Origin of the sequence: Streptomyces sp. NPDC047880, assembly GCF_040706515.1 — a bacterium.
GTDB lineage: Bacteria > Actinomycetota > Actinomycetes > Streptomycetales > Streptomycetaceae > Streptomyces.
In genome coordinates this window covers 645,662-702,564 of record NZ_JBEZOK010000001.1, presented here as the reverse complement: position 1 = coordinate 702,564, position 56,903 = coordinate 645,662, and the positions used below count along the sequence as shown (strand labels likewise).

Annotated in this window: 51 protein-coding genes and 2 tRNA genes (1 of these 53 cut by a window edge); 19 read left to right on the top strand and 34 right to left on the bottom strand. The window is 70.1% G+C overall.

Annotated features, from left to right (window positions below; genetic code table 11):
- Positions 1–178 precede the first annotated feature (178 nt).
- The 5 genes from AB0937_RS03370 to AB0937_RS03350 all read right to left on the bottom strand — a co-directional run bounded on the left by AB0937_RS03370 (position 179) and on the right by AB0937_RS03350 (position 3,593).
- The gene (locus AB0937_RS03370; RefSeq protein WP_366709237.1) at positions 179–961 is read right to left on the bottom strand and encodes a TIGR03936 family radical SAM-associated protein; all 783 of its coding nucleotides are present in this window, start codon (positions 959–961) and stop codon (positions 179–181) included.
- 48 nt (positions 962–1,009) lie between these two features.
- The gene (locus AB0937_RS03365; RefSeq protein WP_366709236.1) at positions 1,010–2,299 is read right to left on the bottom strand and encodes a hypothetical protein; all 1,290 of its coding nucleotides are present in this window, start codon (positions 2,297–2,299) and stop codon (positions 1,010–1,012) included.
- Positions 2,300–2,398: 99 nt separating this feature from the next.
- Positions 2,399–2,866, bottom strand: coding sequence for a GNAT family N-acetyltransferase (locus AB0937_RS03360; RefSeq protein ID WP_366709235.1), 468 nt, complete (start codon positions 2,864–2,866; stop codon positions 2,399–2,401).
- Complete coding sequence (locus AB0937_RS03355) at positions 2,866–3,096, bottom strand: helix-turn-helix transcriptional regulator (RefSeq protein WP_366709234.1); 231 nt, start codon at positions 3,094–3,096, stop codon at positions 2,866–2,868. Before AB0937_RS03355 ends, AB0937_RS03360 begins: the two co-directional genes overlap by 1 nt.
- Entirely contained in the window at positions 3,096–3,593 is a 498-nt protein-coding gene (locus AB0937_RS03350; RefSeq protein WP_366709233.1) for a DUF2975 domain-containing protein, read from the bottom strand. The genes AB0937_RS03355 and AB0937_RS03350 overlap by 1 nt, the downstream gene beginning before the upstream one ends.
- 194 nt (positions 3,594–3,787) lie before the next feature.
- Here AB0937_RS03350 and AB0937_RS03345 point away from each other — a divergent pair, with 194 nt between their 5' ends.
- Complete coding sequence (locus AB0937_RS03345) at positions 3,788–4,477, top strand: GAF and ANTAR domain-containing protein (RefSeq protein ID WP_366709232.1); 690 nt, start codon at positions 3,788–3,790, stop codon at positions 4,475–4,477.
- A gap of 434 nt (positions 4,478–4,911) precedes the next feature.
- Positions 4,912–5,769: a helix-turn-helix transcriptional regulator gene (locus tag AB0937_RS03340; protein WP_366709231.1), complete on the top strand. Its 858-nt coding sequence runs from the start codon at positions 4,912–4,914 to the stop codon at positions 5,767–5,769.
- Here AB0937_RS03340 and AB0937_RS03335 read toward each other — a convergent pair.
- Complete coding sequence (locus AB0937_RS03335) at positions 5,754–6,023, bottom strand: DUF397 domain-containing protein (RefSeq protein ID WP_366709230.1); 270 nt, start codon at positions 6,021–6,023, stop codon at positions 5,754–5,756. The genes AB0937_RS03340 and AB0937_RS03335 overlap by 16 nt on opposite strands.
- Before the next feature lie 320 nt (positions 6,024–6,343).
- Between AB0937_RS03335 and AB0937_RS03330 the strand changes: the two genes are divergently transcribed.
- On the top strand, positions 6,344–6,556 hold the full coding sequence (locus tag AB0937_RS03330; RefSeq protein ID WP_366709229.1) for a hypothetical protein: 213 nt from the start codon (positions 6,344–6,346) through the stop codon (positions 6,554–6,556).
- A 266-nt stretch (positions 6,557–6,822) separates the two neighbouring features.
- On the opposite strand, the gene AB0937_RS03325 is transcribed toward AB0937_RS03330, so the two are convergent.
- From AB0937_RS03325 to AB0937_RS03270, 12 genes are all read right to left on the bottom strand, one after another.
- On the bottom strand, positions 6,823–8,787 hold the full coding sequence (locus AB0937_RS03325; protein ID WP_366709228.1) for a TIGR03960 family B12-binding radical SAM protein: 1,965 nt from the start codon (positions 8,785–8,787) through the stop codon (positions 6,823–6,825).
- Between the two features lie 87 nt (positions 8,788–8,874).
- On the bottom strand, positions 8,875–10,380 hold the full coding sequence (locus AB0937_RS03320) for a CYTH and CHAD domain-containing protein (RefSeq protein WP_366709227.1): 1,506 nt from the start codon (positions 10,378–10,380) through the stop codon (positions 8,875–8,877).
- Between the two features lie 67 nt (positions 10,381–10,447).
- On the bottom strand, positions 10,448–11,056 hold the full coding sequence (locus AB0937_RS03315; protein ID WP_366709226.1) for a hypothetical protein: 609 nt from the start codon (positions 11,054–11,056) through the stop codon (positions 10,448–10,450).
- Between the two features lie 22 nt (positions 11,057–11,078).
- Entirely contained in the window at positions 11,079–12,281 is a 1,203-nt protein-coding gene (rodA, locus tag AB0937_RS03310) for a rod shape-determining protein RodA (RefSeq protein WP_366709225.1), read from the bottom strand.
- A complete protein-coding gene (gene mrdA / locus AB0937_RS03305; protein WP_366709224.1) occupies positions 12,278–14,521 on the bottom strand; it encodes a penicillin-binding protein 2 in 2,244 nt (747 codons plus the stop codon). Before mrdA ends, rodA begins: the two co-directional genes overlap by 4 nt.
- A gap of 148 nt (positions 14,522–14,669) precedes the next feature.
- Complete coding sequence (mreD, locus tag AB0937_RS03300; protein ID WP_366709223.1) at positions 14,670–15,344, bottom strand: rod shape-determining protein MreD; 675 nt, start codon at positions 15,342–15,344, stop codon at positions 14,670–14,672.
- A 13-nt stretch (positions 15,345–15,357) separates the two neighbouring features.
- The gene (mreC, locus tag AB0937_RS03295; protein WP_366709222.1) at positions 15,358–16,305 is read right to left on the bottom strand and encodes a rod shape-determining protein MreC; all 948 of its coding nucleotides are present in this window, start codon (positions 16,303–16,305) and stop codon (positions 15,358–15,360) included.
- A gap of 143 nt (positions 16,306–16,448) precedes the next feature.
- Positions 16,449–17,468, bottom strand: a complete 1,020-nt coding sequence (locus tag AB0937_RS03290; protein ID WP_366709221.1) for a rod shape-determining protein — start codon at positions 17,466–17,468, stop codon at positions 16,449–16,451.
- Positions 17,469–17,743: 275 nt separating this feature from the next.
- Positions 17,744–18,157 (bottom strand): nucleoside-diphosphate kinase, encoded by a 414-nt coding sequence (gene ndk / locus AB0937_RS03285; RefSeq protein ID WP_030836243.1) that lies wholly within the window; start codon positions 18,155–18,157, stop codon positions 17,744–17,746.
- Positions 18,158–18,222: 65 nt separating this feature from the next.
- Positions 18,223–18,579 (bottom strand): DUF4233 domain-containing protein, encoded by a 357-nt coding sequence (locus tag AB0937_RS03280; RefSeq protein ID WP_366709220.1) that lies wholly within the window; start codon positions 18,577–18,579, stop codon positions 18,223–18,225.
- A 5-nt stretch (positions 18,580–18,584) separates the two neighbouring features.
- Positions 18,585–20,108 (bottom strand): folylpolyglutamate synthase/dihydrofolate synthase family protein, encoded by a 1,524-nt coding sequence (locus AB0937_RS03275; RefSeq protein ID WP_366709219.1) that lies wholly within the window; start codon positions 20,106–20,108, stop codon positions 18,585–18,587.
- A gap of 160 nt (positions 20,109–20,268) precedes the next feature.
- Entirely contained in the window at positions 20,269–22,926 is a 2,658-nt protein-coding gene (locus AB0937_RS03270; RefSeq protein WP_366709218.1) for a valine--tRNA ligase, read from the bottom strand.
- 138 nt (positions 22,927–23,064) lie between these two features.
- Between AB0937_RS03270 and AB0937_RS03265 the strand changes: the two genes are divergently transcribed.
- On the top strand, positions 23,065–24,027 hold the full coding sequence (locus tag AB0937_RS03265) for a hypothetical protein (protein ID WP_366709217.1): 963 nt from the start codon (positions 23,065–23,067) through the stop codon (positions 24,025–24,027).
- Between the two features lie 73 nt (positions 24,028–24,100).
- Here AB0937_RS03265 and clpX read toward each other — a convergent pair whose 3' ends face one another.
- The 5 genes from clpX to AB0937_RS03240 all read right to left on the bottom strand — a co-directional run bounded on the left by clpX (position 24,101) and on the right by AB0937_RS03240 (position 29,000).
- Positions 24,101–25,387: an ATP-dependent Clp protease ATP-binding subunit ClpX gene (gene clpX, locus AB0937_RS03260; RefSeq protein ID WP_031114127.1), complete on the bottom strand. Its 1,287-nt coding sequence runs from the start codon at positions 25,385–25,387 to the stop codon at positions 24,101–24,103.
- Positions 25,388–25,568: 181 nt separating this feature from the next.
- A complete protein-coding gene (locus tag AB0937_RS03255; RefSeq protein WP_366709216.1) occupies positions 25,569–26,276 on the bottom strand; it encodes an ATP-dependent Clp protease proteolytic subunit in 708 nt (235 codons plus the stop codon).
- Positions 26,277–26,385: 109 nt separating this feature from the next.
- The gene (locus AB0937_RS03250; protein WP_192234658.1) at positions 26,386–26,991 is read right to left on the bottom strand and encodes an ATP-dependent Clp protease proteolytic subunit; all 606 of its coding nucleotides are present in this window, start codon (positions 26,989–26,991) and stop codon (positions 26,386–26,388) included.
- A gap of 357 nt (positions 26,992–27,348) precedes the next feature.
- Positions 27,349–28,728 (bottom strand): trigger factor, encoded by a 1,380-nt coding sequence (tig, locus tag AB0937_RS03245; RefSeq protein WP_366709215.1) that lies wholly within the window; start codon positions 28,726–28,728, stop codon positions 27,349–27,351.
- Between the two features lie 195 nt (positions 28,729–28,923).
- Positions 28,924–29,000 (bottom strand) — tRNA-Pro (locus AB0937_RS03240).
- A 163-nt stretch (positions 29,001–29,163) separates the two neighbouring features.
- Between AB0937_RS03240 and AB0937_RS03235 the strand changes: the two genes are divergently transcribed.
- Positions 29,164–29,237 (top strand) — tRNA-Gly (locus AB0937_RS03235).
- Positions 29,238–29,458: 221 nt separating this feature from the next.
- Here the strand turns inward: AB0937_RS03235 and AB0937_RS03230 are convergent.
- Together AB0937_RS03230 and AB0937_RS03225 are read right to left on the bottom strand one after the other, a co-directional pair.
- Positions 29,459–29,629 (bottom strand): hypothetical protein, encoded by a 171-nt coding sequence (locus AB0937_RS03230; RefSeq protein ID WP_366709214.1) that lies wholly within the window; start codon positions 29,627–29,629, stop codon positions 29,459–29,461.
- A 219-nt stretch (positions 29,630–29,848) separates the two neighbouring features.
- Positions 29,849–30,043 carry a hypothetical protein gene (locus AB0937_RS03225; protein WP_031107160.1) on the bottom strand — a complete coding sequence of 65 codons (195 nt, stop codon included), beginning with the start codon at positions 30,041–30,043 and terminating at the stop codon, positions 29,849–29,851.
- 709 nt (positions 30,044–30,752) lie between these two features.
- Between AB0937_RS03225 and AB0937_RS03220 the strand changes: the two genes are divergently transcribed.
- Entirely contained in the window at positions 30,753–31,865 is a 1,113-nt protein-coding gene (locus AB0937_RS03220) for an acyltransferase family protein (protein ID WP_366709213.1), read from the top strand.
- Positions 31,866–31,880: 15 nt separating this feature from the next.
- Here AB0937_RS03220 and AB0937_RS03215 read toward each other — a convergent pair whose 3' ends face one another.
- Both AB0937_RS03215 and AB0937_RS03210 read right to left on the bottom strand, forming a co-directional pair.
- Complete coding sequence (locus AB0937_RS03215) at positions 31,881–32,318, bottom strand: HD domain-containing protein (protein WP_366709334.1); 438 nt, start codon at positions 32,316–32,318, stop codon at positions 31,881–31,883.
- A gap of 14 nt (positions 32,319–32,332) precedes the next feature.
- Entirely contained in the window at positions 32,333–33,526 is a 1,194-nt protein-coding gene (locus tag AB0937_RS03210; RefSeq protein WP_366709212.1) for a PP2C family protein-serine/threonine phosphatase, read from the bottom strand.
- A gap of 162 nt (positions 33,527–33,688) precedes the next feature.
- On the opposite strand from AB0937_RS03210, the gene AB0937_RS03205 reads away from it, so the two are divergent.
- Positions 33,689–34,939 (top strand): GNAT family N-acetyltransferase, encoded by a 1,251-nt coding sequence (locus AB0937_RS03205; RefSeq protein ID WP_366709211.1) that lies wholly within the window; start codon positions 33,689–33,691, stop codon positions 34,937–34,939.
- Between the two features lie 58 nt (positions 34,940–34,997).
- Here AB0937_RS03205 and AB0937_RS03200 read toward each other — a convergent pair whose 3' ends face one another.
- Together AB0937_RS03200 and AB0937_RS03195 are read right to left on the bottom strand one after the other, a co-directional pair.
- Positions 34,998–35,807, bottom strand: coding sequence for a DNA-formamidopyrimidine glycosylase family protein (locus AB0937_RS03200; RefSeq protein ID WP_366709210.1), 810 nt, complete (start codon positions 35,805–35,807; stop codon positions 34,998–35,000).
- A 384-nt stretch (positions 35,808–36,191) separates the two neighbouring features.
- Positions 36,192–36,677: a ribose-5-phosphate isomerase gene (locus AB0937_RS03195; RefSeq protein ID WP_352099323.1), complete on the bottom strand. Its 486-nt coding sequence runs from the start codon at positions 36,675–36,677 to the stop codon at positions 36,192–36,194.
- Positions 36,678–36,955: 278 nt separating this feature from the next.
- Here AB0937_RS03195 and AB0937_RS03190 point away from each other — a divergent pair, with 278 nt between their 5' ends.
- On the top strand, positions 36,956–38,446 hold the full coding sequence (locus tag AB0937_RS03190) for an amino acid permease (RefSeq protein ID WP_366709209.1): 1,491 nt from the start codon (positions 36,956–36,958) through the stop codon (positions 38,444–38,446).
- A 109-nt stretch (positions 38,447–38,555) separates the two neighbouring features.
- Here the strand turns inward: AB0937_RS03190 and AB0937_RS03185 are convergent, their stop codons facing one another.
- Complete coding sequence (locus AB0937_RS03185; protein ID WP_366709208.1) at positions 38,556–40,943, bottom strand: protein kinase; 2,388 nt, start codon at positions 40,941–40,943, stop codon at positions 38,556–38,558.
- A 196-nt stretch (positions 40,944–41,139) separates the two neighbouring features.
- On the opposite strand from AB0937_RS03185, the gene AB0937_RS03180 reads away from it, so the two are divergent.
- Entirely contained in the window at positions 41,140–41,865 is a 726-nt protein-coding gene (locus AB0937_RS03180) for a hypothetical protein (protein ID WP_366709207.1), read from the top strand.
- Between the two features lie 86 nt (positions 41,866–41,951).
- Here the strand turns inward: AB0937_RS03180 and AB0937_RS03175 are convergent, their stop codons facing one another.
- Entirely contained in the window at positions 41,952–42,572 is a 621-nt protein-coding gene (locus tag AB0937_RS03175) for a biotin transporter BioY (protein WP_366709206.1), read from the bottom strand.
- Between the two features lie 449 nt (positions 42,573–43,021).
- On the opposite strand from AB0937_RS03175, the gene AB0937_RS03170 reads away from it, so the two are divergent.
- The 8 genes from AB0937_RS03170 (at position 43,022) to AB0937_RS03135 (ending at position 51,620) form a co-directional block, all read left to right on the top strand.
- Positions 43,022–44,221: an ROK family protein gene (locus tag AB0937_RS03170; protein WP_366709205.1), complete on the top strand. Its 1,200-nt coding sequence runs from the start codon at positions 43,022–43,024 to the stop codon at positions 44,219–44,221.
- 231 nt (positions 44,222–44,452) lie between these two features.
- Positions 44,453–45,508, top strand: a complete 1,056-nt coding sequence (locus AB0937_RS03165; RefSeq protein ID WP_366709204.1) for an ABC transporter substrate-binding protein — start codon at positions 44,453–44,455, stop codon at positions 45,506–45,508.
- Positions 45,505–46,368 carry an ABC transporter permease gene (locus tag AB0937_RS03160; protein ID WP_366709203.1) on the top strand — a complete coding sequence of 288 codons (864 nt, stop codon included), beginning with the start codon at positions 45,505–45,507 and terminating at the stop codon, positions 46,366–46,368. Before AB0937_RS03165 ends, AB0937_RS03160 begins: the two co-directional genes overlap by 4 nt.
- Positions 46,344–47,078: an ABC transporter ATP-binding protein gene (locus AB0937_RS03155; RefSeq protein WP_366709202.1), complete on the top strand. Its 735-nt coding sequence runs from the start codon at positions 46,344–46,346 to the stop codon at positions 47,076–47,078. Before AB0937_RS03160 ends, AB0937_RS03155 begins: the two co-directional genes overlap by 25 nt.
- The gene (locus AB0937_RS03150; RefSeq protein WP_366709201.1) at positions 47,075–48,418 is read left to right on the top strand and encodes an LLM class flavin-dependent oxidoreductase; all 1,344 of its coding nucleotides are present in this window, start codon (positions 47,075–47,077) and stop codon (positions 48,416–48,418) included. Before AB0937_RS03155 ends, AB0937_RS03150 begins: the two co-directional genes overlap by 4 nt.
- Before the next feature lie 25 nt (positions 48,419–48,443).
- A complete protein-coding gene (locus tag AB0937_RS03145; RefSeq protein ID WP_366709200.1) occupies positions 48,444–49,337 on the top strand; it encodes a TauD/TfdA family dioxygenase in 894 nt (297 codons plus the stop codon).
- A gap of 121 nt (positions 49,338–49,458) precedes the next feature.
- Positions 49,459–50,838: an amino acid permease gene (locus AB0937_RS03140; protein ID WP_366709199.1), complete on the top strand. Its 1,380-nt coding sequence runs from the start codon at positions 49,459–49,461 to the stop codon at positions 50,836–50,838.
- A gap of 134 nt (positions 50,839–50,972) precedes the next feature.
- Positions 50,973–51,620 (top strand): superoxide dismutase, encoded by a 648-nt coding sequence (locus AB0937_RS03135; protein WP_366709198.1) that lies wholly within the window; start codon positions 50,973–50,975, stop codon positions 51,618–51,620.
- Between the two features lie 115 nt (positions 51,621–51,735).
- Here AB0937_RS03135 and AB0937_RS03130 read toward each other — a convergent pair whose 3' ends face one another.
- From AB0937_RS03130 to AB0937_RS03120, 3 genes are read right to left on the bottom strand one after another with little or no spacing between them, the layout of a single operon-like run.
- A complete protein-coding gene (locus AB0937_RS03130) occupies positions 51,736–52,512 on the bottom strand; it encodes an SAM-dependent methyltransferase (RefSeq protein WP_366709197.1) in 777 nt (258 codons plus the stop codon).
- A gap of 12 nt (positions 52,513–52,524) precedes the next feature.
- Positions 52,525–53,148, bottom strand: a complete 624-nt coding sequence (locus AB0937_RS03125) for a histidine phosphatase family protein (protein WP_366709196.1) — start codon at positions 53,146–53,148, stop codon at positions 52,525–52,527.
- Positions 53,145–54,629: an FGGY-family carbohydrate kinase gene (locus AB0937_RS03120; RefSeq protein WP_366709195.1), complete on the bottom strand. Its 1,485-nt coding sequence runs from the start codon at positions 54,627–54,629 to the stop codon at positions 53,145–53,147. Before AB0937_RS03120 ends, AB0937_RS03125 begins: the two co-directional genes overlap by 4 nt.
- Positions 54,630–54,785: 156 nt before the next feature.
- Between AB0937_RS03120 and AB0937_RS03115 the strand changes: the two genes are divergently transcribed.
- Together AB0937_RS03115 and AB0937_RS03110 are read left to right on the top strand one after the other, a co-directional pair.
- A complete protein-coding gene (locus AB0937_RS03115) occupies positions 54,786–56,207 on the top strand; it encodes a sugar ABC transporter substrate-binding protein (RefSeq protein WP_366709194.1) in 1,422 nt (473 codons plus the stop codon).
- 2 nt (positions 56,208–56,209) lie between these two features.
- Positions 56,210–56,903, top strand: the 5' portion of a protein-coding gene (locus tag AB0937_RS03110; RefSeq protein WP_366709193.1) for a sugar ABC transporter permease. It continues 185 nt past the right edge of the window; 694 of the gene's 879 nt are visible here — the first part of the coding sequence; the start codon lies at positions 56,210–56,212; its stop codon lies beyond the right edge, outside the window.

Here is a 56,903-nt window from a genome sequence, read left to right as displayed (position 1 = left end):
TTCGCCGCCGTCCGGGGCGCGGGCGCCGCACGGGAGCTCTCTGTGTCCTGTCTCGCCGGTTCCGTACGCCGAATGCGCACGGCCTGGCGAAAGTCTTCTGGTCGGTGCGCTGCCCGACCCAGGTGGCTCCCGAGTCCGAGGGCGGCGCTACGACGTCCGTCCCTACGCGGGACCTTCCTTACGCCGGCGCCGTCGCGGTGGCAGTCGGTTCGGCCGTTGGGTGGGCCTCGGCTGCCTCGCGGTCGGGCGCGAGCGGGTCGGTCACCGTGCCGGTCTCTTCATCGAACAGCCCCTGCGCCAGCCTGGTCACCGCTGCGGGGACCGGCGGCGCCAGGTCGGCCACGGCGCGGAGACCGGACAGGACGTCGTCGGGTCGTACGGCAGGCGTCACGTGCCGAACAACCAGCCGCAGTATCGCACAGGGCTGGTCGGTCGGCCTATCAGCCTGCGAACTGTGCGTTTCCGTGAGGTCGCGGACCTCCAGGCTCGCCACGGCGGCGCGGGCGTCGAACGTACGGACGCCGTTCTTGGCGAGGCGCTGGACCTCGACCGTCTCGGCCGCGTTGAAGGCGTCCGCCGCTCGGCGGGCCTCCTCCACCGGCACCCCGTCCAGCCGGAGCTCCCAGACGGAAGCCGTCAGCCGGTCGGCGAGCCCGGAGGTGCGGGCCTCGACCGCGTCGGTGATGTCGAGCCCGGTGGGCAGCGACTCGTCGAGAAGGGCCCTGAGCTGCTCCGGGTCGCTGGGCGCGGTGAGCGCGATCTCCAGGTATTCCGCCTCACTGCCCGTGCCGGTGGGTGCGGCATTGGCGTACGACACCTTCGGGTGCGGTGTGAAGCCCGCCGAGTAGGCCATCGGCACCTCGGCACGGCGCAACGCACGCTCGAAGGCGCGCTGGAAGTCACGGTGGCTGGTGAACCGGAGGCGGCCGCGCTTGGTGTAACGCAGTCGGATGCGCTGCACCGCGGGTGCGGGCGGCGGGCCTTCGGGCTGTCGCTTGCCCAGTGTCGTTCAGTCCTTCGTGAGAGCGGTCGTACTGCTACCAAGAGTACGTGCCCCGCGTCCTGATGGTTCCCGGCGGTCGACGGGCTGCGGCCGGCGCGGCTCGCCGAAGAGCATCCGGCGGAAGTCGGCGCGGGCCTGCCGTACGGACTCCCGGGCGGCGGCCAGCGCCTGCCGGGTGGCCCGCCCCACGCTGCGGGCGGCCTCGGCGGCCGGCCGCAGGACGGCGTCCCGCACGGCGTGCCCGACGGGCGTCAGCACGGCGCGGTACACCCACCGCACCGGCTCGACGAAGATCCACCGCAAGAGGGTGCCGAGGAACCGCCCGACGGCGAGCGAGATGTGCCCGGCGATGCGCCAGGCGTGCCCGAGGGCGTCCCACACCTCCCGGCCGATGACGGCGAGGACGCGTCCGGCCGGCGCGAGGATCCAGCGCCAGAGGGCGAGTGCGGGCAGGACGAGCAGGATCCGGGCGATCCAGTAGAGGGCCGTCCCGATGCCGGTGAGGATCGTGCGCACCAGCCGCACGAGCCCCCTGCCGCACCAGGCGACCGCGCGGCCGACGGGCGCGAGCACCCACGTGTACAGCCAGACGGACGGTACGGCGACGAGGTACTTCACCAGCAGGGCGACGACGGTCCAGACACCGATGCCGAGCGCGGCGAGCCCGGCGCCGAGTCCCTTCATGACCCACCGCACCGCGTGCCCGACGGGCGTGAGCAGCTGCGCGTACACCCAGCCGAGCCCGGCACCCAGGCCCCCGGCGATCCAGCCGGCCGCGGCCCCGATCCCCCGGGCGGCCCATGCGAGCGCGTGCCCCACCGGGGTGAGGACCGAGCGGTACAGCCAGACCAGGGGGACCACCACGAGGACGTTCCCGAGCAGGCCGAGGGCCTTGCCCACCGGCACGACGACGTAGCGCCACAGCCCCACGAACGGCCAGAGGAACACGGCCCGCGCGAGCCACAGCAGCGCCCGGCCGAGCGGCCGGAGCAGCGTGTCGTTCAGGAACCGCCCGGCCACGACGAGCGCGTCCCACAGCATCCGCACGGGGACGACCAGGACGAGCGCGATGATCCGCACGGGGATGCGGATGGCGACGGTGAGGCACCCCTCGGGCGCCTGCGGCTCGCGCCGCACGGACGGGACGTCCGCCCGCCCGGGCAGGTCCGCAGACTGCTGGAGCGGCCCATCCGGCCGCTGGGACGGATCGTCCGCCCGCTGGGACGGATCGTCCGGCCGCTGGGGCAGGTCGGCCGGCGCCTCGGAACCCTCGCGGGGTCGCTTCTCCAGATCCATACCGTCGTAGACGCCCTCAGAGTCCCGTCCGGATCCAGCACCGCACAGCCCCGCCCCGTTCTCCCGCGATTCCTCCACTCGGCCGCAAGATCATACGGCTCACCCGCGGGCGACCTGCGCCTGCAGCAGCCGGGGCGACTCCTCGAAGCCGCTGCGCGCGTACGCGGGGACGGCTCGCGGACTGGAGTGCACGGTCACGCGCTCCAGCCCCAGCTCACGGGCTCCGTCCAGGACGGCCCGGATGAGCCGCCCGCCCAGTCCGCCGTCGCGGGCCTCGGGTACGACGTAGACGCACTGCAGATCACCGGAGGCCCGTCGCGGGGCCCGGGGCGTGGGCACCCGCTGCACCACGGCGAGCCAGGCCATTCCGATGACCCGGTCGTCCCGGACGAGCACCGTGCAGCGGTGAGTTCCGGCGTTCTCCTGCGCCCAGGCGACGAAGTGCCGTACGAATGCGCCGGGTTCGCCGAGGTCCTGCGAGCCGTTCTCGACGAGCCACTCCCACCGGAGGGCGGCCACGGCCGCGAGTTCCGCGGGCCGGGCCGGGCGGATGCTGGTGTTCTCCATCAGCGCATTGTCGGCTCCGTCGCGTTTTCCGTCTCCCAGCGCAGAAGATCCCCCGGCTGGCACTCCAGCACCTCGCACAGCGCGGCGAGGGTGGAGAAGCGGACCGCCTTGGCGCGGCCGTTCTTGAGGACGGCCAGATTGGCGGGGGTGATGCCGACGCGCTCCGCCAACTCGCCCACGGACATCTTGCGTTTGGCCAGCATCACGTCGATGTCGACGGCGATCGGCATCAGATGACCTCTTCCAGCTCTGCCTGCATCTGGGCCGCCTCCATGTCACGTGCGACGGCCTGCGCGAGCAGCATCCGCAGCACCAGCACGACCAGAGCGACGCCCAGCACGGCCACCACCACCCCGCACAGCAGGAGGACCACCCCGGGAGCGACGGCCTCGCCCGGCGCGAGCACGACGGCGAGTGTGAAGACCAGCAGGGCGGCCGCCACGAACGCGCCGATCACGATGTGCACGTAGCGGAAGGCGGCGGTGGAGAACACCGTGCCGCGACGCACCATCGTCACCAGCCGCCACACGCAGACCACGACGACCTGAGCCGTCACGATACCCAGGACCGTGATCACGAGGATCGGGGTGCGCAGATACGCGTACTCGGACCTGAGCCCGTTCATGTCGACCGCGAGCAGCGGCACCATCACCGCCTGCACGAACAACGATCCGGCGAGCAGCACCACGAGCACCCCACGCAACGCCGCCACGGCCAGCTTCCCCATCGTCACTCCTTCGATCGAACCACGATGGAAATCTATCGAGATTCGATAGACCGCGCAAGAGACGGCCTACGCGAGCGAGGTCACGGTGTGCGCCCTGCCGGTGTGTACGGCCGGTGACACCGTGGCAAGAGACAGGCATGCCCGGCACTCCGAGCCCTCGGAGCCTTCGGGGCCCTCGGACGAGGAGGACGACAGTGGACTGGCGCGTGTTCGCACGGCAGATGGCATCCATGGCGCGCGACCTGCTCGCCCAGGACACGGTCGGCGGCACCCTGCAGCACATCACCAGCGCGGCCACGCAGCGCGTGGCCGGGTGCGACGCGGCAGGCATCCTCCTCCTGCACGGCAAGCGCGTGGAAACGCTGGCACCCACCGACGACATGGTGATCGAGAGCGACCGGCTCCAGGAGCGCCTCACGGAGGGACCCTGCTTCGACGCGGCCCGGACCAGCGTCGGGGATCGCGTGTTCCGGGTCGCCGACTTCACCGCCGAGCAGGACCGCTGGCCCGCCTACGCCGCGCGCGCCCGCGACCTGGGCGTGGGCAGCATGATGGGCTTCCTGCTGTACACCGAGGAGGAGGATCTGGGCGCGCTCAACCTCTACTCGCACCGGCCGGGGCCCTTCACCGACGACAGCGAGACGGCCGGCTGGCTGCTGGCCTCGCACGCCGCGGTCGCCTTCTCCAGCGCCCGCAGCCACGCCCAGATGGAGCAGGCACTGGCCACCCGGCACACCATCGGTGAGGCCATGGGCATCCTCATGGGCAGCCACCGCCTCACCGAGGACCAGGCCTTCGACGTGCTGCGCCGCTACTCCCAGGAGAAGAACATCAAGCTCCGTGAGGTCGCCCGGCGGGTCTGCGACGAGGGCCGCCTGACCTGACGGCTCCCCCAGCACACATTCTGAACTGGGGGAACCTGGCCGGGCCGGCCCCCCGGGGGAGCGTCGCCCACACGGCCTGCTCTGCGGGTCCCCGTAGGGCGGCACTCTATGCGAGCGCCGTGGCCAGTGTTGCTCCATTTCCCCGATGAGCCGCGGGAACGGCGAGGGCAATTCCTGGGGACTGCCACCACAGAAGTCACTGAAACTCACTCGCGCGAGTGAATGCATCGATTATGCGTCCGCATTGAACGCATCAACGTTCCATTCTTTCTCACTCATCCCGTGCACACCTTCAGAATGGACCGTGCCGACGCGGAGCCGTGAGGCATAGTGACACCTAGCAAAAATCCGCGTAGCCTTGCGACGCTGGTCGTCCTGAATACGGTCGGAGTGCCTGGCGGCGGTACGACCTGTGGCACCAGAAGGAGCTTTTCATGCCCGATGCCGACCCGATGTTCTACCGACACCTCCTGAGTTCTCAGCTTCAGGAGGCGCGCAAAAAGGCGGGGTATTCGCAGCCCGATGTTGCGCGAGAGACTGGATGGTCCCTGTCGAAAGTCATGCGGCTGGAGTCGGGCAGGGTGAAGATCTCCATGACCGACCTCAAAGCCCTGATCAACTTTTATGAAATGGACCCGGACGACAAGGCCAAATTGCTTCGCGCCGGGGAGGAAGCACGTCGGCAGCCCTGGTGGCACGAGTACCGGTCCCTGCTGTCGGAGGGATTTCAGTCCTACCTCGGTTACGAGGCGTCCGCGTCCGTGATCCGCAACTTCGAGGCGCTGTTCGTCCCCGGCCTGCTGCAGACCGAGGAGTACGCACGCGTCGCCCTTCAGCAGTCCGTGGTGCCGGAGAAGGAGGAACTGCTCGACCTCCGTCTGAAGCGCCAGGAACGCATGCTGGACGAATCGTCGAGCACCGAGCTGCGATTCCTGATCGACGAGGCCGCACTCCGACGCGTGGTGGGCAGCAGCGAGTTGATGGAGGCCCAGATCCAGCACCTGCGACAAGTCAGCACGCTGGAACACGTGAGCATCGGGGTGGTGCCTTTCAGCAGCGGACTGTATCCACTGCTGCGTTCACCGTACGTCATCTTCGAGTTCGCCAAAGCCGAGCAGGAGCGGGTGGTGTACCTCGAGAACCCCGACGGAAGCGTCATCCTCAACAACAAGGCGATCGTCGGCGTGCAACGGAGCGTCGAGAACTATCTCGAGGCTTTCTGGGAGATCGAGAACCGTTACGCCCAGCCCATCACCGAGTGGAGCGCGAATCTGCCTCAGCTCGCCGCATAGCGCCGGGACAGGGAATCCAGAAAGGAGGCCCACGCCGTGGAACCAACCGCAAGGCAGGGCCCCTCGGACACTTTCGAATCCCTGACCATGACAGGACGGCCCAGAAAGACTTCGACGCAGTTTTCCGGCCCACTGGCGGAACTCTTCCGCCACTCCGATGTCGGATCCGGAAAGGTCACGACTCCCCCAATCCCGCACTGCAGTACCGACGGCACAGTCAGGCCCCTGGCCGTCAGTATGACGGCAGGCGTCATGGCTGCCAAGGCCACCGAAAACCGATGATCTCGAAGCCGAGGAAGGGGACGGTCATGGAAAGCTGACCAGGCACATGGTGCTCCGCAATGCGGCAAGCGTCTTTTCGGCCAAGCAAGCGGAGCGTTTTTCACAGCGAGAAGGGGAGCGCTCGGTCAGCCGGCAAGCATCGTCCGAGTACTCCCCCACCGCGAAGCGCCCTCGTCCACTCGAATGAACCAGGAAGCCTCATGGCAGATAGTAACGCGAGTCGTGTCACCCGCCAGAGCCACGGCTGGGCATTCCCCACCGGCCCCATAGCGAGTCCGGGGGGAGGCACCTCATGACTCAGTTGCCGCCTCCTCCTGCCGGGGGGCTGTCGCAGCGAGCCCTGCTCATCATCATCGCCTTACTGCTCGGCCTCCTCACAGGCCTCGCAACGGGCGTGCTGGCCGTTCTGCTCCACGCGACGATCTTCGGCGCGGTGACCTGTGCGGGGGGCGCGTTCATCGCCGTCACGATGCTGCTGTTCAGGATCTGCGAACTCCTGCGCTGACCCCCGTCACCTGCTGTCGGCCGCCCCTCACGACGGACCGACAGCAGGACCGGACGCGGTACTGCTCATCCGCGGCGGAGCGTTACTCCACACCTCTGAATATCAAGTTGCCCAAGCGATCAGCACGAATCGTTCGGGCAGGTCAAAGCGCACACCAGCTGAGGACGTCATCGGGCGCCGGACACGCCTGAGCCCCCTCCGGGTCGAAGGGGGCTCAGTGGTCGCGGCTTCAGCGCGGTTCCGACAGGTTCAGAGCCTCACTCACCTCAGTGCGCGTGCCCGCCCGGAGCGGGTGCGGCGTTCTTCACCGTCAGGGGCAGCAGCTTCTTGCCCGTCGGGCCGATCTGGATGCTGGTGTCCATCTGCGGGCACACCCCGCAGTCGAAGCACGGCGTCCAGCGGCAGTCGTCGACCTCGGTCTCGTCGAGGGCGTCCTGCCAGTCCTCCCAGAGCCAGTCCTTGTCCAGGCCGGAGTCGAGGTGGTCCCAGGGGAGGACCTCCTCGTAGGTGCGCTCGCGGGTGGTGTACCAGTCGACGTCGACACCGAAGGGGGCCAGGGCCTTGTCGGCGCACTGCATCCAGAGGTCGTACGAGAAGTGCTCGCGCCAGCCGTCGAAGCGGCCGCCGTCGTCGTAGACCGCGCGGATGACCGCGCCGATGCGGCGGTCGCCGCGGGAGAGCAGGCCCTCGACGATGCCGGGCTTGCCGTCGTGGTAGCGGAAGCCGATCGAGCGGCCGTACTTCTTGTCGCCGCGGATCTTGTCCCGCAGCTTCTGCAGCCGCGCGTCCGTCTCCTCCGCGGAGAGCTGCGGTGCCCACTGGAACGGCGTGTGCGGCTTGGGAACGAAGCCGCCGATCGAGACCGTGCAGCGGATGTCGTTGGAGCGGGAGACCTCGCGGCCCTTGGCGATGACCTTCGTCGCCATGTCGGCGATCTGCAGGACGTCGTCGTCGGTCTCCGTCGGCAGGCCGCACATGAAGTACAGCTTCACCTGGCGCCAGCCGTTGCCGTACGCCGTCGCGACCGTGCGGATCAGGTCCTCTTCCGAGACCATCTTGTTGATGACCTTGCGGATGCGCTCCGAGCCGCCCTCGGGGGCGAAGGTGAGGCCGGAGCGGCGGCCGTTCCTGGTCAGCTCGTTCGCCAGGTCGATGTTGAAGGCGTCCACGCGGGTGGAGGGCAGCGACAGGCCGATCTTGTCGTCCTCGTACCGGTCGGCGAGGCCCTTGGCGATGTCGCCGATCTCCGTGTGGTCGGCGGAGGACAGCGACAGCAGGCCGACCTCCTCGAAGCCCGTCGCCTTCAGGCCCTTCTCCACCATGTCGCCGATGCCCGTGATGGAGCGCTCGCGCACCGGGCGCGTGATCATGCCGGCCTGGCAGAAGCGGCAGCCGCGGGTGCAGCCGCGGAAGATCTCCACCGACATGCGCTCGTGGACCGTCTCGGCCAGCGGGACCAGCGGCTGCTTGGGGTAGGGCCACTCGTCGAGGTCCATGACGGTGTGCTTGGAGACCCGCCACGGGACCCCGCTGCGCTTCGGCACGACACGGGCGATCCGGCCGTCCGGCAGGTACTCGACGTCGTAGAAGCCGGGCACGTACACCCCGCCGGTCTTCGCCAGGCGGAAGAGGAGCTCCTCGCGGCCGCCGGGGCGGCCCTCCGCCTTCCAGGCGCGGACGATCGCGGTGATCTCCAGAACCGCCTGCTCGCCGTCGCCGATCACCGCGCAGTCGATGAAGTCGGCGATCGGCTCGGGGTTGAACGCCGCGTGACCGCCGGCCAGGACGATCGGGTCGTCGACGGTCCGGTCCTTGGCCTCCAGCGGGATGCCGGCCAGGTCCAGGGCGGCCAGCATGTTCGTGTAGCCCAGCTCCGTGGAGAAGGACAGGCCGAACACGTCGAAGGCCTTCACGGGCCGGTGGCTGTCGACCGTGAACTGCGGGACGTGGTGCTCCCGCATGAGCTCCTCCAGGTCCGGCCACACGCTGTAGGTGCGCTCGGCGAGGACGCCCTGCTGCTCGTTGAGCACCTCGTAGAGGATCATGACGCCCTGGTTGGGCAGACCGACCTCGTAGGCGTCCGGGTACATGAGCGCCCAGCGGACGTCACAGGAGTCCCAGTCCTTGACCGTGGAGTTGAGCTCTCCGCCGACGTACTGGATCGGCTTCTGCACATGCGGGAGCAGAGCTTCGAGCTGCGGGAAGACCGACGCAGCGACTTCGGCAGGCATGTCGCGCACCTTCGTGAGCTGGACTGAACTGACAGGGGTGACCATCCAGACTAACGCGACCGCGGGGTGCCTCCGTACGCCGGAAGATCACAGGGCCGCCGCACCGTCCTTGATCCCGGCCCAGAACCCGGGCAGTTCGGCCTCCACGCGTACCGCCCGCTGCTCCTCCCGCTCGTGCAGGATGCCGTAGGTGAAGGCGCTCTCCCCCGCCGCGTGTGCGACCGCCGACAGCTCGCGCAGAGTGTGCCGGGCCATCACGCTGTCCTGGTGCTCACCGAGCCGGTTCTGCAGGGCCTTCATGGACTTGACCATGGTCTTGGCCGGCTTGCCGAGGACCGGTTCGGCCGCCTCCGCCGCGTAGCGGGTGCGCTTGGCCTTCTTGCGGGCCTCGTGCAGTGCGACGTCCCGGTCGGTGCCGGGTTCCAGCTCCGCCGCCCTTTCGACCAGCCTCGACACCTTGCGGAAGTCCTTCCGCACGGCCTTGGCGACCGGGTTGCGGGGTGCCTTGCCGGCCGCCTTCAGCAGGGGCGGGTCGGCGATCAGCGCGTCGAGGGTGTCGAGCAGGGTCAGGTAGCGGCGGGAGTCCAGGACACCGAGGAGGCGGCCGCGGGCCCCGCTGTGCTCGGCGCTCGACCAGGAGCGCAGGCGCTCCACGACCGGGCCGCGCACCAGGTCCGCGGGCACCTCGTCGACGGCCGACGTCAGCCGCTCGGTCAGCACCTCGCGGTCCCGGTCCCTTCCCAGCTCACCGGCGAGCCACTTCAGCTCGTCGGCGACCGGGTCGGTGACGGCCCGGTCGAGGATCGTGCCGAACGACTTGAAGGTGCTGCGCAGCCGGCGGGTGGCCACCCGCATGCTGTGCACGGAGTCCTCGGTGTCCCGGCGGACGGCGGGGTCGAGTGCGACGATCGCGTCCCGCTGGGTGCGCGCGTAGGCGAGCACGTGGTCTCCGGCGGTCACGGGTTTGCGGTCGCGGGTGGACCTGCGCCGCTTCCCCGGTGCGGTCTCCGCCAGGGCGCGGGCCAGCTTCGACGACGACGCCGACGGTCGTACGCCCGCTTTGCGCAGCCGCTTGTCGATCTTGTCGAGCAGGGCCGGGTCTCCCCCGTCGGCGAGTTCCACCTCGATCTCGGTCCACTGTGCCTCTCCGCCGCGCCCGGTGAGCCGCTCGGCGTGCACGGTGTCCACGCTCACCTCGGCGAGCAGCCGTCCGGCGGCGTCGAGCAGGTGGCGTACGTCGCGGTCGGAGCGCAGCCGGACCACGGGGAGCAATTCGCTGTCGCGGACGCGGGAGCGGACCAGCGCGGCGAGCTCCTCGGGGAGGGTGTCGGTGAGCGGGGCGCGGATCTCGTCGCGGACGCCCGGAGCGATGGGGAACTTGAGGTGCCAGCCCGCGTCGGAACCACCGGTGCGGCGGCGCAGGGTGACGGACGACGCGGCGAGGCGTTCGTCCGCGGTGTCGTGGTAGGTGGCGTCCAGGTGGGCGATGCCCTTGTCGACCACGGACGCGACCCCGGCGACGCCGGTCAGGTCGGGAAGCCCGCTCTCGTCGGATTCGTACTTGCGCTCGATCTCGCGTTTCGTCTCCGCCATGGATCAAATCTAGTGGCCTCGGGGCCGGGACAGCAGTGGTGCGCGTCCTCCGGGAGGAGTCTCACGCTCAGGTCGTCAGCAGGGCCCGCATCTCCTCGCCGTCCGGGAACGGCGCGTCCTTGAGGGTGCGGGAGACGAGGTGGACGTGGGCGTCCTCGAACTGGTGGTACGACAGCGGCTCCGGGCCCTGGCCGACGATCAGCACGTTGTGCTCCAGGCGCCAGCTGACGTACCGGGTGTCGTAGCGGGGCTGCCGGATGTCGTGGTCCGGCAGCCCCAGCCGCTCGGTGAAGCGCTGCACGACGGCGGCGAAGTGCGCGTCGAACTCCGGCCGCCAGGCGCCCTGCTCGCTGGTCCAGCCGGGCACGGGGCCCCAGCAGTCCTCGTCGAGCAGGCCGCCGTCGACCGAGTAGAGGTAGGCGAAGGGAAGGTGGAGCGAGCCGTCGCCGTCACAGGTGACGAAGTGCCCCTGGGGGCTGACGTGGGTGGCGTCCGGGACATCGGGGGTGTTCTCGTACGCCGGTCCGCTCACCGCCTGCGACCAGTCGGGCCAGCCGGTCTCCCGCATCCGCGCCCCGATGGCGTCGTCGTCGGTCAGGTCCAGCTCCGCCAGGGCGAGGAGCTGGCTCACCAGTTCCTCGGTCACCGGGCACCGGGCCACGTACTCCCCGGACATGTCCGCTCCCCCTCCCGGGACGCTAGGCCGACATCGGCCGCTGCACCCTGATCGACTGCAACAACCCCACCGCTATCCACACCGCGAACATCGACGATCCGCCGTACGACACGAACGGCAGCGGCAGGCCGGTGACCGGCATGATGCCGAGCGTCATGCCGACGTTCTCGAACGTCTGGAAGGCGAACCAGGCGACGATGCCCGCGGCCACGATCGTGCCGTACAGGTCCGTGGTCTCGCGGGCGATGCGGCAGGCCCGCCACAGGACGATGCCGAGGAGCACGATGATCAGGCCGCCGCCGAGGAAGCCCAGTTCCTCACCTGCCACGGTGAAGACGAAGTCCGTCTGCTGTTCGGGCACGAACTGGCCGGTGGTCTGCGAGCCGTGGAAGAGGCCGGAGCCGGTCAGCCCGCCCGAACCGATGGCGATGCGGGCCTGGTTGGTGTTGTAGCCGACGCCGGCCGGGTCGAGCTCGGGGTTGGCGAAGGCGGCGAACCGGTTGATCTGGTACTCGTCGAGGATCCCGATCTGCCAGACGGTGACCGCGCCCAGGGTGCCAGCGCCGAGCAGGCCGAACACCCACCGGTTGGACGCCCCGGAGGCCAGCAGCACGCCGAGCACGATGATGACCATCACCATGACCGACCCAAGGTCGGGCATCAGCATGACGATCAGCATGGGCACGGTGGCCAGGCCGAGTGCCTGCACGACCGTGCGGTGGTCGGGGTACTGGTTGTCGCCCGCGTCGACCCGGGCCGCCAGCAGCATCGCCATGCCGAGGATGATCGTGACCTTGACGAACTCCGAGGGCTGGAGCGAGAAGCCGCCGGGCAGCTTGATCCAGGAGTGGGCGCCGTTGATCGTGGAGCCGAGCGGGGTCAGCACCAGCAGGATCAGCAGCACCGAGAAGCCGTACAGGACCGGCACGGCCGTGCGCAGGGCGCGGTGGCCGAGCCAGATCGTGCCGGCCATCAGGGCCAGGCCGATGCCGGTGTTCAGCAGGTGCCGGATGAGGAAGTAGTACGGGTCGCCCTGATTGAGCTCGGTGCGGTTGCGGGTCGCCGAGTAGACGAGGAGCGTGCCGAGCAGCGACAGGGCCAGTGCCGACAGCAGGATCGGCCAGTCGAGCCGCCGTGCCACCGAGTCGCGGGCCAGCAGCCGTGTCCATCCGGTGCGCTCGGGTCCGTAGCCGGAGACCTGGAAGCTGTTCACTCCGCCGGTCATGCTGGCAACCTCCGGCTTCCCCGGCGGCGGCGCCTTCGGGTGTTGCGGTTCTCGGGGGACGGCGGGGCCGATGTGACCGGCTGGAGCGGGTCCGCCGGGGCGTTGGGGTCCTTCTTGTCCGCCTGGCGGTCCTTGGCCGGGTCCTTGGGGACCTTCGGGGAGGCGATGGTGCCGTCCGTCTTGATCTTCGGCAGGGTCTTCTGCGGCGTGGGCAGCAGTGCCTTCTTCGTGTCGATGTCGCCGTCCTCGGAGACGCCGTACAGCGCGTTGTAGATGTTGCGGACGGCCGGGCCCGAGGCGCCGGAGCCCGTACCACCCTGGGAGATCGTCATGACGATCGAGTAGTCCTTGGTGTACGTGGCGAACCAGGAGGTCGTCTGCTTGCCGTAGACCTCCGCCGTACCCGTCTTGGCGTGCATCGGGATCTTGTCCTGCGGCCAGCCGCCGAACCGCCAGGCGGCAGTACCGCGGGTGGCGACTCCCGCGAGGGCTTCGTCCACCTCGTCGCGCGTCTTCTGCGTCATCGGCAGCTTGCCGTGCGACTCGGGCTTGATCGGCGTGACGGTCCTGCCGTCGGCGCTGATGACCGCCTTGCCGACGGAGGGGTTGTAGAGGGTGCCGCCGTTGGAGATGGCCGCGTAGATGGTGGCCATCTGGATGGGCGTGACGAGGGTGTCGCCCTGGCCGATGGAGTAGTTGACGGAGTCACCGGCGCGCATGCGGTTGCCTTCGAGGCAGTTCTCGTAGGCGATCTTCTCGGCGTAGCTGCCGTTGCGCTTGCCGGTGCGGCACCAGGCGTCCTTGTTGGCCTTCCAGTAGTTCAGTTTCCACTGGCGGTCGGGGACGCGGCCGGTGACCTCGTTGGGCAGGTCGATGCCGGTTTCCTTGCCGAGGCCGAACTGGTGGGCGGTCTTGTAGAACCAGTCGCTGGCGTTCTTCTTCGGCTTGGTGCCGCCGTCGCGCTTCCACTCCTCGTGGGAGAGCCGGTAGAAGACCGTGTCGCAGGAGACCTCCAGGGCGCGGCCGAGGCTGATCGGGCCGTACCCCTTGGACTCGAAGTTCTTGAAGACCTGGCCGCCGATCGAGTACGAGCTGGAGCAGTCGTAGGGGCCGTTGAAGGAGTAGCCCGCGTTGACCGCGGCGGCGGTCGGGACGACCTTGAAGATCGAGCCGGGCGCCGACTGGCCCTGGATGGCGCGGTTGAGCAGCGGGTAGTTGGAGCTCTTGCCGGTGAGCCGCGCGTAGTCCTTGGCGGAGATGCCGCCCACCCAGGCGTTCGGGTCGTAGGTGGGATTCGAGGCCATGGCGACGACACGGCCGGTCTTGGCCTCCATGACGACCACGGCGCCGGAGTCGGCCTTGTAGTTGGTGCCCGTGTTGCGGTCGTGCTGCTTGCGGGCTTCCTTCATGGCCTCGTTCAGCTGGTACTCGGCGATTCGCTGGACCCGGGAGTCGATGCTGGTGACGAGGTTGTCGCCGGGGTGGGCCGGGTCGGCTTCGGCCTGGCCGATGACCCGGCCGAGGTTGTCGACCTCGTAGCGGGTGACGCCGGCTTTGCCGCGCAGCGCCTTGTCGTACTGGCGCTCCAGGCCGGAGCGGCCGACCTGGTCGGAGCGCAGATAAGGCGAGTTGGTGTTCTGCGCCTTCTTGATCTCCTCGTCGGTGACCGGCGAGAGGTAGCCGAGGACCTGGGCGGAGTTGGCCTTCCCGGGGCTCGGGTAGCGGCGCACGGCCTCCGGCTCGGCGGTGATGCCGGGGAAGTCCTCGGCGCGCTCGCGGATCTGCAGGGCCTGCTTGGCGGTGGCCTCGTCGGTGATCGGGATGGGCTGGTAGGGCGAGCCGTTCCAGCAGGGCTGGGGCGTCTTGGCGTCGCACAGCCGGACCTTCTCCTGGACCTCCTTGGGCGTCATGCCCAGGACTCCGGCGAGCTTGGTCAGGACTTCCTTGCCGTCGTCCTTCATCTTCAGCAGGTCCGTGCGGGACGCTGAGACGACCAGCCGGGTCTCGTTGTCCGCGAGGGCGACGCCGCGTGCGTCCAGGATGGAGCCGCGGACGGCCGGCTGGACGACCTGCTGGACGTGGTTGCCCGACGCCTCCTTGGCGTAGGCGGCGCCCTCACGGATCTGGAGGTACCAGAGCCGTCCGCCGAGGGTGAGCAGGAGGGAGAGGACGAGGACTTGGATGACGACGAGCCGGATCTGGACCCGCGAGTTCCTGCCGGTCTCGGGAATGTTGGTCACTGCGGCTGCCTCCCCCTCTCGGTGCGCGTACGGATGTGCGGGTGCGACGGTGTGTCCGGGCACGGATGTGCGAATACGAGTGATGAACGACGGGCCCACGGGCCGGCGTTCCTCCCGGACCGTCCCGTTCGGGTGAACTTCCCTGCGTTCACAGCCGCTTGACCCCCTTGATGCGCCCGGCGCGCGCCATCCGTGCCCGGGCGGCCTTCACGCGCAGCCCGTTGCGCTGGCTGCCGATCTTCAGGCCGGTGCCGCCGGAGAGCCAGCCGGAGGAGATGTCCGTGGCCTTGGCGGCGGCCGAGGTGGACTCGGCGAGCGGGTCGTTGTCGGCGCGCCGGGCCAGCGCCATGACCCCCGGCACGACGAACGGGGCGAGCAGCAGGTCGTACAGGGCGGCCGTGAACAGCAGGCTGCCGAGGCCCACGTGGCGGGCTGCGGTGTCGCCGACGAGGGCGCCGACCCCGGCGTACAGCAGGGTGGAGGCGACCGCGGCGGCGACCACCACGACCATGGGGCCGGTCGCGGACTTCAGCCGGCCCGTCTCGGGCTTCACCAGGCCCGCGAGGTAACCGACGACGCACAGCACGAGGGCGTAGCGCCCGGCCGCGTGGTCGGCGGGCGGGGCCAGGTCGGCGAGCAGACCCGCGCCGAATCCGACGAGGGCGCCGCCCACGTGCCCGTACACCAGCGCGAGGCCGAGGACGGTGAGCAGCAGCAGGTCGGGGACGGCGCCCGGCAGCTGGAGGCGGGCGAGGACGCTCACCTGGACCACCAGGGCGACGACGACCAGGGCGGAGGAGAGCAGGATCCGGTTGACGCGCATGGGGTGACAGCTCCTACTGCTCTTGCTGGTTCTGGCCGTCCACGGGTGCCTCGGGGGACGGCGTCACGGTCACCGTCACCGTCGGCCTGGGGGTCGGCTTGGGCTTGGGCGGGAGCACCGTGTCACGCGGGTTCTTCTTCGGGGCCTCGACGACGACACCGACGATGTCGAGCTTGGTGAAGCTGGCGTACGGCGTGACGTACAGGGTGCGGGTCAGGCCGCCGCCGGAGGGGTCCACGCGGGACACCACACCGACGGGCACACCGGGCACGAACGGCCGGTCGGCCTGCGAACCGAACGTGACCAGGCGGTCGCCCTTCTTCACCTCGGCCTTGCCGTTGAGGAGTTCCACGCGCAGCGGACGGTCGCCCTGCCCGGAGGCGAAGCCGAGCTCGTCGCCGGATTCCATGCGGGTGCCGACCGTGAAGTCGGGGTCGCTGGCCAGCAGCACGGTGGCGGTGTTGGGGCCGACGGTGGTGACGCGGCCGACGAGCCCGTCCCCGTTCAGGACGGTCATGTCGCGCTTGATGCCGTCGTTGGCGCCGACGTCGACGGTGATGGTCCAGGAGAAGCCCTGCGCCGCTCCGATGGCGATGACCTGCGCGCCCTTGATGCCGTACTGGCCCTGGCCGGCGATCTTCAGCATCTTGTCGAGCTGCTTGAGGCGGCTGCGGCTGCGGTCGTCGCTGCCGAGCCGCGCTTTCAGGGCCGCGTTCTCCTCTTCCAGCGCGGCGAGCCGGTCGTGGCGTTCCCCGGAGTCGCGGATGGCGGAGACCGCGTTGCCGACCGGGTCGACCGCGGCCGAGACGCCGCTCTCGATCGGGCCGAAAACCGTCGCCGCACCCTGCCGGGCGCCGTCGACGGGCGAGTCCTCCCCACCGCGGATGTCCACCGTGATCAACGCGAACGCGACGGCGATCAGCAGCACCAGGAGCAGCCGGCTCTCTCGTGTGTCCCTCACGTGCGGCGGCCGTGCCCTTCCTCATAGGAATTCGGGAAGCCCCAGGGAAACCCGAGGGGCTGCTTTTGGGAGCTTATGCCTCTATATCAACGATCCGCCGTACGAGAGGAGATCGTCCCGTACGGCGGAATCGAAGAGTTATGTCATCTGCGCGGCTGGGCGTCCAGCACCTGCTGGAGCGCCTCGAACTCCTCGACGCACTTTCCGGATCCGAGCGCCACGCTGTCCAGCGGGTCCTCGGCGATGTGGATCGGCATGCCGGTCTCCCGGCGCAGCCGCTCGTCGAGGCCGCGCAGCAGCGCTCCGCCGCCGGTCAGAACGATTCCTCGGTCCATGATGTCGCCGGACAGCTCCGGCGGACACTTGTCGAGGGTCGTCTTGACGGCGTCGACGATCGAATTGACCGGCTCCTCGATCGCCTTGCGGACTTCGGCTGCGGAGATGACCACGGTCTTCGGCAGCCCGGAGACGAGGTCCCGGCCGCGGATTTCGGTGTGCTCGTCGGAGTCGAGGTCGTACGCCGAACCAATCGTGATCTTGATCTGCTCGGCCGTGCGCTCACCCAGCAGGAGGGAGTACTCCTTCTTGATGTGCTGGATGATCGCGTTGTCCAGTTCATCGCCGGCGACCCGGATGGACTGGGCGGTGACGATGCCGCCGAGGGAGATGACCGCGACCTCCGTGGTGCCGCCGCCGATGTCGACCACCATGTTGCCCGTGGCCTCGTGGACCGGCAGGCCGGAACCGATGGCCGCGGCCATGGGCTCCTCGATGATGTGCACCTGACGGGCGCCGGCCTGGGACGACGCCTCGATGACGGCGCGGCGCTCGACGCCCGTGATGCCCGAAGGCACACAGACGACGACCCGCGGACGAGCCAGATAACGCCGCTTGTGGATCTTCAGGATGAAGTAGCGGAGCATCCGCTCGGTGATCTCGAAGTCGGCGATCACGCCGTCCTTCAGCGGCCGCACGGCAACGATGTTGCCGGGGGTCCGCCCGATCATCTTCTTCGCTTCGGCACCGACCGCGAGGATGCCACCGGTGTTGGTGTTGATCGCGACGACGGACGGCTCGTTGAGTACGATCCCGCGACCCCTGACGTACACCAGCGTGTTGGCGGTCCCGAGGTCGACAGCCATGTCACGGCCGATGAACGACATTGAGTTCCCCATCAGGATTCGTCTGGCCTTCCCAGGAGCTTTTGAGGGCTTATCAGGTAGGCAAAGGTGGGTGCTGTGACGTGAAGGCTTCCATCGTAGACGCGCCTTCGCGAACACTGCGGGAGGGTCTCCGCCATTGTCAGCAGATGCCGACCGCATTCGCTTCTGGAGACGGGCGTTCGGGGCCCATCGTTCCCTCGATCGCCACGCATATGCCGCAAAGTCCGGGGGACTCGCCCCCAGACTCTGCCGTATGTGCTGGTGAGGTGCGGACGCTACGCCCGGCCGGGGAAGAAAATCTTCACCTCGCGCTCGGCGGACTCCTCGGAGTCGGAGGCGTGGATCAGGTTCTCCCGGACGATCACGCCGTAGTCGCCGCGGATGGAACCGGGCGCCGCGGCGATCGGGTCGGTCGGGCCGGCGAGCGCGCGCACGCCCTCGATGACCCGCTCGCCCTCGACGATCAGCGCCACGACCGGGCCGGACGCCATGAAGTCCACCAGAGGCTCGTAGAAGGGCTTGCCCTTGTGCTCGCCGTAGTGCTGCTCCAGCGTGTCCTGGTCCAGGGTGCGCAGCTCCAGCGCGGTGATCGTCCAGCCCGCCTTGCGCTCGATGCGGCTGATGATCTCGCCGGTCAGGCCACGACGGACGGCGTCGGGCTTGAGGAGGACGAGGGTGCGCTGGCTCACGACGGGCTCCTTATGGGTGAAGGTCTTGCGGTGGGACGAGATTACCCGGCGTGTCGGGAGGGCTGTTACGCAGCGTCAGGCGTGGAGGAGCCCGCCTGGGCCGCGAATCTCGCCTTCGCCTCGTCGATCTTCCGCCCGTAGTGGACGGACGCCCACCACAGGGCCGCGAAGACCGCACCCAGGAAGTACATGGTCGGCACGATGAACCCCGACGCGATGAGCGCGATCTGCAGCGCCCAGCCGAGGGCGACCCCGCCCGGCCGCGTCACCAGGCCGCACAGCACCAGACACAGGAACATCGCGATGCCGCTGACCGTCCACACGGTCGCCATGGACAGGTCGGGGTCCTTCATGGCGACCAGACCGGCGAACCCGATGACGAAGAACTCGCCGATCAGCGTCGAAGAACAGAGCGTGCGCACGGGACTCAGCCCTTCCCCAGGAGCAGTCGGGCCTCGCCGACGGTGATGACGGAACCGGTGACGAGCACACCGCCGCCGGAGAACTCGCCCTCCTCCTCGGCCAGCGTGATGGCGGCCTCCAGGGCGTCCGGGAGTCGCGGCTCGACCTGGACGCGCTCCTCGCCGAACACCTCCACGGCGATCCCGGCGAGCTCGTCGGCGTCCATCGCGCGGTGGCTGGAGTTCTGCGTGACCACGATCTCGGCGAACACCGGCTCGAAGGCCTCCAGCAGCCCCCGTACGTTCTTGTCGCCGCTCGCGCCGACCACGCCGACGAGCCGGCTGAACTGGAACGCCTCCCCGATCGCCTCGGCGGCCGCCCGGGCACCCGCCGGGTTGTGGGCGGCGTCCAGCACGACCGTCGGCGACCGGCGCACGACCTCCAGCCGGCCCGGCGAGGCCACGGCGGCGAAGGCTTTGCGGACCGTGTCCAGGTCCAGCGCGTCGGCCCGTTGCGCACCGACACCGAAGAACGCCTCGACGGCGGCGAGCGCGACGGCCGCGTTGTGCGCCTGGTGCGCGCCGTGCAGCGGCAGGTACACCTCCGGGTACTCGCCGCCGAGCCCGCGCAGCGTCGCCAGCTGCCCGCCGACGGCGACCTGCCGCTCGACGACGCCGAACTCCAGGCCCTCCCGGGCCACGGTCGCGTCCACCTCGACGGCCTTCTTCAGCAGCACCTGTGCCGCCTCGACCGGCTGCTGCGCCATGATGACCGTCGCACCCTGCTTGATGATGCCGGCCTTCTCCGTGGCGATCTCGGCGTGCGTGGTGCCGAGCCGGTCGGTGTGGTCGAGGTCTATGGGCGTGACCACCGCGACGTCCCCGTCGATCACGTTCGTCGCGTCCCAGGAGCCGCCCATGCCGACCTCGACGACGGCCACGTCCGCGGGGGCGTCGGCGAAGGCCGCGTAGGCCATGCCGGTGAGCACCTCGAAGAACGACAGCCGGTACTCCTGCGCGGCGTCGACCATCTCCACGTACGGCTTGATGTCCTGGTACGTCTCGATGAACCGCTCGGCGGAGATGGGGGCGCCGTCGAGGCTGATGCGCTCGGTGATCGACTGCACGTGCGGCGAGGTGTAGCGGCCGGTGCGCAGCTCGAAGGCACCGAGCAGGGCCTCGATCATGCGCGCCGTGGAGGTCTTGCCGTTCGTCCCCGTGATGTGGATCGACGGGTACGACCGCTGCGGCTCCCCCAGCACGTCCATCAGCGCGGCGATACGGCTGACCGAGGGCTCCAGCTTGGTCTCACCCCAGCGGGTGGCGAGCTCGGTCTCGACCTCGCGCAGGGCCTTGTCGACCTCGGGGTCGGCGGGGCGCGTGGGGATGTCGGCGTCGGGCGGACCGCCCTGGGTGCGCAGGGTGCGGCTGCCGGCTTCGATGACGGCGAGGTCGGGGTCGCGGGTGGTTTCCTCCGCGATGATCTCGTCGAAACCGTCGAGAGGGTCGGGCTGGTCGTCGGCGTTGTGGTCTGGAGGGAGCTCGCTCACGGGGCCCAGTCTACGGAGACCGACTGACATTGCTTGCGGTGGCTTGTGCCGTCATGTGGTGCGGGTGCGTCGTGGCTTGTCGCGCACTTCCCCGCGCTCCTGAAGTGCGGGAAGGCCCCGGTGCTCAGCAGCACCGGGGCCTTCACGGCCGTACGGACCCTTACGCCTGCGGCAGGCGCTCCAGCTGGGCCTGGATGCGGGCGATGTCCTCCTCCGCCTTGGCCAGGCGGGTGCGGATCTTGTCGACGACGTGGTCGGGGGCCTTGGCCAGGAACGCCTCGTTGCCGAGCTTGGCGTTCGCCTGGGACTTCTCCTTCTCGGCCGCGGCGAGGTCCTTGGCCAGGCGCTTGCGCTCCGCCGCGACGTCGATCGTGCCGGAGAGGTCGAGGGCGACCTCGGCACCGGCGACCGGGAGGGTCGCCGTCGCCGTGAAGGACTCGCCCTCCGGCTGGAGGCGGAGCAGCTGACGGATGGCGGCCTCGTGCGGCGCGAACCGCGTGCCGTCCAGGGTCAGCCGGGCCGGGACCCGCTGGCCGGGCTGGAGGCCCTGGTCGGCGCGGAAGCGGCGGACCTCGGTGATGACCGACTGGAGGGACTCGATCTCGCGCTCGGCGTCGGCGTCCCGGAAGCCACCCGGTGCCTCAGCACCAGGAACAGACACAGCCTTGGGCCAGTCGGCGATGACGACCGACTCGCCGCCGGTGAGCGTGGTCCACAGGGTCTCGGTGACGAAGGGGACCACCGGGTGCAGCAGCTTCAGCGTGACGTCGAGGACCTCGCCGAGGACGCGCTGGGAGACCTCGGCCGCCTCGCCTCCCGCCTGGAACGTCGTCTTGGACAGCTCGACGTACCAGTCGAAGACCTCGTCCCACGCGAAGTGGAACAGCGCGTCGGAGAGCTTCGCGAACTGGTAGTCCTCGTAGAACGCGTCGACCTCGGCGACCACCGAGTTGAGGCGGGAGAGGATCCAGCGGTCGGTCGAGGACAGCTTCGACGCGTCCGGCAGCGGGCCCTCGATCGTCGCGCCGTTCATCATCGCGAAGCGCGTGGCGTTCCAGATCTTGTTGGCGAAGTTCCGGGAACCCTGGACCCAGTCCTCGCCGATCGGGACGTCGACACCCGGGTTGGCGCCGCGGGCGAGGGTGAAGCGCAGGGCGTCGGAGCCGTACTTGTCCATCCAGTCCAGCGGGTTGACCGCGTTGCCGAAGGACTTCGACATCTTCTTGCCGAACTGGTCGCGGACCATGCCGTGCAGGGCGATGGTGTGGAACGGCGGGGTGCCGTCCATCGCGTACAGGCCGAACATCATCATCCGGGCGACCCAGAAGAAGAGGATGTCGTAGCCGGTGACCAGGACGGAGTTCGGGTAGAACTTCGCGAGCGACTCTGTCTGTTCGGGCCAGCCGAGCGTGGAGAACGGCCACAGGCCGGAGGAGAACCAGGTGTCGAGGACGTCGGTGTCCTGGCGCCAGCCCTCGGCCTCGGTGCCGGGTGGCTGCTCGTCGGGGCCGACGCAGACGACCTCGCCGTTCGGGCCGTACCAGACCGGGATGCGGTGGCCCCACCACAACTGCCGCGAGATGCACCAGTCGTGGAGGTTGTCGACCCAGTCGAAGTAGCGCTTCTCCATCTCCTGCGGATGGATCTTGACCTTGCCGTCGCGGACGGCGTCACCGGCGGCCTTCGCGAGCGGGCCGACCTTGACCCACCACTGCATGGACAGCCGCGGCTCGATGGTGGTCTTGCAGCGCGAGCAGTGGCCGACGGAGTGGACGTAGGGCCGCTTCTCCGCGACGATCCGGCCCTCGGCGCGCAGCGCGGCGACGATCGCCGACCGCGCTTCCAGCCGGTCCAGGCCCTGGAAGGGGCCGTGGGCGGTGATCACGGCGTGCTCGTCCATGATCGTCAGGGCCGGGAGGTCGTGGCGCTGGCCGATCTCGAAGTCGTTCGGGTCGTGCGCCGGGGTGACCTTGACGGCACCCGTGCCGAACTCGGGGTCGACGTGCTCGTCCGCGACGACCGGGATGGAGCGGTCGGTCAGCGGCAGCTTGACCAGCTTGCCGATCAGGTGCTGGTACCGCTCGTCCTCGGGGTGGACGGCGACAGCCGTGTCACCGAGCATCGTCTCGGCACGGGTGGTGGCGACGACGATGGTGTCGTCCCCGTCGCCGTACTTCATGGAGACGAGCTCACCGTCGTCGTCCTGGTACTCGACCTCGATGTCCGAGATGGCCGTCAGACAGCGGGGGCACCAGTTGATGATGCGCTCGGCGCGGTAGATGAGCTCGTCGTCGTAGAGGCGCTTGAAGATGGTCTGGACGGCCTGGGAGAGGCCCTCGTCCATCGTGAAGCGCTCGCGGGACCAGGCGACACCGTCGCCCAACCGGCGCATCTGGCCGCTGATCTGGCCGCCGGACTCGCCCTTCCACTGCCAGACACGCTCGACGAAGGCCTCACGGCCCAGGTCGTGGCGGGACTTGCCCTCCTTGGCGAGCTCCCGCTCGACGACGTTCTGCGTGGCGATGCCGGCGTGGTCCATGCCCGGCTGCCACAGCGTCTCGTATCCCTGCATGCGCTTGCGGCGGGTCAGGGCGTCGATGAGGGTGTGCTCGAAGGCGTGCCCCAGGTGGAGCGAGCCCGTGACGTTCGGCGGCGGGATGACGATGGTGTACGGCGGCTTGTCGCTCTTCTCGTCCGCCTCGAAGTAACCCCGCTCTACCCAGCGCTCGTACAGCGGCCCCTCTACGTCGGCCGGCGCGTACTGGGTCGGCAGGTCGGTGCTGGGCGCTGGTGGCTGCTGCTGAGCGTTCTCGGTCACGGGGGTCAGTTTAGAGGTGTCACGACCCCGTCCCGAAACGCGTTTCGTTTGTAACGGTGGGGGCCCCGATGCCATGCACACGGCGAGTCTGCGCCAGGATGTCCGGAACACATAAGCATCTGGAGGGGAACCCAGAACATGAGTTACAACCAGCCGGGCCCGTATGGCGGGCAGCAGCCCCAGCAGCCCGGCCCGTACGGCCAGCCGGGTCCGTACGGCCAGCCGCCGCAGGCACCCCAGCCCGGCTACGGCTACCCCCAGCAGGCCCCTCCGCCCCAGCCCGGTTACGGCTACCCGCAGCAGCCCCCGCAGGGCGTCCCGCCGCAGCAGGCCCCTTACGGCCAGCAGCCCCCGTACGGCCAGCAGCCGCCCTACGGCCAGGCCCCGTACGGCGTGCCCCAGCCCCCGGCCCCGGGCGGCGGCAAGAAGAAGACAGGCCTGATCATCGGCGCGGTCGCGGTCGTGGCGGCGATCGGCGTCGGCGCGTACTTCGTGATCGGCGGGGGTGGCGGCGCGGGCGCGCTGGAGGACGACGGGCCGCACAAGCTGGCGACTCCGGCGACCGTGCTCAGCGAGTACAAGCGGACCACGAAGGACGGAGCGACCGCCGGCAACGACTCGACGTCGGAGCTGGAGAAGAGCGGCGTCAAGAACGCCAAGTCCGCAGCGGCCCTCTACTCCACCGTGGACCTGAGCGACTACGACCCCAACGATCCGGCGTCCGCGGCGAAGATGGCAACGGCCAAGACCCTCTCCGTGGCTGGTGCGTACGGTGAGATCTCCGACCCGGAGGCGACGCTGGACCTGTTCTTCGCCAATTTCAAGAAGTCGGCCGATAAGGAGACCTCCACCGGATCCGGCAAACCGGAACTGGTCGGTGAGCCAGAGGCGGCGGATCTCGACGGCGCGGTCATGAAGTGCCAGTCGGTCAAGGGGCAGGACCAGCTGACCAAGAAGGAGAAGACCAACTGGTTCTGCGCGTGGGCCGACTACAGCACCCTCGCCATCGTGTCGCCGGGCGACGCGGCCCAGGGCGTCACCAAGGACGTGGCGATCGACCTCACCACAAAGGCTCGCAAGGAAATCCGCGTCAAAGCCTGACGATCCCCCCAGACGCAAAAGGGAAGGGCCCCGGTCGATGACCGGGGCCCCTTCGTATGTCCCAGGTGGGCGGCTACGCCGTCTTCTGCTCGCCCGGCCCCCGCCCCCGCGCGTCCCGCGGGATCAGGGTCGGGTTGACGTTCGACTGGACGACGTCCGCCGTGATGACGACGCGGGCCACGTCCTTGCGGGACGGGACCTCGTACATCACGCCCTGGAGGACTTCCTCCATGATGGCGCGCAGGCCTCGCGCGCCGGTCTGGCGGAGGATGGCCTGGTCGGCGATGGCTTCCAGGGCCTCGCGCTCGAAGTCCAGCTCCACGCCGTCGAGTTCGAAGAGGCGCTGGTACTGCTTCACCAGCGCGTTGCGCGGCTCGACGAGGATCTGGAGCAGGGCCTCGCGGTCGAGGTTGTGGACCGAGGTGATGACCGGGAGGCGGCCGATGAACTCGGGGATCATGCCGAACTTGACCAGGTCCTCCGGCATGACCTCCTGGAACTGGTCCTTGGACTCCATCTCGCGCTTGGAGCGGATCTGCGCGCCGAAGCCGATGCCCTTGGCGCCGGCCCGGGCCTCGATGATCTTCTCCAGGCCCGCGAAGGCACCACCCACGATGAACAGCACGTTCGTCGTGTCGATCTGGATGAACTCCTGGTGGGGGTGCTTGCGGCCGCCCTGCGGCGGTACGGAGGCCGTGGTGCCCTCCAGGATCTTCAGCAGGGCCTGCTGGACGCCCTCGCCCGACACGTCGCGGGTGATCGAGGGGTTTTCACTCTTCCGCGCGACCTTGTCGATCTCGTCGATGTAGATGATCCCGGTCTCGGCCTTCTTGACGTCGTAGTCGGCCGCCTGGATCAGCTTGAGCAGGATGTTCTCGACGTCCTCGCCGACGTATCCGGCCTCCGTGAGGGCCGTGGCGTCGGCGATCGCGAAGGGGACGTTCAGCATGCGCGCGAGGGTCTGCGCGAGGAGGGTCTTGCCGGAGCCCGTGGGGCCGAGGAGCAGGATGTTGGACTTCGCCAACTCGATGGCGTCGTCGCGGCCGTTCGCCCCGCCGTTCTCACCGGCCTGCACGCGCTTGTAGTGGTTGTACACCGCCACGGAGAGGGCCTTCTTGGCGGCCTCCTGGCCGACCACGTAGCCCTCGAGGAACTCGTAGATCTCGCGGGGCTTCGGGAGCTCCTCCCAGCGGACCTCGCTGGTCTCGGCCAGCTCTTCCTCGATGATCTCGTTGCAGAGATCGATGCACTCGTCGCAGATGTACACACCGGGCCCTGCGATGAGCTTCTTGACCTGCTTCTGGCTCTTGCCGCAGAACGAGCACTTGAGCAGATCGCCGCCGTCACCGATGCGTGCCACGGTGTGCTTCCCCTTCGCCTGGGAGACTCCTGGACGCCGACGTCCAGCGGACTCCTGGTGCTGCCTTATGTCCGACGGTACCTTGCCGGGCCCCCCGTTCGGGCCCCCCTTGGCGCGGTTCGCTTTGACGTGAACCGAGCCAAACCGTGCCAAGGGGCGGCAGACGTTACAGCCTCTCGCCTCAACGCAGGCTCGAGTTGTCCATCTTCCGGGTGGTGATGATCTGGTCGATCAGGCCGTAGCTCAGCGCGTCCTCGGCCGTGAGGATCTTGTCGCGCTCGATGTCCTCGCGGATCTTCTCGACCGGCGTGGTGGAGTGCTTGGCCAGCATCTCCTCCAGCTGCGAGCGCATCCGGAGGATCTCGTTGGCGGCGATCTCCAGGTCGGAGACCTGACCGCGGCCGGTCTCGCTGTACGGCTGGTGGATCAGCACGCGCGCGTTCGGCAGGGCCATGCGCTTGCCCGGCGTACCGGCGGCCAGCAGGACGGCGGCGGCGGAGGCGGCCTGGCCCATGCAGACCGTCTGGATGTCCGGCTTCACGTACTGCATCGTGTCGTAGATCGCCGTGAGCGCCGTGAAGGAGCCGCCGGGGCTGTTGATGTAGACCGAGATGTCACGGTCGGGGTCCATCGACTCCAGGCACAGCAGCTGCGCCATGACGTCGTTGGCGGAGGCGTCGTCGATCTGGACGCCGAGGAAGATCACGCGCTCCTCGAAGAGCTTCGCGTACGGGTCGTACTCGCGAATGCCCTGGGAGGTGCGCTCGACGAAGCGGGGGATGACGTAGCGGGACTCGGCCTGCGGGCCGGTGTAGCGGCTCTGCGAGCCGCTCATGTCCTGCACGGCGTGCATACGGTCGTAGATCCCGCTGCCGGGGAACTGGTTCACGGTGTCTCCTGAAAAGGGCTGAGGCGGTCGGCTGGGGCAGTCTGGGGACGCTGGGGCCCGGGAGGGCTCCATGGGCCTCACGGGGCGCCACAGGCCCCGTGGGAACCGCTCAGGCCCCGGTGCCGCCGCCGCCCGGCATGCCGGCGGCCGTGGGGATGACGTCGTCGATGAGGCCGTACTCCTTGGCCTCGAAGGCGTCGAACCAGCGGTCGCGGTCCGAGTCGCGGGTGATCTGCTCGACCGTCTGGCCGGTGTGCTGCGAGGTCAGCTCGGCCATGCGCTTCTTGGTGTGCAGCAGCCGCTCGGCGTGGATCTTGATGTCCGAGGCCGAACCGGCGAGGCCGGCGGAGGGCTGGTGGATCAGGATCTCGGCGTTCGGCAGCGCGAAGCGCTTGCCGGGGGTGCCGGCGCTGAGCAGGAACTGGCCCATCGAAGCCGCGAGGCCCATGGCGATGGTGACCACGTCGTTCTTGATGAACTGCATGGTGTCGTAGATCGCCATGCCGGCCGTGATGGAACCGCCGGGGCTGTTGATGTACAGGTAGATGTCCTTGTCCGGGTCGGCGGCAAGGAGCAGCAGCTGCGCGGTGATCTTGTTCGCGATGTCGTCGTCGACCGGCTGGCCGAGGAAGATGATCCGCTCGTTGAGCAGCCGGTTGTAGACCTGGTCGCCGAGGCCACCACCGATGGAAGGCTCGCCGGCGGCTGAGGGCATCAGATTCGTCACGTATCCACCTGCTCGTCTTACGACGGCGCCGGGCCGTCTCACGTTTCCCTAGGGGCTAGGAGCCGTTCGGGGACTCCACTGCCCTCGTATTCATGGACCCTAACGCGCGGGTCCCTTCGGGGAATCCCGGAGATGGGAGTGTTCGCCGGGGGCGTAGCGCGGTGGGCTCCGCCGGGGCGCCGTGCGGTCTCGTCGTGGGTGGTGCGGAAATCGCCGGGCCGCGGGCGGGTGGGGGCTTGTCGCGCAGTTCCCCGCGCCCCTGGAGTGCGCGCTTGCCCCCTGGGTGGCGAGAAGGCCCTGGGGCACGCCCCAGGGCCTTCTTCACAGACTCACCGCTACCGGGGCTCAGCCCTCGGTCTTCTCCTCGGCGGAGGCCTCCGTGGCCTCGGCCTCGGCGGACTCGGTCTCGTCCTCTTCGTCGTCGAGGTCGATGATCTCGCCGTTGGTGTCCTTGACCGTGGCCTTCTCGACCACGACGGCCAGGGCCTTGCCGCGGGCGACCTCGCCGACCAGGAGCGGAACCTGGCCGCCCTCGACGACCGCCTGGGCGAACTGGTCGGGGGACATGCCGGAGGAGGCCGCACGGCGCATGAGGTGCTCGGTGAGCTCCTCCTGGTTGACGTTGAGCTTCTCCTGCTTGACGAGCTCGTCGAGCACGAACTGGGTCTTGATGCCCTTGACCGCGGCCTCACGGGTCTCGGTCTCGAACTCCTCCTCGCTCTTGCCCTGGATCTCCAGGTACTTCGCGAGGTCGAGGCCCATCTGGCCGAGCTGGTGGTGCTCGAGGTTGTGCTTGCGGGTGTTGACCTCGTCCTCGAGCAGCTTCTCGGGGACGGGGACCTCGACCAGCTCGAGCAGCTTCTCCAGGACGCGCTCCTGGGCCTGCGTGGCCTGGTCGTACTGCTTCATGTTCTCGAGGCGCTTGCGGCTGTCGGCGCGCAGCTCCTCGATGGTGTCGAACTCGGAGGCGAGCTGCGCGAACTCGTCGTCCAGCTCGGGCAGTTCGCGCTTGGCGACCTGGGTGACCTTGACGGTGACCTCGGCCTCCTTGCCGGCCGCCGAGCCGCCCTTGAGCTCGGAGGTGAAGGTGGCCTCGCCACCGGCCTCCAGGCCCTTCACGGCGTCGTCGATGCCGTCCAGCAGCTCGCCGGAGCCGATGGTGTAGGAGACGCCGTCGGCGACGCCGTCCTCGAGGACCTCGCCGTCGACCTTGGCCTGCAGGTCGATCGTCACGACGTCGCCGTCCTCGGCGGCACGCTCGACCGGGGCGGTGGAGGCGAAGCGCTCGCGCAGTTCCTCGACGGCCTTGTCGACGTCCTCGTCGGTGACCTCGACCGCGTCGACCTCGACCTCGATGCCGGAGAAGTCCGGGATCTCGATGGCCGGGCGGATGTCGACCTCGGCGGTGAAGTTCAGCGTCTCGCCGTCCTTCAGCTCCGTGATGTCGACCTCGGGCTGGCCCAGCACGCTGAGCTCGGCCTCGTTGACCGCGTCGGTGTAGAACTTCGGAAGCGCGTCGTTGACCGCCTCCTCCAGGACCGCACCGCGGCCGAACCGCTGGTCGATGACCCGGGCCGGGACCTTGCCCTTGCGGAAGCCCTTCACCGTGACCTGCTGGTTGATCTTCTTGTACGCCGCGTCGAGGCTGTCCTTGAGCTCCTCGAAGGGCACCTCGACAGTGAGCCGAACCCGAGTCGGGTTCAGGGTCTCCACGGCGCTCTTCACGGTTCGGTCTCCTTGTGGCTGACTTCTTGGTTTCTGCCGGGGCCAGAGCGGCCCGGCGGATTTCGCCGCCCGGAGGACTTCAGACGCTGAGACACACGGGCGTGCAGCTTGCATAGTAACGGCAGCGACTACACCGCCCAAAAGGCGATCACCCGAGGTGATCGGATGGGCGATCACTCGAGGTGATCGGGTGGCTGGTCGGGGTGGCGGGATTTGAACCCACGGCCTTCCGCTCCCAAAGCGGACGCGCTACCAAGCTGCGCCACACCCCGTTCGGTGCGACACGTAGGGTACATGCCCACAGGCGGTGCGGCCGCCGCATTTCCACCGGGTTCGTGCCGCGTCGGGCGGGGCGGGAATGCGGTGTGCGACGAAGGGCGCCGACCCGCTAGGATGCCTTCAGTGCCGCGGTCACACGACCTGCGGCGCACGCGTGCGGGCGTAGCTCAATGGTAGAGCCCTAGTCTTCCAAACTAGCTACGCGGGTTCGATTCCCGTCGCCCGCTCCATATGACTCAGGGCCAGGCCGGAGGGATTTTCCTCGACCTGGCCCTGAGTGTTTCCCTCGTCGACCAGGTCGCTCAGCGTGTCAGCGGTCTTCCGGCGTCCAGGGTCCGTGACCGAGTGCTCGTGGCCGACGGGTGCCGGGGATCCGGCGCCGGAGGGATACGGCCTGCCTGGGCGGCGGCCGAGGCGGCCCTGCCGGTCGGCACCGCCGTCACCGGCAAGGTCATCGGCGGTAGCCGTTCGGTGTCTTCGCGCGGATCGACGACGTCGCCGTCTTCGTGTAGATCGACGGAATCGCCGATGCCGCCCTGGGGCCGGCGGAGATCTCCGCCGCACCGCCCGAGGCCGCCCCTCCCCGCTGTGTTTCCAGGCCGGCGGGTGCCTGGTCGCGCACGCCGACCGCGATTGTCAGGTCAGGATCAGGTTCGGCGACCGGGGCGGCGAGCCCACCGTTCCGCCGCTGGATCCGATGCCCCCGGGGGTCAGGAGACGCGTACGCCCACGGAGCAGGCGGGGCGGATGCCGCACGGGACGTGGGCCGCTCGGCCGGGCCGGCTCGTACGGCTCGGGCTGTCGCGGGGGGCCGCGGCCGGAGGGGGCGCTTCCCGGTCGGTCAGAAGCTGATGGAGTTGATGGTGTCCGCTATCGAGTTGAGGAAGCGGTTGATGGACGGGGCCATGCCGGTGGAGGCGAGGAAGAAGCCGAAGAGGATCGCCACGATGGCCGGGCCCGCCTTGATGCTCCCTCCTCTCAGCAACACCACAAGGATGATCGCCAACAGCAGCACCACAGACAGTGAAATGGCCACAACTGATCACACCCTCGGTCGGTCCGCTCTCCCGGCCCGGGGACGCGACCCCGCGCACCCCGCCAGAACCATCGTGCCACCAACACGGCCGGGCTATGCGGGTGGTGACGCATCGACCACACCCGTGTCGCGTCCGTCCCCGTGCGCGGCCGGTGTGTGACGCCTCCGCGCGGGTACCCGACACCGAGCGGTCGCACGGCAATTCGACGAGCCACCCCGCGCAGGAAATTCGGCCGCATCGTTTCCGTCTCCACACAATGCGTTCGCAGGTATTTCGAATTGTTGCCACGGACTCACCAACACCCCTGTGGGCAGGGGCTGAAGAAGGACGGAAGCGGACATTCCGCTGGAGTCGCCTGCTGGTCTTATGCACCGCTTAGTCCTGAAGTGTCAGGACAAGCAGGGCGGGTCTGGTGCGCAAAATCCGCCATCGGGCGATGTGTTGACCATCACGCCGACAGTGATGTCAACTACCCGTAATCCGGGGTACCCGCAGCGAATAGCCAGGAATGACGTCCGGCGTTTTACGAATAGCTGCAGGGAACGCTAGGGTGCCTCAGATGTTCCACGCTGCCTCGTCCCCCGCACGCGCAGCGAGGTCCCGGATCGTCTCCCCGAGCTCTTGGTGGGAGGGTCTGTGACGAACTCGCTGCGACCGAACGGCGACCGCAGGGCGCCACTTCCCCCGGCACAGTCGCCGGCCGACGGAGTGCCGAGCCCTCGCTCGCCGCAGAGCACGCAGAATAAGCAGAACGGCAAGCAGCGCGACGCGTTCTTCGACAACGCCAAGTACCTCGCGATCGTGCTGGTGGCCATGGGCCACGCCTGGGAGCCGCTCAAGAGCGACAGCCGTGTTCTCGAGGCCGCCTACCAGGTCGTCTACGCGTTCCACATGCCGGCGTTCATCCTCATCTCCGGCTACTTCTCGCGCAGTTTCGACATGCGTCCCAGCCGGCTGAAGCGCCTGATCACCGGCGTGGCCGTGCCGTACATCATCTTCGAGACGGCCTATCCGCTCTTCAAGCGGGTCATCGACAACGACCCGCACCAGGAGATCAGCCTCCTCGACCCCTGGTACCTGACCTGGTTCCTGGTCGCGCTGTTCGTCTGGCGCCTGACCACCCCCATCTGGAACCTGGTGCGCTGGCCGCTGCCGCTCGCGCTGGGTCTCGCCATGCTGGCGACCGTCACGCCGGAGATCGGTGACGACCTGGACCTGCAGCGCGTCCTGCAGTTCCTGCCGTTCTTCGTGCTGGGGCTCATCATGAAGCCCGAGCACTTCCACATGGTGCGCCGCCGTTCGGTGCGGATCGCCTCGGTGCCGGTGTTCGCCGCCGCGCTGGCCTTCAGCTGGTGGGCGGTGCCGCGCATGAACACCGCGTGGTTCTACCACCGGGACGCCGCGCAGGAGCTGGGCGCCCCGTGGTGGACCGGCCCGGTCATGGTGCTCGCGATGTTCGGCTGCTCCCTGGTGCTGACCGCGTGCTTCTTCGCCTGGGTGCCGCGCCGCCACATGTGGTTCACCGCCCTCGGCGCCGGCACGCTCTACGGCTACCTGCTGCACGGCTTCCTGGTGAAGGCCGGTGACTACCAGGGCTGGTTCGAGGCGTCCTGGCTGCACCGGCCGACCGGGGAGATCCTCGTGACCGTCCTCGCGGCCGCCGTCGTGACGGTGCTGTGCACCAAGCCGGTGCAGCGCGCCTTCCGGTTCGCGATGGAACCGAAGATGGACTGGGCCTTCAAGCCGGACGCGGCCGAGCAGGCCCGCGAACGCCAGAGCGCCGAGCGGCGCGAACGCGAGCGCGAGAAGGTCAACGCCTGACCCCTGCGGCAGCGTTCATCCCACCAGACCGAGAAGTACGCGCATCCGCGCGTACTTCTCGGTCAGTCGTTCGCGGGTCGCCGCGTCGAGGACCGCGAGGCGCGCCGGGTCCGCGTTGTGCGCCAGGTCCGACTCCTTCACCAGCAGCGCGCCGGGCGTGGCGAGGATCCGCGCGGCGTACGCCTCCGGCGTCTCCCCCGCCCGCTTGGTGACCGCGAGGACGATGTCCTTCGTACGGCTGCTCAGCGCGGCCCCGCGCAGCCACTGCGCGGAGAGGGCGTCGTCCTCGACGGCGTCGTGCAGCCAGGCCGCCGCGATCTGCTCCTCGTCGCCGCCCCGCGCCCGAACGCCCTCCGCCACGGCCCGCAGGTGCTCGGCGTAGGGCCGGCCCGCCTTGTCGGTCTGGCCGGTGTGCGCCGTGCGGGCGGTGGCCTCCACCTGGGCCAGGGTCATACGGGGTGTCTCGGTCACCGCACCAGTGTCTCACGGGACGCGGCGGCCGTCGGCCCCTCGCGGCAGATCAGGAGCAGCGCCCGGTCGTCGTTGACGTCCTTGGCCACGGCCTCGATGAGGTGCCAGGCGGCACCGTGGAAACCGCCCGCCACATAGCGGTCGGCCTCGCCGGTGAGGCGGTCGATGCCCTCGACGATGTCACGGTCGGCGGTCTCCACCAGGCCGTCCGTGAACAGCATCAGCACGTCCCCGGGCCGCAGCGAGCCCTTCACCGGGTCGAACTGGGCGCCGTCGTACACCCCGAGGAGCGGGCCCTCGGCGGCCTTCTCCTCCCAGCGGCCGGTGCCGGCGCTGAGCTGGAGGCCCGGAGGGTGGCCCGCGGAGTAGAGCTCGTAGTCCCCGGAGTCCAGGTCGAGGACCAGGTGGATGGAGGTGGCGAAGCCCTCGTCCCAGTCCTGGCGCAGGAGGTAACCGTTCGCGGCAGGGAGGAAGGCGTGCGGCGGGAGGGAGCCGAGCAGGCCGCCGAACGCGCCGGACAGCAGCAGGGCGCGGGAGCCCGCGTCCATGCCCTTGCCGGAGACGTCGGTCAGGACGACTTCCAGCGTACGGCCGCCGTTGGTGCGCGCCGCCACCACGAAGTCGCCCGAGAAGGACTGGCCGCCCGCCGGGCGCAGCGCCATCTCCCGGTGCCAGCCTCCCGGCAGGTCGGGCAGCTTGCTCTGCACCCGGATGCGTTCACGCAGGTCGAACAGCATGGTGCCGCCGCGCCGCCAGGGCACGCCGACCCGGCTGCGGAACTGAGCGAGCAGCAGTCCGAAGAACCCGCAGGCCGCCACCACCAGCACGACGCCCGGGGTGACCCTCGAAGGGCCCTCCGTGTACGGGCCGAGCTGCACCGACTCCACGATCAGTGCCGTGGCCGCCGCGGCGTACAGCCCGAGCAGGCTCGCCGGCCGCAGCAGCAGACCGCCCACGACGACGGGCAGCACCAGCGCGGCCGGTGAGAACCACACCGAGTTCGCCAGCGTCGCCGACGCGATCAGCGGGACGGTCAGGATCAGACCGGCCAGGGCGATCCAGTCCGAGCCGTTGCCGCGGAAGTAGTCCACGGCGGCCCGGCGCACGCCGACACGGGCCCGGTGCCACTGCTTCCTCAACCGGGCCGTGAACGTCTCGGCTTCCGCGCGCCGCTCTCGTCCTGATGCCATTAGTTCGGGACCCTATCCATCGGACCGGCCCCTTGGCACGGGAGGTCCTACTTGTCCCCCGTCCGAGGGCGGAACATCACAGTGAACCGCACGGCGTGCGTCCCACCGCCGCCCGGGAGAAAATCCCTCGCTCGTCCCGCATTGCCCTGGTAGGCATGGCTCATGGCACCTGACGCGAACCGCCTTTCGCCCGGTCTGCGAGTCCTTCGGCAGGACGATTGGGACACCTGGTACAACACCCTGCTCCGGGGCTTCGGCGGGGTGCCGGAAGCCGCGGAGGAGCGGGAGTTGTGGCGCTCGCTGACCGAATTCGACCGTTCCCTTGGCATTTGGGACGGGGACGAGTGTGTGGGGACGGCCGGGGCGTTCAGTTTCCGGCTGACCGTGCCCGGCGGAGCATCGCTGCCGGTCGCAGGCGTCACGATGGTCAGCGTGGCCGCCACGCATCGCCGGCGCGGCCTGCTGACGTCGATGATGCGGCGGCAGTTGGACGACGTGCGCGCGTGGGGTGAGCCGCTGGCCGTGCTCACCGCGTCCGAGCCGGCGATCTACGGGCGGTTCGGGTACGGCAACGCGACCCTCTCGCTGACCGCAGAGATCGACACGACCCGGGTCGGGCTGTCGGTGCCGGACGGTACGGATGACGTACGGGTGCGGTACGCGGTGCCGGCCGATGTGCTCGACGTGTGCGAGGCCTTGTACGCCCGGCTGGTTCCGGCGCGGCCCGGGATGCTGGCGCGGCGGCCCGGCTGGGAGCGGCTCGGGGTGCTCGACCCGGAGAGCGAGCGGGCGGGGGCCTCGCCCCTGCAGTGCGTGCTCGCCGAGCGGGACGGGGAGACGGTCGGGTACGCACGGTTCCGCGTCAAGCCGGAGTGGGAGCTGTCCGGGTCCAACGGCACGGTGGCCGTGCAGGATGTGGTGGCGCTGGACCCGGCGGCGGACGCGGCGCTGTGGCGGTTCCTGCTCGGGATCGACCTGACGTCGAAGGTGACCGTGCGGGGGCGTCCGGTGGACGACGCGTGGCAGTACCTGGTGTCCGACCAGCGACGCTGCCACCCGTGGTTGCGGGACTCGCTGTACGTCCGGCCGGTCGAGGTCGGGGCCGCGCTGGAGGCGCGGACGTACCAGGCCCCGGTGGACGTGGTGTTCGAGGTGGAGGACGCGTTCTGCCCCTGGAACGCGGGGCGTTGGCGGCTGAGCGGGGACACGAAGGGTGCGTCCTGCGAGCGCACGGCGGACGCGGCTGATGTCGCCCTGTCGGTACGGGAGTTGGGCGCGGCGTATCTCGGGGGCGTGTCGCTGGCCGCGCTGGCGGCGGCGGGGCGTGTGCGGGAGATCCGGCCCGGGGCGCTGGCGCAGGCGTCGCTCGGGTTCGGGTCGGTCGTGCCGCCGTGGCTGCCGCACGGGTTCTGAGGGACGCCCGGCCGTATCAAGGGCGCTGTTTCAGGCGCTGTGTTGCAAGGGCACTGCTTCAGGGACGTTGGCAGGCCGGGCACCAGAAGAGGTTGCGGGCGGCGAGATCGGCGGTGCGGATCTCGCCGCCGCAGATGTGGCAGGGCAGGTTCGCCCTGCGGTAGACGTACACCTCGCCGCCGTGGTCGTCGACGCGCGGGGGGCGGCCCATCGCCTCCGGGGTGTGTTCCGGGCGGACGGTGTCGATGCGGTTGTTGCGGACGCCCTCGTGCATGAGGCCGGCGAGGTCGGTCCATATCGCGTGCCACTCGGTGGGGGTGATGTCCTTGCCGGCGCGGTACGGGTCGATGCGGTGCCGGAAGAGGACCTCCGCGCGGTAGACGTTTCCGACGCCGGCGATGACCTTCTGGTCCATGAGGAGAGCGGCGATCGTCGTACGGCTGCGGGTGATGCGACGGTAGGCGGCGTCCGGGTCGGCGTCGTCACGGAGGGGGTCGGGGCCGAGGCGGTCGTGTATCGCCTGCTTCTCCGGGGGTGTGACGAGGGCGCAGGTGGTGGGGCCGCGAAGGTCCACGTAGGCGGTGTCGTTCGCCAGGCGGAGGCGGACGGTGTCGGTGGGGGGCGGTTCGGGGGCCGGGCCGAAGGTGACCTTGCCGAACAGGCCGAGGTGGATGTGGACCCAGTGGGTGTCGCGGAAGCCGAGGAAGAGGTGTTTGCCGTGGGCTTCGGTGTGGGTGAGTTCCGTGCCGGTGAGGAGGGCGGCGGCGGGGGTGAACTTGCCCTGGGGGCTGGTGGTGCGGGGTTTCGTGCCGAGGAAGGCGGCGGCGTAGTCCTGGGCGAGGCGGTGGATGGTGTGGCCTTCCGGCACGGGTTCTCCTGTGGTCGTCGCCCTGCGGTCGGGGCCGGGGGTTTTGCCCACCCACCTCATGCGGCTGAGGCCGCGGGGCTGCACACCGGACCCAGGGTTTTGCCCACGCTTCGCCCGGGCGCGGTTACTGAGAGGGCTCGGGTCGAAAGACCTCGGGGCTCCGCCCCAGCCCCGGCGGGGACTGCGTCCCCCGCACCCCTTCGGGCTTCGCCCTCGCCCCCCTTGGCTCCCTCCAGGGCGTGACCCCCACTCCCTCCGGAGCTTGGCCCTCGCCCCTCGTGGGCTTCGGCGCCGCTTCGTCCGCGGCCTCGTTCGCCCCTCGCCCGGTCTCCCCTCCGCCCTGGGGCTCCTGGGCGGAGCCCCTCGGGCTGGGGGTGGGGAAGCTTACTGCTGGGGGTGGTGCGGGGGGATCGGGGGGAGGTCGCCCGTCGTTTCGTAGGACGACAGCATGTCGATCCGGCGGATGTGACGTTCGTCACCGGAGAACGGCGTGGCGAGGAAGGTCTCCACGAACTTCGTCGCCTCGTCCTGCGAGTGCATGCGCGCGCCCACCGCGACGACGTTCGCATTGTTGTGCTGGCGGCCCAGGGACGCCGTCTCCTCGCTCCAGGCGAGGGCCGCGCGGACGCCCTTGACCTTGTTCGCGGCGATCTGCTCGCCGTTGCCCGAACCGCCGATGACGACGCCGAGGGCGTCGGGGTCCGCGGCCGTGCGCTCCGCCGCGCGGAGGCAGAACGGCGGGTAGTCGTCCTGGGCGTCGTAGATGTGCGGGCCGCAGTCGACGGGGTCGTGACCCGCCGCCTTCAGCCACTCGACGAGGTGGTTCTTGAGTTCGTAGCCCGCATGGTCCGAGCCGAGGTACACGCGCATGGGATGAGTGTGACACGGGTGTTTCGGGGAAGGCGCGCGGGGTGGCGCTCACAAGAACCTGAGGCAAATGTGAGCCCCGTTACGGAACCTCAGGAAAACCTCAAGTAACAATCTGGATTCAAAGGTTCTCCTATCCGTTCGCCTCCGATTCACTGGACCGGCTCGTACACCGCTCGTACGGGCCACCCGTACACCGTCATGCCCCGACACACCCCGTTCGTGCGGCTCGGGCGGTTCGTACGGAAGTACAGCTCCCCGGCGCAAAGGAAATCCGTTCCATGACCTCGCAGCCGACCATGAACAAGACCGGAAACGACCCCGGAGGGCCCGGAGAACCCGGAGCCGAGGGCTCCGGGCTGCAGGCCGGACTCAAGAACCGGCATCTTTCGATGATCGCCATCGGCGGTGTCATCGGAGCCGGCCTCTTCGTGGGGTCCAGCTCCGGTATCGCCACCGCCGGTCCCGGCATCCTGTTGTCGTACGCCCTCGTCGGCACGCTCGTGGTGCTGGTGATGCGGATGCTCGGCGAGATGTCGGCCGCCAACCCCACCTCGGGTTCCTTCTCCGCGCACGCCGACCGGGCCCTCGGATCCTGGGCCGGGTTCTCCATCGGCTGGCTCTACTGGTTCTTCTGGGTCGTCGTGCTGGCGGTCGAGGCCACCGCCGGTGCGGTGATCCTGGAGGGCTGGATACCGGCCGTGCCCCAGTGGGGCTGGGCCCTGATCGTGATGCTGGTGCTGACCGCGACCAACCTGGTCTCCGTCGGCTCCTACGGTGAGTTCGAGTTCTGGTTCGCGGGCATCAAGGTCGTCGCGATCGCCGCGTTCATCGTCATCGGCGGACTGGCCGTGTTCGGCCTGCTCCCGGGCGTGGACAGTGAGCAGGCCGGCATCAGCAACCTCACCGCGCACGGCGGCTTCCTGCCCAACGGGGCCGGCGCCATCCTCACCGGTGTGCTGCTCGTCGTCTTCTCCTTCATGGGCAGCGAGATCGCCACCCTGGCCGCCGGCGAGTCCGAGAACCCGCGGCAGGCCGTCACCAAGGCCACCAACAGCATCATCTGGCGCGTCGCCGTCTTCTACCTCGGTTCGATCGCCGTCGTCGTGTGCCTGCTGCCCTGGGACAGCAAGTCCATCGCCAAGGACGGCTCCTACGTCGCCGCGCTGGACTCCCTCGGCATCGCGCACGCCGGCCAGATCATGAACTTCATCGTGCTGACCTCGGTGCTGTCCTGCCTGAACTCCGGCCTCTACACCGCCTCCCGCATGGCCTTCTCCCTCGGCCAGCGCGGTGACGCGCCGAAGGCCTTCGCCCGCACGACCTCCAACGGCGTGCCGCGCACGGCGATCCTCGCCTCCGTCGCCTTCGGCTTCGTCGCCGTCTTCTTCAACTACAAGTTCCCGGACTCCGTCTTCCTCTTCCTCGTGAACTCCAGTGGCGCGGTCGCCCTGTTCGTGTGGCTGGTGATCTGCTTCTCCCAGCTGCGCATGCGGAAGATCATCAAGGCCGAGGCGCCCGAGAAGCTCGTCGTGAAGATGTGGCTGTACCCGTACCTGACCTGGGCGACTGCCGCGCTGATCGTGTTCATCCTCGGTTACATGCTCACCGACACCGAGCACGACGGGCGTCAGACCATCCTGCTGTCGCTGCTCGTCGCGGCGGTGGTGCTCGTCATCGCCTTCGTGAAGAAGGGGCTGCGCGGGGGGCGGACGGCCGCAGACGCCCCGCAGGTGCAGGGTGAGGAGCGGAACGAGGTGTCGGCCGGCTGATCCTTCAGCCGCTCGCCGTTCGCCGTGAACGGGGCCTGTGGTGCGTGCTGTCGCGCACCACGGGCCCCTTCTCGTTTGCCCATGCTTGCCCGCGCTTGCCCGAGGTTGCTCACAGCACCGTGAAACTGTCCCTGACCTTCGCGTAGATGGCGAGTGCCTCCTCCTCGATCCCCGCCTCGTACCACGTGTTGACCTGGTACGACTTGCCGGTCACGTTGAAGCCGAGCAGGCGGGCGTGCCAGTGGACGCCCCTCAGCGTGAACGTGTACTCCCAGACCACCGCCGGGTGGCCGCGGAACGTCGTCTCCTCCAGGCGGATCTTGCGGTAGTCCTGGCCCTGGTGGGCGTTGCGCTCCGAGGTCTGCCAGGTCTCCAGCAGGTCGCCCCGGGCCAGGGACGACTTGCCGACCAGTTCCTGGGAGCCGTCCGGGGAGGTGTAGTGCACCTCCGCGCCCGTCTTCACGTCGCGCCGCCAGCCGTCGGGCGTCGCCCAGGCGAACCCACCGGCCTCCCGGTGTGTGCCGGGCGGCAGGGTCCGCGGCCTGGTGGTGCCCTCGACGGTGGGGGCGGGGGTGCCGGCCTTCGCGGGGCCCTCGGTGGGGTCCCCCGAGGTGGGCTGCGCGGACGCCGAAGAGCCGGCTCGGGGAGTCCCGTCGCTGCCGCCGGGTGAGCCCGATGACGTCGCCAGCAGGATGGCTGCGACGGTGCCGGCGGTGGCGAGGGCCGCCGTTGCGGTGAGCACCGTACGGCGAAGGGTGCGGGAGCGGCGGGTGCGGGGTGCGGCCGGGACGGCCGGTCCGGGGAGCTCGCCCGGTGGCATCGGCGGGGGCGTCGGGTGCGGACGGCGTTCCGTCTCCGCCTGGGCGCGGCTGAGGGAGACGGGGCCGGGGCCCGCGCGGTGGGTGGTGCCGACGGCGCGGCCTTCACCCGGGGGTGCCGCCGGCTGGGCCTTCGCCGCGGCCGCAGCGGCTGTGGTGGAGGTGGGGGGTGCCGGGGGTGTGGGGTGGTGGTGCGGGCCCGGGGCGGGGGCGGGTCGGCGGGGATCCCGAGGCGCCGGGTCAGGCGGAGCCGGGAGGTGGGCAGGGGTGGGTGATTCCGGCTCCGGCGAGGTTGCGGAGAGAGGCGCCCGCGACCGCGGTGGTGGGGCCGGCCGTTGTTCGCCGAGGGGTGTGGGGTCCAGCCCGGGGGCGGGGGTCCGCTCCAGGCTCGGCAGGGCCGCCTCGTCCACCGGAGGCCTCCACTCGGGGGCGGGGGTCCGCTCCAGGCTCGACGGCGCCGCCTCGTCCACCGGACGCTTCCACTCGGGGGCGGGGGTCCGCTCCTGGCTCGACGGCGCCGCCTCGTCCACCGGAGACCTCCACTCGGCGGCACGTGTCCGCTCCAGGCTCGGCAGGGCCGCCTCGTCCGCCGGACGCTTCCGTTCGGGGCTCGGTGGCGACCCCCCGCCCGCCGCGGAAACCGGCCCCCGGCTCAGTGGCAACTCCCCACCCGCCACCGCACCCTGCCCCCGAGTCGACGGCAACTCCCCGTCGGCCGGCAGCTTCCGCTCAGGCCCCGGCGGCAATCCCCCACCCGCCACCCCTTCCGGCTCCGGGTCACCCAGCCCCGCCCCCACCCCCGCCGCTGCCGCCACCGCCACCGTCGGTGTCGGGGCCGGGAACGCCACCGGGTGCAGCGCCGTCTCCAGTGCGTCGAGGTCCGGGCGCGCCGACGGTTCCTTGGCCAGCAGGGACGTCAGGATGTCCCGCAACGGCCCCGGCGCGGCGGGCAGTTCGGGCTCCTCGTACAGGACCGCGTGCAGGGTCGCCAGTGTGGTGTCGCGGGAGAACGGGGAGCGGCCGCCCAGGGCCGCGCAGAGGGTCGCGCCGAGGGACCAGATGTCGGACGGCGGCCCCTGGGGACGGCCGGAGATGCGCTCGGGGGCCATGTAGTCGGGCGAGCCGACCAGCATGCCGACCATGGTGAGCGCCTCCGCGTCCTGGATCGCCGCGATGCCGAAGTCCGTCAGCACGACGCGTCGTGCGGGGCCGGAACCGTTGCCGTTGTCGCGTGCGGATCCGGCCACCCCGTCCGCGTGCTCGACCAGTACGTTTCCGGGCTTGATGTCGCGGTGCAGGACGCCCCGTGCGTGCACCTGCCGCAGCGCGGCGACCAGACCGAGGCCGAGGCGGGCCGTCTGGCCGGGGCTCAGCGGCCCGGCCTCCGCGAGGATCCGTTCGAGGGAGCGGCCCGCCACCAACTCCATGACGATCCACAGGCGTTCTCCCTCGTCGACCACGTCGTAGATCCGTACGACGTTGGGGTGGTCGATCCGGGCCGTAGCCCTGGCCTCGCGCAGGGTGCGTTCACGGCGGGTCCTGCTGTCCTCCGCGTCGAGTCCGTCGATCCGCATTTCCTTGACGGCGACCTGCCGGTCGAGAATTTCGTCGGCGGCTCGCCACACCCGCCCCATTCCCCCCTGGCCGATACTCTCGACCAACCGATAGCGTCCCGTCACCAATATCCCTGGAACACCGCCGCTGTTCGCATTCCCCGGCAATCCGCTGCACCCCCTCCACGACCCCGCGACCAACTCCAGTGAAACACAACGGTCACACTTCGCGCCGTACCAGGATAGTGCCGCGAAATCTTGTGGTACCTCTTTCAGTGCTGCGAATTCAGGCGCAGCCCAGGGGGACGCAAGGGGGACGAACATGAGTTCTCGTCGTACAACAGTGGTCACGGGATCGCTGGTCATGGCATCTTTCTCGGCGGTGTTGATCCTTTCCGGAACGGCCGGCGCGGAGGACGAAGGACCTGCGAGCGGCAAGGGGGGAAAGGTGGTTGACGCCGCCCCGGCAGGGGTGAAGCTCTCCACGACACTGCCCGGGAAGATCTCGGTGGACAACAGTTCCGAAAAGACGGCGATTACCGCAACGGTGAAGAACGAGGGGAGCAAGGACAGCGGAAAGATCAGGCTGTTGGTCGTCGGTTTCGACGGGCTTGTCGTCAAGAACGTCGAGGGGTGTTCGGCGATACCCGAGAAGGGACTTCCCGAGGGCTCGAACAGTGGATTCGCATGCCCGATCGACAATCTCGCCGCGGGTGCGTCGAAGTCGTACGCCGTCGACGCGACGTTCGACCTCGGCAAGACCGGGAAGATCTGTCTGCCCGTGCAGACGAGCGACGGGAAGAAGACCTTCTGGCAGCAGGGCCCGGTGCCGTTCGGCACGAGCAATCCGTCGCCGGACGCACCGGCCACGCCCCTGCTGCTCGGCACCGACAACGAACCGGCGGGGCCGGGTGGCAAGGAGCTGCCGAAGACCGGACCGGCCCGTGATCTGCTGCCGCTGGGTGCGGCCGGGGCGTCGCTGCTGGCGGCGGGCATGGCCGGAATGTGGTGGTCCCAGCGGCGGCGGCCGGGGGCTGGGGAGGGCTGATCCGGCCCCTGCCGCGTCCCGGGTACGCGAAGAGGCCCGCCGGGAGCATCGTGCCCCCGGCGGGCCTCTCGGCAACGCCCGTGGTGTCAGCGCTTGTTCGCGAACTTCCAGGCCGTCGGCAGGGCGCCCATCGCCAGGGCGGCCTTCAGCGCGTCGCCGATGAGGAACGGCGTGAGACCGGCCGCGATCGCCGCGGTGGCGGACATGCCGGTGGCCAGGGCCAGGTAGGGCACGCCGACGGCGTAGATGATCGCCTCGCCGATCAGCATCGCGCCGGCGGTGCGCAGCACCGAACGGTCGGCGCCGCGGCGGGCCAGGGCGCCGACGACGGTGGCGGCGAGGATCATGCCGAGGATGTAGCCGAAGGAGGGGGCGACACCGGAGGAGGCGCCGGCGAACCAGGGCACGCCGGCGATGCCCGCCAGGGCGTACAGCGCCAGCGCCAGGAAGCCGCGGCCCGCGCCGAGGGACGTGCCGACGAGCAGCGCGGCGAAGGTCTGGCCGGTCACCGGCACCGGGGAGCCCGGCACGGGCACGGAGATCTGGGCGGCGAGGCCGGTGAGCGCGGCGCCGCCGAGCACGAGGGCCGCGTCCCGGACTCGGGTGGGGGCACCGCCCTGCTCGAGCGCCGCCGAGAGCTTGGGGGAGGGGAGCAGGTCGGCGAGGACCTGTCCGGCGCGGGCGGGTGTGGCGGCAGCGGTGCTCATGGGGACTCCGCGGGGGTGAGGGCCGGTGGGACACGGTGACGCTATCCCAGCGTCCTCGCCCCGATCACCGTCAGCCGTCCACAAAGGCGTGGACCGGCGGTTGGTCGCTTCCGAACAAACGGTGCCGGTTACACCGAGGACGGGGTGACGCCGGTCACGGTGATGAGATGGCGTGTGCCACCGGAGCCCGACAGAGGGACGTCTGTAGGTTTCCGCCAAAGCGCCGCGTACGCCGTCTCGCCCGTCGGTCGCCGTCTGGGCAGCCCGGGGCCGTTTTGCTAGCGTCGCGGACATGGTTGCCCAGGCCCGGTACTTCTCGTCGCGTCGCTACGTCGACCTGCGACGCCAGGGCACGGCCACCTGTCGCCGGCCTCTGTGAGGCGGGGCGGAGGGATCCGGTCCGCCGATCGAGACGGCGCAGTGTCGGACCGGCCTCCAGGAAGACTCCCATGCCCCGTACCGCGGCTCCCCTTCTGACGTCCCCCATCCCCCGTGTCGCCGACAGCGACCGGCGCCGCACCAGCGCGAGCGTCGTGCTGCGGTCCGTGCTGGAGCACGGGCCGGTCGCGCGCAGCACCATCGCCCGGCTGACGGGCCTGTCACCGGCGTCGGTGACCGACTACTGCGCCCGGTTCGCCGAGTTGGGGCTCATCCGCGAGTCCGCCGTGCTGCGGCGGTCCAGGGGTGTGGGCCGGCCGCACCTGCCGGTCGACCTGGACGACTCCCGGTTCGTGGTGGGCGGCGTGCACGTGGCGGTGCCGTACACCACGGTCGCGCTGCTGGATCTGCGCGGCCGTGTGGTGGCCCGGCGCGAGGTGAAGCACTCGGGCACTGAGCCCGGGCGGGTGCTGGGCCGGGCGGCCGACGGTCTGGCGGCGCTGCTCGCCGGTGCCCCCGGCAGCACGGCGCTCGGGGTCGGGTTCGCGGCGGGCGGCTGGGTGGACCGGGACTCGGGCACCGTCGTGGAGCACCCGCTGCTGGGCTGGCGCGAGGTGCCGGTGCGGGGGGTGCTCGGGACGCGCACCGGGCTGCCGGTCCATGTGGACGGGCACGCACGGGCGTTGGTGAACGCGGAGCGGCTCTTCGGGCAGGCGCGGGGCAGCCGCAGTGTGCTGCACCTGTTCGCGGGCAACGTGGTCGACGCGGCGTTCGCCACCCATGACGAGGTGCACCACGGGCCGCGTTCCCAGGCCGGGTCCATCGCCCATCTGCCGGTGCCGGGCGGCACGGAGCCGTGCGGCTGCGGCCGGGTGGGGTGCCTGCAGGCCGAGTTGAGCGAGCGCACCCTGTGCGCGCGGGCCCGCGAGGCGGGGGTCGGCGACGCGGTGAACCCGATGCACGTGGTCGGCGCGGCCGCGGCCGGTGACACGGTGGCCGCGGAGCTGCTGCGGGAGCGGTCGCGGCGGACGGGGCGTGCGGTGGGGCTGCTGCTCGACGTGCTCAACCCCGAGCAGGTGGTGGTGACGGAGATCGGGGCCATGCACCGCGAGGACTGTCTCGCAGCGCTGCGGGAGGAGGTCGGGGCGGATCGCGCCGCGACCGTCTCGCCGATCGGTTTCCCGGATTCCGTGCTGGCCGTGGCCGGTGGTGCGGTGGCGCTCGACGTTCTCTATCGGGATCCGCTGGCCGCGTCACCTGAGGCTATTTAATTCAGAAACTCGGAATGTTGACAGGTCGGGCCGCTGACCAGGAACATCCTGTTCATGACCCCGCTCACGAGCTGTCGCACTCTCTGTTGCTGACCCGTTGACGCGCTTTGGCGCCCGTTCACGGAGCGCCTTCTCCTTCCTTTGTGACATTCGCGTGAATTTCTTGTCCGGCGTCTTTTCCGCCGGGAATTCCGCGTGCTGTGCCGTCTTCCATAACCAGGGAGTACTCCCATGCCCTCGCCCTCCGTCGCCGGTGTCGACCGGCGCCTGTTCCTGACCTCACTGCTCGGTGTGACGGCCGCTGCAGCCGGACTGAGCGGCTGCGCGGACAACAGCGCCGCGGCCGAGGCGGCGTCCGACGCTCCTCTGGCCTCCAAGGTTCCCGCGGGGACGAGCCTGAAGATCGCGTCGTACCAGGGCGCGCAGCAGTTGCAGTTCAAGCTGGCCGGGTTCCGTGATCTGCCGTTCAAGGTGTCCAACTGGCTGAACATCGGCGCGGGCCCCGACGTCATCAACGCCTTCCGCGCGAAGTCCCTGGACGTCGCCAACAACGCGGGGATCCCGCCGATCCAGGCGCATTACCAGGGCTTCGACGCGAAGATCGTGGCGATCAACATCACCCGCAAGCCGAACTACCTCTTCGCCACCAAGCCCGGCAGCGACATCCGCAGGGTCTCGGACTTCCGGGGCAGGCGGCTGGCCTTCTCCCAGGGGCAGGCGCAGGGTGTCGTCCTGCTGCGGGCGCTGAAGAAGGCCGGGCTGAAGTACGACGACGTGGAGCTGGTGCCGCTGACCAGCAACCAGTTCCTCACCGCCCTGCAGTCCGGGCAGGTGGACATCGCCCCGCTCGCCAACAGCCAGGCGCCCGCCTACCTGGCGCAGTACAAGTCCGCGCGCACCGTCACCACGGACGTGGTGGACCTGCTGAACCTGCTGTGGGCGCCGGTCTCGGTGCTGAACGACCGGGCGAAGGCCGCCGCGGTCGCCGCGTACGTCCCGTACTGGGCGAAGAGCCAGGTGTGGACGTACGAGCACCCCGACGAGTGGAACGAGCAGTTCTACGTCGGGACGCAGAACCTGACGCTCCCCCAGGCGAAGGCCATCACCGCGCTGGCCAACAAGCCGCTGTTCCCGCCCAGCTGGGACGAGGCCATCCGGTGGGAGCAGGAGACCGCCGATCTGCTCGCCGAGGGCGGCTTCGTGAAGAAGTTCGACGTCTCCGAGCTCTTCGACCACCGCTTCGAGTCCCTCGCGGCCAAGGCCGTGCCCGCGGAGTACCGGAGGTGACCGCCGTGACCACGACGACCCACACGACCACGAAGGCCCCCGCACCGCTCGCCCCGGTGGAGGGGACGCACCAGGTGCGCAGGCGCCGGCGGCTCGCCCCGGGCAGGCGGCTGCCCGCCACCCGGCTCTTCGGGCCCGCCGCCGTCCTCACATTGTGGAGCGTCGCCTCCGCCGCCGGGCTGCTCGACCCGGGCGCGATCCCGGCTCCCTGGACGGTGCTGGAGACGGGCAGCCGGCTGTGGTCCGCGGGCACGCTGCCGGACGACATCCTGACGTCGTTGCGGCGCGCGGCCACCGGCTTCTCGATCGGTCTGGCCGTGGGGATCCTGCTCGCGCTGGCGTCCGGGCTGACCCGGACCGGGGAAGCGCTGATCGACGGGACGGTCAACCTCAACCGGGCCATCCCCACTCTGGGTCTGATCCCGCTGTTCATCCTCTGGCTGGGCATCGGCGAGACCTTCAAGATCGCCATCATCGCGATCGTCGTCTACATCCCGATCTACCTCAACACGCACGCCGCGCTGTCCGGCATCGACAGCCGCTTCGTCGAACTCGCCGAGGTGCAGGGCCTGTCGAAGCTCCGGTTCATCCGGCAGGTGGTGATCCCCGGCGCCCTGCCCGGCTTCTTCGTCGGGCTGCGGCTCGGAGTCACCGGCTCCTGGCTGGGCCTGGTGGTGCTGGAGCAGATCAACGCCACCAGCGGCCTCGGCTACATGATGTTCCAGGCGCAGAACTACGGCCAGACGGACGTCATCCTCGTCGGCCTGGTCGTCTACGGCGTCTTCGGCCTCATCTCCGACAGCGCGGTCCGTATCGTCGAACGGAGGGTGCTGTCATGGCGCCGCACACTGAGCAGCTGACCCGTCCCGCCGTCCAGCTACGCGGCTTGACACGGTCGTTCGAGGGGCGCACGGTCCTCGACGGCATCGACCTCGATCTGCCCGCCGGGCAGCTGACGGCCCTGCTCGGGCACAGCGGCTCCGGCAAGAGCACCCTGCTGCGGGCGATCGCCGGACTCGACCACGGCGTCACCGGCTCCGGGCAGCTCACCGCGCCCGAGCGGGTGTCGGTGGTCTTCCAGGACTCCCGGCTGCTGCCCTGGCGACGGGTCCTCGACAACGTACTGCTCGGCGCGGAGGGCAAGGACGCCGGCCGCAGGGGCCGTGCGGCCCTGGAGGAGGTGGGTCTGAAGGGCCGCGAGCGGGCCTGGCCGGGCGAGCTGTCCGGCGGTGAGGCCCAGCGCGCCGCCCTGGCCCGTTCCCTGGTCCGCGAACCGGAACTGCTGCTGGCCGACGAGCCGTTCGGGGCGCTGGACGCGCTCACCCGGATCCGGATGCACGGGCTGCTCAGGGAGCTGTGGGAGCGGCACCGGCCGTCGGTGCTGCTGGTCACCCACGACGTGGACGAGGCGATCGTGCTCGCCGACCGGGTGCTCGTCCTGGAGAAGGGCCGGATCGGCCTCGACCTCACCATCGACCGCGCGCACCCGCGGTCGTACCGCGAGCCCCTGCTCGGCGAGTACCGGGAGCGGCTGCTGGCCGCGCTCGGTGTCACGGAGGACCATCGATGACCCGCAGACAGCTGCACCTCAACGCGTTCCTGATGAACACCGGCCATCACGAGGCGTCGTGGCGGCTGCCGGAGAGCGACCCGTACGCGCATGTGGACCTGGCCCACTACGTACGGCTCGCCCGGATCGCCGAGCGCGGCACGTTCGACTCGCTGTTCCTCGCCGACGGCCCACAGCTGTGGAACAACCTCGCGCAGCGGCCCGCCGGGGCGCTGGAGCCGATCACGCTGCTGACCGCGCTGGCGACGGCGACCGAGCACATCGGCCTGATCGCCACGGCCTCCACGTCGTACAACTCGCCGTACAACCTGGCCCGCAAGTTCGCCACGCTGGACCATCTCAGCGGCGGCCGGGCGGGCTGGAACATCGTCACGACCGCCGGCGAGGAGGCCGCCCGGAACTTCGGTCTGGACGCCGAACCGGCGCACGCCGAGCGGTACGCGCGGGCCGCCGAGTTCCTCGACGTGGCGCTGAAGCTGTGGGACAGCTGGGAGGACGACACGATCGTCGCCGACAAGGCGGCGGGCGTGTGGGGCGACGACGCGAAGATCCACCCGCCCCGGCACCGGGGGCGGTTCTTCAGCGTCGAGGGCGCGCTCAACGTACCCCGCTCACCCCAGGGTTACCCGCTGCTCGTGCAGGCCGGCTCCTCCGAGGACGGCAAGCGGTTCGCGGCCCGGTACGCGGAGGCGGTGTTCACGGCCCAGCAGACCGTCGAGGACGCGCGGGCCTTCTACGCCGACCTCAAGGCCCGGACGGTCGCCGCCGGTCGGGACGCCGACCACATCAAGGTGCTGCCGGGCATCGTCCCGGTGATCGGCTCCACGGAGGCCGAGGCACGGGCGAACGAGCGGCTCCTGGAGGACCACATCGTGCACACGCACGGTGTGGACCGCCTGGAGCGGCTGTTGCAACTGGCCCCGGGCACCCTGGAGCTGGACGGTCCGCTCCCCTCCGACCTGCCGCCGGAGAGCGCCGTCGAGGGCGCCAAGAGCCGCTACACGCTCGTCGTCGAGCTGGCCCGGCGCGACCGGCTCACCGTGCGGCAGCTGATCGGGCGGCTGGGGGGCGGGCGCGGGCACCTCACCTTCGCCGGGACGCCCGAGCAGGTCGCCGACACCATCGGGCTGTGGTTCGCCTCGGGCGCCGCGGACGGCTTCAACATCATGCCCGCGGTGCTGCCGTCCGGGCTGGAGGCCTTCGTCGACCACGTCGTACCGATCCTGCGCGCCCGGGGGCTGCTCCGCACCGAGTACGGCGGCACCCGCAGCACCCTGCGCGAGCGCTACGGCCTCCCGCGCCCCGCCAACCAGCACGTCGTCGCCCCCGCCCTCGTCTGATCCCCTCGTCCGGAAGGAACCCGTCATGGCCATCGAGATCCACAAGGTCACCGCGCACATCGGCGCCCGCGTCGAGGGCGTCGACATCACCCGGCCCCTCGACCAGGAGACCTCCACCGCCCTCAGGGAGGCGCTCAACGCCCACAAGGCCCTCGTCTTCGACGCACGGGGGCTCGACGACGCCGGTCAGCAGGCCTTCGTCCGCCACTTCGGCGACATCACGACCGCCCACCCGACGGTGTCGGCGGTGGACGGCGCCCCGAACGTGCTGCCCGTCGACAGCGAGGGCGGCCGGGCCGCCAACCACTGGCACACCGACGTCACGTTCGTCCTCAACCCGCCGCAGGCCACCAGTCTGCGCAGCATCACCGTCCCGCCCTACGGCGGCGAGACGCTGATCGCCAGCTCGGCCGCCGCCTACCGCAACCTGCCGGAGTCGCTGCGCGGCCTCGCCGACACCCTGTGGGCCGAGCACACCAACGACTACGACTACGCCGTCCCGGAGGAGGACGTCGACGAGGAGCAGTCCGCCCGGCGCGCCCAGTTCACGTCGATCAAGTACCGCACGGTCCACCCGGTGGTCCGGGTCCACCCGCTGACCGGTGAGCGCGGGCTGTTCATCGGCGGGTTCGCCCAGCGGATCGCGGGCCTGTCCGCCGGCGAGTCCCGCAAGATCCTCGATCTGCTCCAGGCGTACGTCACCCGGCCGGAGAACGTCCTGCGCCACCGCTGGTCGCCGGACCAGCTCGTCCTGTTCGACAACCGCATCACCCAGCACTACGCCGTCGACAACTACGACGGCCGGCCGCGGCGCCTGCACCGGGTGACCGTCGCCGGGGACGTCCCCGTGGGCATCGAGGGCAAGGAGAGCTACTCCCTCGAGGGCGACGCCTCGCACTACACACCGGTCGCCGCCTGACCACACAGAGCGACAGAACTGTCCGCATGATGGAATGCCTCTTCGTCCCGGCGGAGAGGCACCCGAGACTGGCGGCGTTTTTGCCCTCGTACTCCCATCACGCATAGGACGAGCCGCGCCCATGCCCAGCACCACCACGGGGACGCCGCCCAGCGCGGACGACGTCGCCCTCTCCCACGGCCTGAAGCAGCGCCACCTGTCGATGATCGCCCTCGGCGGGGTGATCGGGGCCGGTCTGTTCGTCGGTTCCGGTGCCGGTATCGCCGCGGCCGGTCCGTCGATCGTGGTCGCCTACGCCCTCTCCGGCGCCCTCGTCATGCTGGTGATGAGGATGCTCGGCGAGATGTCGGCCGCGTATCCGTCGTCGGGGTCGTTCTCGGCGCACGCCGAGCGGGCGATCGGCCCGTGGGCCGGGTTCACGGCCGGCTGGTCCTTCTGGGTGCTGCTCTGCACGGCCGTCGGCCTGGAGGGCATCGGCGCCGCGAAGATCGTCAGTGGCTGGCTGCCGGGCACGCCGGAGTGGGCGTGGGTGGCACTGTTCATGGTCGTCTTCTGCGGCACGAACCTGGCCGCCGTGAAGAACTTCGGCGAGTTCGAGTTCTGGTTCGCGGCGCTGAAGGTCGGCGCGATCACCCTGTTCCTGGTGCTCGGCGTCCTGGCGATCGCGGGCGTCCTGCCCGGCACGGACTCGCCGGGCTCGAGCCACCTCACCGACTTCCTGCCGAACGGCGGTGAGGGCCTGGTCATCGGCCTGCTCGCCTCGGTCTTCGCCTACGGCGGCCTGGAGACGGTCACCATCGCGGCCGCCGAGTCGGAGAACCCCGTCAAGGGCGTCGCGAGCGCGGTCCGCACGGCGATGTGGCGCATCGCGCTGTTCTACATCGGCTCGATGGCCGTCATCGTCACGCTGGTCCCCTGGGACTCCAAGGCGGTCGTCGAGAAGGGCCCGTACGTCGCCGCCCTCGACGAGCTCGGCATCCCGGGCGCCGGTCAGCTGATGAACGTGGTCGTCCTGGTGGCCCTGCTGTCCGCCATGAACGCCAACGTCTACGGCGCCTCCCGCATCGCCTACTCGCTGGTGGAGCGCGGGCAGGGCCCGAAGGGGCTCGGCCGGGTCTCGGGCGGGGTGCCGCGGATCGCCGTGCTGGCGTCCTGCGTCTTCGGGTTCCTGTGCGTGCTGCTGAGCTACTGGCGGCCCAACGACGTCTTCGCCTGGCTGCTGAACATGATCGGCGCGGTGATCCTGGTCGTCTGGATCTTCATCGCCGTCTCGCAGCTGCGCCTGCGCCGCCGCCTGGAGCGCGAGGCACCCGGGAAGCTGGCCGTGCGCATGTGGGCGTTCCCCTGGCTGACCTGGGTCGCCCTGGCCGGCATGGCCGCGGTCTTCGTCCTGATGGCCCGGGAGCCGGACACACGCGTCCAGCTGTACTCGACGGGCGGGATGATCCTGGTTCTGGCGGCGGTCGGGTACGCGTGGCAGAAGGCCCGCGCCCGGCGGTAGCAGACCCACCGTTGAAGGCCCCCGCGACACACGCGGGGGCCTTTTGCGTGCCCGGGTCACCCCTCGGAGCCTTTCTGCTGCTAGCGTGCAGTTGCAATGCTGTTGCAATAAGAGGTCCGGAGGGGATCCCGTCCATGTCCGTCTACACATTGCCTGAACTGCCCTACGACTACTCCGCGCTCGCCCCCGTGATCAGCCCCGAGATCATCGAGCTGCATCACGACAAGCACCACGCCGCCTATGTGAAGGGCGCCAACGACACGCTGGAGCAGCTGGCCGAGGCGCGGGACAAGGAGACGTGGGGGGCGGTCAACGGGCTGGAGAAGAACCTGGCCTTTCACCTGTCCGGGCACATCCTGCACAGCATCTACTGGCAGAACATGACCGGTCCGAAGGACGGTGGCGGGGAGCCGCTGGCGCAGGACGGGGTGGGTGAGCTCGCGGACGCGATCACCGAGTCCTTCGGGTCCTTCGCGCGATTCAAGGCGCAGTTGTCCAAGGCGTCGGCCACCACGCAGGGTTCGGGCTGGGGCGTGCTCGCCTACGAGCCGCTGAGCGGGCGGCTGATCGTGGAGCAGGTCTACGACCACCAGGGCAACGTCGGGCAGGGCGCCACCCCGATCCTCGTCTTCGACGCCTGGGAGCACGCCTTCTACCTGCAGTACCGCAACCAGAAGGCCGACTTCGTCGCGGCGATGTGGCAGGTCGTCAACTGGCAGGACGTGGCCCGGCGTTACGAGGCGGCCAAGTCCCGCGCGGACGTGCTGCTGCTGGCTCCCTGAGGCCGTTGAAGCGTCCTGCCTCGTGATCGTCTTCTCACCCTTCACGGCGGCAGGCGGAAAGAAGGAGACCCCCGCGAGGACGTGACTCGCGGGGGTCTTCCCGTACCCGGCGGGCTCAGGGCTTGCGGGCCAGCCCGCCGTGCTGGCCGATCGGCTCGGCCGGGTCGCCCGGTTCGGGACGCCACAGCGGCACCGGGACCACGCCCGGCTCCACCAGCTCCAGGCCCTCGAAGAACGCCTCGATCTGCTCGGCCGGCCGCAGGAAGTACGGGGCCGCGCCCGTCTCGTTGTAGGCGTCCTGGGCCCGTTCGTAGGCCGGGTCCGTCCCGCGGGAGCCCTCGTTGAGGGAGAGGTGGCTGCCCGCGGGGAGACCGGCCAGGAGGCGGCGCACCAGGTCCCGGGCCTGCTCGTGGTCGGCCACGTGCCCCAGGATGCCGCTGAGGATCAGGGCCGTGGGGCGGGTGAGGTCGAGGGTCTTGCCGGCGGCCGCGAGGATCTCCTCGGGCTCGAAGAGGCTGATGGGCTCGTAGGCCGACGCGCCCTCGGGGGTGGAGGTGAGCAGGGCTCGGGCGTGCGCCAGGACCATCGGGTCGTTGTCGACGTGGACGACCCGCGCCTCGGGGGCGAGGCGCTGGGCGACCTCATGGGTGTTGTCGACGGTCGGCAGGCCGGTGCCGACGTCGAGGAACTGCCGTACGCCGGCCTCCTGGACGAGATACCGGATGCTGCGGCCCAGGAAGGCGCGGCTGCTGCGGGCGATGGTGACGATGCCGGGGAAGACGGCGGTGTACGCGTCACCGGCCGCCTCGTCCACCGGATAGTTGTCCTTGCCGCCCAGCCAGTAGTTCCAGATCCGGGCCGAGTGCGGCACCGATGTGTCGATCTGCGTCATGTGCCCATGGCGCTAAGGCATTTCGGTCCCGCACGGCACATTGAGTGAGAGGAGTGCGGCGGAACCGTCCGGGTTCATGCGCAGTTCGCTGATCGCCGCGTTCCGCAGCCTCGGGAGCACTCTGCGGTACTCGGCGACCGGGATCGACAGCAGGGTGCACAGCACCAGCCGCAGCAGGGTGTTGTGGGCGACGACCAGGACGCGTCCGCCGGCGTGGGCCGCGGCGATGTCCCGCAGGGCGCGTACGCCCCGGGCCGCCGCGGCCAGCGGGTCCTCGGCGCCGGGGAAGGAGTGCTCCACCGGGTCGGCCCGGTAGGCCGCGGCCCACTCCGGGTCCTCGGCCTCGAACTCGGCGAGGGTCCGGCCCTCCAGCACGCCGAAGTCGCATTCGCGCAGGTGGGGTTCGCTCTGCGGGGTGAGACCGAGGGCGCGGCAGGCGGGCTCGGCGGTGGCGACGGCCCGGGACAGCGGGGACGTCCAGATCGCATCGACGGGGTGGGCGGCGGCCCACCGGCCGAGGGCGTCGGCCTGGGCACGGCCGGTGTCGGTGAGGTCGATGTCGCTGATGCCGGCGTAGCGGTTCTCGGCGTGCCAGACGGTCTGCCCGTGGCGGGCCAGCAGGAGGCTCGTACTCATGAGGCGGAAGTATCCCGGTTCAGCCGGCTGTGCGCGTGCGCGGCGACCGGGCCGGGCAGCCAGCCGCGGTCCCGCAGGGCGTCGACCAGACGCGCGTACGGCTCGGCGAAGACCGCCGTGCGTGCGGGGCGGGGTTCGACGACGGTCCGGACGCGGACCATGCGTGCGGTGACGTCCGCGAGCGCACCGGTGCCCAGCACCCCGTACGCGGCCAGCGCCGCCATGCCGAGGGCCGGTTCGGTCTGCTCGGGGACGCGCGCCGGGCGGCCCAGGATGTCGGCGCGCAGCTGGTTCCAGTACGGGCTGCGGGCGCCGCCGCCGGTGAAGGTGAGCGGGCCGTCCAGGGGCGCTCCGAGGTGGTGCAGGTAGTCCAGGCACAGGCGTTCGGCGAAGCCGACGCCCTGGAGCAGCGCGGCCCACAGGTCCGCGTCCCCGGTGGGATCGCCCAGGACGAGCGGGGTCGCCTCCGGCGCGCGGAAAGGGAACCGCTCCCCCGGTGAGACGAGGGGGTAGGCGATGGCATGCGCCGGCTCGAACGCCCCGGCCCGTGCGTCCATGGCGGCCGGGTCGGCCTCCGGGAAGTGCGCCGCGAGCGCCCCGGCACCGACGCTCGACGCCCCGCCGGGCAGCCAGGTGCCGTCCGGTGCAAGGTGGTTGTAGACCACGCCCGCCGGGTCGCGGACGGGGTCGCGGGCGGCGCCCTTCAGTACGAGCGTGGTGCCGAGCACGGAGTTCCAGGAGCCGGGCCGCAGCGCACCGGAGGCGATCTGGGCGGCACAGCCGTCGGTCATCCCGGCGAGCACCGGCGTGCCGGCGGGGATGCCGGTGGCGTCGGCGGCGGCCGGGCCGACCTCGCCGAGGCGGGTCCCCGGGCGGACGACACCGGGGAACAGGCTCTCGGGCACGCCCAGTTCGGCCAGGGCGGCGGTCGGCCAGCGGTCGCCCTCGACGTCGTAGCCCGTCTTCAGGGCGTGGCTGGAGTCGGCCGGGGGCGGCGCGCCGGTGAGGCGGGAGACGATCAGGTCGGGCTGGTGCGTCAGGCGCAGCGAGGTGCCGCCGTACTCGCCGAGCAGCCACAGTGCCTTCGGCAGCGCCCAGGTGTCCTGGACCGCGAGCCCCGCCGCGCGGGCCCGTGCGGCCTCGGCCCCGGCCCGCGCGTCGTCGTACATCAGCGCGGGGCTCACCGGACGGCCCGACCCGTCGGTCAGCAGGACCGTGCCGGACGTGCCGCACACCGCGAGTCCGCCGACCTGCAGGCCCGGGGGCGCCGAGCCGAGGGCGGCCCTCGACGCCTCGCACAGGGCCGCCCACCACCGCAGCGGGTCCTGTTCGTGCCGCGCTCCGTTCCGCCGCCCGGTCAGCGGGGCCGAGCCGCGGCCGAGGACCGTGCCGCCGGCGCTGACGAGCAGCGCGCGGACGCTCTGCGTGCCCAGGTCGACGCCCAGCCAGCCCGCACCCTCGCCCGCACCGTCGTCCACCATCCGGAACCTCCCACACCGTCGCAGCCGGATCTGTGAACTTCTCACTGTGCCCCGATATTTTCCCGTGCGCGAGGGATTGACGCCCAACTTCAGCCGTTCCACCCTCTGTTAACGAGTCGACTCGACGTGTTAACCAGCTTCCAGGTGGAGGTACGGATGGACACGCACGTGCACGACCGCCGGAGGTTCCTCGCGCTCGCCGCCGGGGCTGCCGCGGCGCCCCTGCTGACGGCCTGCGGGGCCGGGTTCGGCGGGGACGACAGCAAGAGCGACGGGTCCGCCGCGGACGACGTCACCGGCTCCTTCGACTGGAAGCGGGAGAAGGGCACCACCGTCAAGGCCCTGCTCAACAAGCACCCGTACACGGACGCGCTCATCGCCGACCTGAAGTCGTTCACCGCGAGGACCGGCATCGAGGTCGAGTACGACGTCTTCCCCGAGGACAACTACTTCGACAAGCTCACCGTGGACCTGTCCAGCGGGCGTGCCTCCTACGACGTCTTCATGCTCGGCGCGTACATGGTGTGGCAGTACGGGCCGCCGGGCTGGCTGGAGGACCTCGGGCCCTGGATGCGCAACTCCTCGGCGACGGGCGCCGAATGGGACCAGGCGGACTTCTTCCCGAACCTGCTCCAGGCCGACCAGTGGTCCCTGAAGGCGGGCGCGCCGCTCGGCCAGGGCGGGCAGTACGCGCTGCCGTGGGGCTGGGAGACCAACGTCGTCGCCTACAACACCGAAGTGTTCCGCAAGCTCGGCGTGAAACCGGCCGAGACGTTCGACGAGCTGACCGAACTCGCCGGCGCCATCAAGCAGCGGGCGCCGGGTGCGGGCTTCGACGGCATGTACGGCATCGCCGTACGCGGGTCCCGCAGCTGGGCCACCATCCACCCCGGCTTCATGACGATGTACGCCCGCAACGGGCTGAAGGACTTCACGGTCGACGGAGGGAAGCTCACCCCCGTCATGAACAGCTCCGACGCCGTCGCCTTCACGGAGGACTGGGCCGGCATGGTCAAGCGGGGCGGGCCGCCGTCCTGGACGTCGTACACCTGGTACCAGTGCTCCAGTGACCTCGGCGCGAAGAAGGCGGGGATGCTGTTCGACGCCGACACGGCCGCCTACTTCCAGGCGGTGAAGGGCGCGAGCCCCGCCTCCGGGAAGATCGCCTTCCACCCCGGGCCGAAGGGGCGGGACGGCTCGCTCGCCACCAACATGTGGATCTGGTCGCTCGGCATGAACGCCAAGAGCAAGAAGAAGAGCGCCAGTTGGCTGTTCCTGCAGTGGGCGACCGGCAAGGAGCACCTGCGCAAGGGAGCGATCACCCACAACCACATCGACCCGGTGCGCAGGTCCGTCGCCGAGGACGCCGCGTACAAGGACAAGATGCGGCACCTGCCGGGCTTCCTGGAGACCTTCGAGACGGTCGTCGACCGGACGAGGATCCAGTTCACCCCGCAGGCGCAGTTCTTCGACGCGACGACCAGCTGGGCGGCGGCCCTCCAGGAGATCTACGGCGGCAAGGACGCCAAGTCGGTCCTGGACGGGCTGGCGGACGACCTCGCCGGCAAGGTGGGCTAGCCGTGCGGCTCGCGCTGCGGCCGTACCTCCTGATCGTCCCGGCCCTGCTGCTGACCTGCGGGATCCTCTACCCGTTCGGACTCGGCCTGTACTACACGCTGTTCGACTTCTCGGCGAGCAAACCGCAGCCGGACATGGTGCGGTTCGAGAACTACACGACCGTCTTCACCGAGGAGGCGTTCTGGAACTCGGCGTGGGTGACCGTGCTGTACGCGGTCGGGGCGGCCCTCGCCGAGACCGTGCTCGGCGTGGCCGTCGCCCTGCTGCTGCACCGGTCGACGATCGTCGGCCGGATCCTGGAGAAGATCCTGATCCTGCCGCTGATGATCGCCCCGGTGATCGCGGCGATCATCTGGAAGCTGATGCTCCAGCCGTCGGTCGGTGTCGTCAACCACCTGCTCGAGCCCTTCGGTCTGGGCGGCGTGCAGTGGACCGACACCCCGACGGGTGCGCTGCTGTCGTCGATCGCGGTGGACGTGTGGGTCTACACCCCGTTCGTGGCGATCCTCGCCCTGGCCGGGCTGCGGTCGCTGCCCACCTCGCCGTTCGAGGCGGCGGCCGTGGACGGCGCGGGGTGGTGGTACACCTTCCGGCGGCTGACCCTGCCGATGCTGTGGCCGTACGTGCTGGTCGCGGTGATCTTCCGGTTCATGGACTCGCTGAAGGTGTTCGACATCATCTACGCCCTGACCGAGG

Coding starts and splice junctions, on each gene's coding strand:
- AB0937_RS03365 (WP_366709236.1), bottom strand. CDS start 2,299: ATGGATCTGGAGAAGCGACCCCGCGAGGGTTCCGAGGCGCCGGCCGAC.
- AB0937_RS03360 (WP_366709235.1), bottom strand. CDS start 2,866: ATGGAGAACACCAGCATCCGCCCGGCCCGGCCCGCGGAACTCGCGGCC.
- AB0937_RS03355 (WP_366709234.1), bottom strand. CDS start 3,096: ATGCCGATCGCCGTCGACATCGACGTGATGCTGGCCAAACGCAAGATG.
- AB0937_RS03350 (WP_366709233.1), bottom strand. CDS start 3,593: ATGGGGAAGCTGGCCGTGGCGGCGTTGCGTGGGGTGCTCGTGGTGCTG.
- AB0937_RS03340 (WP_366709231.1), top strand. CDS start 4,912: ATGCCCGATGCCGACCCGATGTTCTACCGACACCTCCTGAGTTCTCAG.
- AB0937_RS03335 (WP_366709230.1), bottom strand. CDS start 6,023: ATGACGCCTGCCGTCATACTGACGGCCAGGGGCCTGACTGTGCCGTCG.
- AB0937_RS03330 (WP_366709229.1), top strand. CDS start 6,344: ATGACTCAGTTGCCGCCTCCTCCTGCCGGGGGGCTGTCGCAGCGAGCC.
- AB0937_RS03325 (WP_366709228.1), bottom strand. CDS start 8,787: ATGCCTGCCGAAGTCGCTGCGTCGGTCTTCCCGCAGCTCGAAGCTCTG.
- AB0937_RS03320 (WP_366709227.1), bottom strand. CDS start 10,380: ATGGCGGAGACGAAACGCGAGATCGAGCGCAAGTACGAATCCGACGAG.
- AB0937_RS03315 (WP_366709226.1), bottom strand. CDS start 11,056: ATGTCCGGGGAGTACGTGGCCCGGTGCCCGGTGACCGAGGAACTGGTG.
- rodA (WP_366709225.1), bottom strand. CDS start 12,281: ATGACCGGCGGAGTGAACAGCTTCCAGGTCTCCGGCTACGGACCCGAG.
- mreD (WP_366709223.1), bottom strand. CDS start 15,344: ATGCGCGTCAACCGGATCCTGCTCTCCTCCGCCCTGGTCGTCGTCGCC.
- AB0937_RS03290 (WP_366709221.1), bottom strand. CDS start 17,468: ATGTCGTTCATCGGCCGTGACATGGCTGTCGACCTCGGGACCGCCAAC.
- AB0937_RS03265 (WP_366709217.1), top strand. CDS start 23,065: ATGAGTTACAACCAGCCGGGCCCGTATGGCGGGCAGCAGCCCCAGCAG.
- AB0937_RS03250 (WP_192234658.1), bottom strand. CDS start 26,991: ATGCCCTCAGCCGCCGGCGAGCCTTCCATCGGTGGTGGCCTCGGCGAC.
- AB0937_RS03215 (WP_366709334.1), bottom strand. CDS start 32,318: ATGACCCTGGCCCAGGTGGAGGCCACCGCCCGCACGGCGCACACCGGC.
- AB0937_RS03210 (WP_366709212.1), bottom strand. CDS start 33,526: ATGGCATCAGGACGAGAGCGGCGCGCGGAAGCCGAGACGTTCACGGCC.
- AB0937_RS03205 (WP_366709211.1), top strand. CDS start 33,689: ATGGCACCTGACGCGAACCGCCTTTCGCCCGGTCTGCGAGTCCTTCGG.
- AB0937_RS03195 (WP_352099323.1), bottom strand. CDS start 36,677: ATGCGCGTGTACCTCGGCTCGGACCATGCGGGCTACGAACTCAAGAAC.
- AB0937_RS03190 (WP_366709209.1), top strand. CDS start 36,956: ATGACCTCGCAGCCGACCATGAACAAGACCGGAAACGACCCCGGAGGG.
- AB0937_RS03180 (WP_366709207.1), top strand. CDS start 41,140: ATGAGTTCTCGTCGTACAACAGTGGTCACGGGATCGCTGGTCATGGCA.
- AB0937_RS03175 (WP_366709206.1), bottom strand. CDS start 42,572: ATGAGCACCGCTGCCGCCACACCCGCCCGCGCCGGACAGGTCCTCGCC.
- AB0937_RS03170 (WP_366709205.1), top strand. CDS start 43,022: ATGCCCCGTACCGCGGCTCCCCTTCTGACGTCCCCCATCCCCCGTGTC.
- AB0937_RS03165 (WP_366709204.1), top strand. CDS start 44,453: ATGCCCTCGCCCTCCGTCGCCGGTGTCGACCGGCGCCTGTTCCTGACC.
- AB0937_RS03155 (WP_366709202.1), top strand. CDS start 46,344: ATGGCGCCGCACACTGAGCAGCTGACCCGTCCCGCCGTCCAGCTACGC.
- AB0937_RS03150 (WP_366709201.1), top strand. CDS start 47,075: ATGACCCGCAGACAGCTGCACCTCAACGCGTTCCTGATGAACACCGGC.
- AB0937_RS03145 (WP_366709200.1), top strand. CDS start 48,444: ATGGCCATCGAGATCCACAAGGTCACCGCGCACATCGGCGCCCGCGTC.
- AB0937_RS03140 (WP_366709199.1), top strand. CDS start 49,459: ATGCCCAGCACCACCACGGGGACGCCGCCCAGCGCGGACGACGTCGCC.
- AB0937_RS03135 (WP_366709198.1), top strand. CDS start 50,973: ATGTCCGTCTACACATTGCCTGAACTGCCCTACGACTACTCCGCGCTC.
- AB0937_RS03130 (WP_366709197.1), bottom strand. CDS start 52,512: ATGACGCAGATCGACACATCGGTGCCGCACTCGGCCCGGATCTGGAAC.
- AB0937_RS03125 (WP_366709196.1), bottom strand. CDS start 53,148: ATGAGTACGAGCCTCCTGCTGGCCCGCCACGGGCAGACCGTCTGGCAC.
- AB0937_RS03120 (WP_366709195.1), bottom strand. CDS start 54,629: ATGGTGGACGACGGTGCGGGCGAGGGTGCGGGCTGGCTGGGCGTCGAC.
- AB0937_RS03115 (WP_366709194.1), top strand. CDS start 54,786: ATGGACACGCACGTGCACGACCGCCGGAGGTTCCTCGCGCTCGCCGCC.